Here is a 57,172-nt window from a genome sequence, read left to right on the forward strand (position 1 = left end):
CGATTGGGTAGTTGCGCTAGAAGCGCCGCATTGCGGCACCAAACCTGAATCAGCACAAGGTTTACTTGGTGAGAGCCTTCAATCCTTTGCATTTATCCCGCTTTACAAAAACGCTGATAAAACACATGCATTTGGCGTGCTGATACTGGGTTCGGAAGATCAAAAACGCTTTAAAGCCGATATGGGTTTAATGTATTTAAAACGCATTGGCGATTTAGTGAGCGCTGCGTTCTCGGCTTATATTTAAGGTGCTAAGAAGTTAGACGATGAGTCATCTAAATGATTATCTTCAGCATCTAACTTTCGAGCGCGGCCTGAGCGCGCTCACCTTAAAAAACTACACCAGAGACATCCAATTACTGGAGTCTTTGGCTGACAATACCGCTTTAGATGCCGTTACTAATACACAAATCAGACGCTATATCGCCACGCTACATGGAAGAGGTCTAAGTGGTAAAACCATTGCACGGGCGCTTTCGGCCTGGCGTGGCTTCTACAACTACCTCACTCATCATAAAGGTTATGTGCAAAATCCTGTCATGGGGTTGCGTGCACCGAAATCAGCCAAGACTTTGCCACAAGCGCTTTCTACCGACCAAGCCGTTAAGTTTGTAGACATTAAAGGTGATGGCCCACTTGAACGTCGCGACCACGCCATTTTAGAGTTACTTTATTCATCAGGTTTACGTTTGGCTGAGCTGGTAAATTTAGATATAGGCATGCTGGATTTTTCTGAAGGCACGGTAACGGTTACAGGTAAAGGCAACAAAACTCGCATCGTGCCAATGGGCAGCCATGCCATGAACGCCATTCAGACTTGGCTGCAAAGCCGTGCGCTGATTAAAATTGCAGACATCAACCCCAATGCGCTGTTTATCACGCAGCAAGGCAAACGCATTACACCGAGAGCTGTGCAATATCGCGTCAAAGAATGGTCTATTAAACAAGGCTTGAATATCAGTATGCACCCGCATTTGCTACGCCATAGCTTTGCAAGCCATGTGCTGCAATCTAGCCAAGATTTACGTGCGGTGCAAGAAATGTTAGGCCATGCGAATATCAGCACTACGCAAATCTATACGCACCTTGATTTTCAGCATTTAGCCTCCATATACGATGCAGCTCACCCTAGAGCGAAAAAGAAATCCTAGCCTTACATCATTGAGTAAGGTAACTTTCTTATCCTCAACGTACAGAATCGACGAAGATTGAATCTACAGTACCGCGCTTAAGAATAGCCATATTTATCTCGCAACGCTAAGAGAGAAATATGGCAAAATAGTAATTCAAAAGATTTTTATAATACAAAGGAGCTTTTCTCATGGAACATACTTTACCTGCCCTACCATACGCAAAAACAGCTTTAGCACCTCACATTTCAGAAGAAACTTTAGAGTTTCATTACGGCAAACATCATCAAACATACGTAACAAACTTGAATAACCTGATTAAAGGTACAGAGTTTGAAAATGCAAGCTTAGAAGAAATCATCAAAAAATCTTCTGGTGGCGTTTACAATAACTCAGCACAAATCTGGAACCACACATTCTTTTGGAGCAGCATGAAGCCAAACGGCGGCGGCGCTCCTACAGGTGCTTTAGCTGATGCTATTAATGCAAAATGGGGCTCTTTTGATGACTTCAAAAAAGCATTCCAAGCTTCAGCGGTTGGTAACTTCGGTTCAGGCTGGACATGGTTAGTTAAAAAAGCAGACGGTTCAGTAGACATCGTTAATATGGGTGCAGCTGGCACACCACTGACAACTGGCGACAAAGCATTGTTGACCATTGACGTTTGGGAGCATGCTTATTACATCGACTATCGCAACGCTCGCGCTAAATTCGTTGAAGTGTTCTTAGCTTCATTAGCAAACTGGGATTTTGCAGCAGCTAACTTTGCTAGCTAAAATTAAGTAAGCGTTAGTCAAAACTGTATAAGTAATAATACAAAAGGCCGCAATTGCGGCCTTTTGTATTTTCATTCTCTAAACCAAACTAGCCCAATAGCACTAAGCCCCACACCACTAACACTATCGTCAGCGCAAAAAACACCGCTGCACTACCAATATCCTTAGCACGCTTTGCTAGCGCATGATGCTCTGTCGAAGTGTGATCAACCGCAGCTTCAACCGCTGAATTCAATAGCTCAACAATCATCACTAATAACACGCTAGCAATCATTAGTGCTTTTTCAATTGAGGTCTTGCCCAAATAAAATGCCAATGGAATTAACACTATGGCTAAAAACACCTCTTGCCGAAATGCATCTTCATGCTTAAACGCCGCTTTAAAGCCTTCTATTGAGTAACCAAATGCGTTAATCAAACGACGTAAGCCTGTTTTGCCTTTAAATGGACTTTCCATACTAGATTTCATGTTTTTCTAGACTTTCTTCATTAAATAATCGCGCAATATTAGCATGCTTACTCGCAGCACTTAAAGCCTTGCGTTATCATAGTGCTTTTATTCAGTACATAAGGCATTAAAAATGGCACGCACAGTCAATTGTATTAAATTAGGCAAAGAAGCAGATGGCATGGACTTTCCTCCATACCCGGGTGAACTTGGCAAACGCATTTATTTAAGCGTCAGCAAAGAAGCTTGGGCAGCATGGCTAAAACAACAAACCATGTTGGTAAATGAAAATCGCCTAAGCTTGGCAGATCCATCTGCACGTAAATATTTAACCGAGCAAACTGAAAAATACTTTTTTGGTGATGGCGCGGATACGGCGGTTGGGTATGTGCCTGAGAAAAAATAAACTTTATTGATGTCTATGTTACGTTAGGGTTTTGCGTATGGAAATACTGGTCATAGTCATTGCCGTAGTAATTATTTTCTTTGTTTATCAAACAAAGAAAACCGTGAGCATAAACAAAACAAGCTTTTCTCCGTTTCCTATTTGGCTAAAAAAATACATCTATACCCCATACTCTATTGACAAAGCTACTATCGCAAAATCTGTAATGCTTCAAGCATTAGTCATATCAAAAGAGTTGGGAGCCATTAAATCAGAACACCATCAAGAGTTGAGCCTTCTATTTAATTCATTTCAAGCCGAAGAGTCCATTAAATTTGTGAATGGTTATATTGAAGAGTTTCTCCCCCGCCTTGAGGGAGTAGTCAATCAACACATAATCGAAACATCTTCTGCAAGATATGTTTTCATGCTCATGATTATTGCAGCCATAAGCCTTAATCCTCGTGGGTCTATAAGCGATTTTTTTGAGAAGCCACAATCCAACCGCCGAATTTAATTACACAAAATGTTTCACTATTTTTTGTTTGGCAGCTGGCGTAGGGTAATTCTTGAACCCACGCGTAACTCACTTGGCAACACTGTACTGCGTGGGGTTAAACCCCCTCCCTACAAAACCAAAGTCGCATAAAACAATACCTCTGGAAGCCTTATGAATATTGGCTTGCAGAGGCATTTCTTTAATGCAAAAGCTTATTTTTTACTAATCTACTTTTTATAAGTTTTAACACCATCCGCTGTCGCTAACAACAACACATTAGCTGGGCGCGCTGCAAACAAGCCGTTTGTAACTACGCCAACGATTTGGTTGATTTTCGCTTCCATCGCAACTGGGTCTGTAATATTCAAACCATGCACGTCGATAATCACATTGCCGTTATCAGTTGTGAAGTTACGTAATGCTGGTTGACCACCCAATTTAACTAACTCACGTGCAACATAGCTGCGCGCCATTGGTAACACTTCTACTGGTAGTGGAAATTTGCCTAATGTTGGCACGTATTTAGTTTCATCGCAGATACAAATGAATTGTCTAGCGACTGCTGCGACGATTTTTTCACGTGTCAACGCACCGCCGCCGCCTTTAAGCATGTGTAGGTGCTCGGTAATTTCATCAGCGCCATCTACGTAAATATCCATGCCGTCAATATTATTCAAATCAAACACTTCAATGCCGTGAGCGCGTAAGCGTTGGGCAGTTGCTTCACTACTTGCCACTGCGCCTTCAATTTTGTGTTTTACTTTTGCTAATTCTTCAATAAAGAAGTTTGCAGTTGAGCCTGTGCCCACGCCGATGATGCCTTCTTTAACGTATTCAACCGCTGCTTTTGCGACTTGTTGTTTTAATTCGTCTTGTGTGTATGCCATTTTGCCTAATTCCTCTACAAATTCTTTATAATGTAACCAACTCAACATAATACACTGCGCCAGTAAATTTAAAAAATATTGGGCACTTTTAAGATTCCAATTTAAGAATATTGCATGACAAAAACAACTATCAATTACCGCGAAAAAATAGAACACTCACACGTTTACGATGTGGCTAAAAAAACACCTTTAGAATTTCAAGCGAGCTTATCGGCCCGTATTGATAACCGCGTATTGCTTAAACGCGAAGATATGCAGCCTGTATTTTCATTCAAAATTCGCGGCGCCTACAACAAAATGGCAAGCCTACCTGCCGATGTGCTCAAACGCGGCGTGATTGCTGCCAGCGCGGGCAACCATGCTCAAGGCGTGGCGATGAGCGCGAAAAAGCTAGGTTGCCGTGCGGTCATCGTGATGCCGACCACAACACCTGCGATTAAAATTAATGCAGTACGTAGCTACGGTGCTGAGATTGTGCTGTTTGGGGACAGTTATTCAGACTCATACGTAAAAGCACTTGAGCTAGAAAAAACTGAGCATCTTACCTTTGTTCACCCATATGACGACCCAGATGTCATCGCAGGGCAAGGTACGATTGCGCTAGAAATATTGGCACAAAACCCGCAACCGATAGAAGCTATATTCTGCTGTGTAGGTGGCGGTGGCTTGCTGGCGGGTGTCGCAGCTTATGTGAAAGCCTTGCGCCCAGAAATAAAAGTGATAGGCGTAGAAGCGAAAGATGCTGAGGCCATGACAGAATCACTTAAAAAAGGTGAACGCGTCATGCTAGAACAAGTCGGTCTATTTGCCGATGGTGCAGCGGTTAAACAGGTTGGTGAGCATACGTTTGCACTCGCACAACAATATGTAGATGAAATGATAGTCGTCGATAACGACGCGATTTGTGCTGCGATTAAAGACGTATTTGAAGATACCCGCAGCATTTTAGAGCCTGCTGGCGCGTTAGCTGTGGCTGGGTTAAAAGCTTATGCAAAGCGTGAGAACTTGCACGGCAAAACCCTAATTGGCATTGCATCCGGCGCCAATATGAATTTTGACAGGCTACGTTTTGTCGCTGAACGTGCAGAAATCGGTGAAAAGCGCGAAGCCGTGTTAGCTGTAACGATTCCAGAAAAACCAGGCGCGTTTAAGGCGTTCTGTAACTTGCTGGGTAATCGCAATATCACCGAGTTTAATTACCGTTATGCCGATGCTAAAGTCGCGCATATTTTTGTAGGCGTGGCGATTGCCGACCCTGCGGAATCAGCAAAACTTGTAGCAGATTTGCAAGCGCAAGGCTTACCTGCACTAGATCTAACGGATAATGAAGTCGCTAAACTGCACTTGCGCCACTTGGTTGGCGGGCATGCACCGCAAGCTGAGCATGAAGTGGTATTTAGATTCGAGTTTCCTGAAAAACCAGGCGCGCTCATGAAGTTTTTAGAAACAATGGGACACGATTGGAACATCAGCCTATTCCATTACCGTAACCACGGCGCTGACTTTGGTCGCGTACTAGTCGGTATGCAAGTGCCGCCTTCTGATAGCGCTGAGTTCAATACATTTTTAGATAATTTAGGCTATCCGCACTGGGACGAAACACAAAACCCAGCGTACAAACTATTCTTGGGCTAAATAATTTTAATCAAATATTTAAACAAATTGGTTGTATATAGCCACATTGGTGGCTATATACAACCAGATTAAATTTCATGTAAAACTTAAGCCATTGTTTTTAAAAATTTAAATTTCTAGCGTGCTTCTTGCTTGATATTCGCAGTCTGACTTCTCAAATCCGGTAGCAAGCATAGTAAATTGAACCTAAGTTCATTTAGCCTGCCCAAATGACAACATTAATAAAGCAGCATCAAATAGTTTTCTAAGGAGAAATAAAGAATGAAATTAACGCATGTAGTAATCGCGGCAGCAGTCAGTATGAGTATTGGAATGAACGCCAACGCTGCGGATCGCGGCAAAGCCTATGTTTCGAACCAAGATGGCGGCGTTTCGGTGATTGATTTGAACACACTGACCTCAACCACAACCATTGACGTAAAAGGTGAAGGTCCACGAGGTTTAGCCGTGAGTGATGACGGTAAACTGTTGGTGGTTGCTACACGCGAGAATGGCAGTGTTTCGGTGATTGATACCGCAACAAACGAAGTGTTAAGCCAAATCAAAGTTGGCCAAAATCCAGAGTTTGTACGCATTAAAGGCAACTTTGCATTCGTATCATACGAGCCAAGCGCTAAAGGTGGCCCTCCTCCTGCACCGGGTTCTACTGAAGCAGCTGCGGCTGCAAAAGAAGACAATGATGATGACAAAGAACCTGCACGTATCGGCATTATTGATTTGAAACTAGGCAAAAAAATCCGTGAAATTACAGGCGGCCCTGAAACCGAAGGTGTTGAATTTAGTAAAGATGGTAAACAACTAGTGATTACCAACGAAGCTGACAATACAGTGACGGTGCACAGCATGAAAAGTGGCAAGCTGCTTAAAACCATTAAAACACATGAATATGGAGATAGACCACGTGGCGTTAAAGTATCACCTGACGGTAAAACCTATTTAGTGACACTTGAGTATGGTAATAAATTTATGGTGATGGACAAAAACTTTAAAGTGCTACGCACCGTTGATACTGGCGCTACACCTTATGGCATCTCATATGATCGCAAAGGAGAGCGCATTTTTGTGGCGGCAAACAAAGCCAAAACATTAGAAGTTTATGATGCTAAAACTTATGCAAAAATTAAAGACATTTCTACTGGCAACCGTTGCTGGCATTTCACATTCACCCCTGATGACAAAGAAGTTTTGTTAGCATGCGGTAAATCAGATGCGGTATTTGTGATTGATGCTGAGAAATTAGAAGTGAAACAACAAATTGAAGATAAGAAAATGCCTTGGGGCGTAGTGACTTACCCTAAAAGCATGGGTAGTTTAGATACTGCTATTAAATAATTTTATAGTTGTTATTAGCTTAAAAGCCCCGAACTCCGGGGTTTTTTTATTTGAGCAAACTATTGATGAAGTCCCACTCTTTAGGATCAACCGGCGTAATAGAAAGGCGATTGCCCCGCTGTAAAATCCGCATATTGGTTAGCTCTGGGTACTCTCGCAATTCTTTTAAGCTGAGTAAGCGCGTTTTACGCACAAGTTTCACATCCACATTAAGCCAGCGTGGATTTTCAGGTGTCGCTTTCTCATCGTAATATTTATGGCCTTTAATAAACTGTAAACGGTCTGGATATGCCAACTTGCTTACCTCGGCAATGCCAGCAATGCCTGGCACATCGCAATTTGAGTGATAGAAAAACACTCCATCACCCACCTTCATTTGATCTCGCATGAAGTTACGTGCTTGGTAGTTACGAATACCGTACCAATCTACAGATTGATTTGGAAAACCTGCCAAATCATCAATTGAAACATCAGAAGGCTCAGATTTCATCAGCCAATAACGCATATTTTTTACCTTAATTAAATTCTAAATTTAGCGATATGATAATCTATAACTAAATTCAATTATCAATTTTAACTAGCGTCTTAAACACAGAGGCCTAAATAGAGATCAACGATGGCAAAACCACAAGATAAAAACGTACTTGGCACCGCACTTCAAGTGTGTAGCTTAGACCCATTAACAGGCTTTACCAGAACAGGTTGTTGTGAGACTGGTATAGATGATAGCGGTAGCCATACGGTATGCGCACAAATGACCGATGAGTTTTTAGCGTATTCAATCTCTCAAGGCAATGATTTAAGCACACCCCGCCCTGAATATGGCTTTGAAGGATTAAAAGCAGGTGACCGTTGGTGCGTATGTGCCGCACGCTGGCTAGAAGCCTCAGAGGCTGGTTTTGCGCCGCCAGTCATATTAGAGGCATGCCATGCTAGATGCTTAGAAATTGTAAGCTTGGCAGATTTGAAGTATCACGAACTGAGATAGCTATACAAACTTAAGTTACGGCATGTCCAAGTAGACAAAGTATAAGTTCTAATGCGGAGTGAAATAGGAGGAGTTCTCCACGGATTAGCCTAAGCCAGCATCCTGAACCAAAAAGGCTCAAGTGGTAACGGCCTAGAGCGCATTAGGTACACCCACCAAGAGGCTCTTAAAAGAACACTCAACTTAAGGCGCGCACACAACACTCGAATGACCAAAACCGATGCTATAAACTAGTTCAAGGAATTATTAGCTTAAACCGCACCGCAGAGAACAAACTTTAAAACTGGGATTTTATTTTTGTTTCGGTTAAATAATCAACTGATTAAATACTAAAACGATTGAGATAATTTTACTATTGTTAAGTAGTAATTTTATGACAATTGGAATATTTATTTTGCAGCGCAGACTTTATCAATTTGATCTTGCATATTCGTGATTCTGCGTTTGAAATCACCTACATCCACAGTACCACTTTTACTATTGAGCAACTCATGCGCCAAATTGAGCGCCGCCATCATGGCAATACGTTCTACACCGATAATTTTACCGCTGTCACGTATATCACGCATTTTTTTATCTAAAAAATTAACCGCATTAATCAAACCTGGGCGTTCTTCATCGGTACACGAGATCGTGAAGTCGCGCCCCATAATATTAACATCTACGCCTTTTATATCGCTCATTTTACTTACTCAAACCCGCGTTAAGGCAGGCGCTCCATCAAAGCTTCGATGCGTTCGCTGGCTTGCGCCATGTTGGCTTTCAACAATGCGGCATCATTTTGTGTTGCATTTAAATCAAGGCGCAACTGCGCGTTTTCACTGCGTAAATCACTACACAATGAAATTAAGCCTGATAATTTTTCTTCTAACGCTTTTAAGTCCGCATCCATACGACCACTATAATTGAAAAAATTGATTGTAGTCAATAGTTAACGAGTAATTTTCAAAGTATTACAACATGTGTAAATAATTGTTAATGATTTTTTTCATGCGAGCGAAGCAATTAGCGATATAATTCGCACTTGTTGTTAGGTGCCAAGTTTGTTTTCTACAAGCAAGGTGAAACTGGGAAATAGGTGCATTATCGCTTAAGGCGTTAATAATTCCTTCGCTGCCCCCGCAACGGTAAGTAAGTTTTTGATTCATTCAAATGATTTTGCAATATGCCACTGAGTTACCCCTTAGAAAAAGGTCAGACTTGGGAAGGCGCAAATCAGCTGGTTAAAAGAGCTAAGTATTAGCTTTTAACACCAGCGCTTATAAGCCCGGAGACCGGCCTAAAAACAACGCCTTATGTTAAGGCACGCTAGGCAATACCGCGGGGTGACGGTAAACAAAGGCTGCGCTATTTGTGTCGTTATCTTCGTCCGCGCTCTCTTTTTTATGACCCTCCTCCGTATTCCCTAGTTTTAAAAAATCCACATGCGGGGCCGCATGTCATTTAGGGAAAAATAATGAAAAAATCTACCATTGCCAGCCTTGTTGCGCTGGCATTCTCACCCTCTGCTTTTGCAGCAGAAACTGCTATTCAAACTGATGATGTAGTGGTGACTGCTAGCCGCGTTGCTCAACCACGTGAAAGTGTAATTGCAGATGTAACCGTAATTGACAGAGAAAAAATCGAACAGTCAGGTCAATCAACTATAGTTGACCTTTTACAGCAACAATCTGGAATTGAGGTTAGTTCTAATGGTGGGCTAGGTAAAAGCGCATCAATTAGAATTCGTGGTGCAAACGATAACCATACGATTATTTTAGTTGATGGTTTACGTGTAAATTCAGCCACACTTGGCACCACCTCAATTCAGCACATACCTTTAAATCAAGTCGAAAAAATTGAAATTCTTAGAGGACCATCATCCTCCCTATATGGATCAGAGGGCATAGGCGGCACGATTCAAATATTTACTAGACAATCATCGGGCGAGCCGAGATTCAACATTTCTGTAGGTACTGGTAGTTACAATACGCAAGACTTATCTGCTGGCGTTAGTGGCCGAGTGAGTGACACCAGTTTTAGCCTGCAAGCTGGCTATATCAGGTCAGATGGATTTTCCGCGACCAATAAAAAAGATAAGAACAATTACTTTAGTGATGATGATGGCTATAAAAATAAAAATATTTCTGCAAAAATTGCACAACATTTTGGGGAAAAGCACGAAGTTGGAATTACCCTTTTCCACACAGATGCGGATGATCAGTACGACTCATCTTTTTATGACAGTGGAACCAACACGCTTAAGTTTCAAGATTTTAATTATCGTGAGAACCAAAAACTTACGGCAGCATCTATCTACAGTAAAAACCAATTCACTTCAAATTGGTTAAGTACTCTAAAAGTTGGAGTTGGCATTGATAGTTTGAAGTTTTACGATCCTAATGCCACAAATACTGCATCAGTGGAATCTAGCATTAAAACCAAGCAAAATGAGTATATGTGGCAAAACGACATTACTCTACCAGTAGGTAAATTAAGCCTATCAGCAGAGAAATTAGAGCAGGAGGTTAGCGGCACTACTGACTACTCCAAAAAGAAACGTGATATCAACTCATTGCTAGCGGGCTGGGTTGCCAATTTCGATAAGCACGATGTCCAAGCTAATCTTCGTACTGACAATAATTCACAGTTTGGGCATCACAACACTTGGTACGCTGGTTATGGTTATCAGTTGGCTGATAATTGGAAAGCGACCATTGGTCACGGAACCGCATTTAATGCACCCACGTTCAATCAATTATACTATCCTTTGGATTCATCCGGCTCGGTTGGAAACCCTAACCTAAAGGCAGAAGAGTCTCGTAATACTGAGGCTAGCATACGCTTCAATAATTCTGACCGTGACGTCAAATTAACAGCCTACCACAACAAGGTAACTAATTTAATCGACTGGCAATTTAACAACACTACCTTCCTATTTTCACCTGTCAATATTGCAAATGCTACATTAAAAGGGCTAAGTTTAAGCGATAGTGAGCATCTTGGAAATCTTACAATTTCAGCGAACCTTGATGTACAAAGCGCTCGCGATGAAGCAACTGATGAATTCCTCTCTCGCCGTGCACAACGTCATGGCCAAGTTGGTGCTTATTACAAAATCAATAAACTTTCGATAGGTGCTAACGTTTTTGCAGAATCTCAAAGAGATGACAGTGGATTTAACAATAATAAAACAGCTGGTTACGGCATCCTAAACCTAACAGCTGCTTATGTACTCAATAGTAATTGGAGTGTTAAAGCAAACGTTAACAATATTCTTAACAAAGACTATGAGTTAGCTTATGGCTATAACACTGCTGGTACTAATGCGTTTGTTGGAGTAACTTACGCGCCTAGCAAATAACGATTAACCCTTATCAGGCAAAATCATCTGATAAGGGTTACAATATAGGCAAGTTTAAATTGGAGTTATTTATGTCTACATTCAACAATAAAAGTTTTTGGCAAGGCGCTGTTTTAATTGGCTTAATCTTGCTTACCCGCATGAATCACTTCGGTGACAATGTGTACTTGCCTGATGCAACCTTAGCAGTCTTATTTTTAGGTGGCTTGCTGATTACTCGTGGCAGCTGGTTAGCACTTGCTATCGTAGTTGCTTTTGGTATGGATTTTTATGCCATGGGTTGGAAAGGTGTTTCAGAGTATTGCATGTCACTCGGTTACTGGGGTTTGATTCCTACTTATGCCGCTGTTTGGGGCGCTGGTCGTTGGTTAGCTAAACGTGAACAGCCTTTTGCGGCATTACCTTATGCCACTGTCGGTTGGGCTGCTGCAAGCGTAGCTTTTGTTCTATCAAATGCGTTTTGGTATAGCTTTTCAGATAAAGTAGACACGTTGACTGTGGTTGAATTTACACAACGCATAGCAAAATACTACACACCTTATGTAGGTTTTGCGTTGATGTATTTAGGCGCAGCTTGGCTAGTAATGAAAGCTTTACCGAAGTTGAATTTAGGCAAAAACACCACTTCTGCATAAAGTATTGCGATACCAATCAAACCGCGTTAGAACCTAATTCTAGCGCGGTTTTTTTATGAAAATTAGTCATGCCCACATCTGAAAATAAGCTTAATTTAGCAAACGAACGTCATTTAGCACGCATGCAGCGTAAAAAAGCTGTGGTGGACGCTAGCATTAACGCCGCACAAACTTCTCGTGGCTTACTATTGATTAATACCGGTAATGGCAAAGGTAAATCTACCGCTGCCTTTGGTTTACTTGCGCGCTCATTGGGGCACGGCATGAAAGCTGTCGTGGTTCAATTTATTAAGGGACGATCCGACACTGGCGAAGAGGCTTTTTTCCGTAGCGCTGAAAATCTAACTTGGCATGTAATGGGCGATGGCTTCACTTGGGAAACGCAAGACGCAGAGCGTGATAAGCAATCGGCTCGCGCAGCTTGGCAGATGGTGTGTGATTACTTGCAAGATGAAACGATAGATTTAATTATTTTAGACGAGTTTACTTACGCGCTTAAATACCAATGGTTAACGATTGAAGAAGTGATAACTGCTTTAGAGTCGCGCCCCATCATGCAACATGTGGTAATCACGGGGCGTGCTGCGTCTGATGCACTTATTGCCATTGCAGATACAGTAAGTGAAATCAATTTAGTAAAACATGCGTTTAGGGATGGCGTTCAAGCCATGCCTGGCATTGAGTGGTAATTAGCACCTGATTAAATATTGATGAATCAAATAAATTGCCCTGCTATATTAATTTCCGCACCCGCTTCTGGACAGGGGAAAACCTTATCTACTGCCGCCTTAGCGCGTGCTTGGAAGAATTGCGGTCTAAATGTGCGCGCTTTCAAATGCGGGCCTGACTTTCTTGACCCAATGGTGCTGGAAACTGCGACTGGTCAGCCCGTTTATAATTTAGATCTCGGCATGTGTGGCGAGCATGATGGCTTGGTACGTTTGTATCAAGCGGCACAAACAGCCGATGTAATTATTGTTGAAGGCGTCATGGGTTTGTACGATGGCACGCCATCATCCGCGGATATCGCCTTGCGCTACAGTCTGCCTGTGATGCTCACCATTGATGCCAGCGGTATGGCACAAACCTTTGGCGCTTTAGCTTCTGGTTTATTGGGCTATCAACCAGCATTAATTCCAGCGGGCGTACTCGCCAATAAAGTTGGCAGCACTGGGCACGCTGATATGCTAAAAGACAGTTTACCTGCTCACTTAAACTGGTTAGGTGCATTGCCGCAAGATGAAGCTTATGCGTTGCCTGAAAGGCATTTGGGCTTATTTAGAGCGCAAGAAATTACAGATTTAGATGCAAGAATAGAGGCAGCAGCGCTTGCTTTAGCTGCTAGCAGCGCGTTACCGCTACCGCCAATGGTGACATTTATCGCGCCTGAAACTGCATCTATATCACCTAAATTATTCGCGGGTAAAACCATTGCCATTGCGCGCGATGCGGCTTTTTGTTTTATTTACCCTGCCAATATCGATTGTTTGCAGGAAATGGGCGCAACCGTTACGTTCTTTTCGCCATTGCATGACAAAACTTTGCCAGAAGCCGATGCTTATTGGTTACCAGGTGGTTATCCAGAACTACATTTAAAAGAAATAAACGAAAATACAGCTATGCGTAATGCCCTATTGGCAGCGTTTAATGCTGACAAACCAATACTGGCTGAATGCGGCGGCATGATGGCATTGTCAGAATCCATTAACGGTGTACCTGCTTATGGTTTATTGGCTGGAAAAAGCCATATTGAGCCGCGCTTGCAAGGTTTAGGCACGCAACATGCTGAGCTGAAAGAAAATATTGGTAGCATTGGTGCGCACACATTCCATTATGGAAAATTCGACACCGCTCTCTTACCTAAATGTCAGGCAAATAGCCGATACGGTGCGGGTGAAAATATTTATCAGCATGGCAGCATCACGGCGACTTTTTTACATTTTTACTTTTCGTCTAATCCAGCACTTGCGGCGCGACTATTTTCTTATGCAAAACCATAAGTTTTCAGATATTGAGATTGCTGCGGTGTATCGCGCCATTGCCGAGCGACGTGATATGCGGCACTTTTTACCCAACCCTGTTGCGCCTGAAATACTCACTAAAATTTTGCATGCCGCACACCATGCCCCCAGCGTTGGCCTGATGCAGCCTTGGCGATTTATTAGAATTACTGATACGAACACACGCAAAGCTATTCATCAACTGGTAGATAAAGAGCGCGTTAAAACCGCACAAGCGATTGGTGAGTATGAAAATACCGCAACTGGGGTTGATTCTAAAAGCGCAGAGTTTCTACGTTTAAAAGTAGAGGGCATTTTAGAGTGTGGCGAATTACTGGTGGTGTCCCTATGCGATAAACGTGATGGACACGTATTTGGTCGCAGAACTTTGCCGGAAATGGATATTGCCTCTGTGAGTTGCGCCATACAAAACATGTGGTTAGCCGCCCGTGCTGAAGGCTTAGGCATGGGTTGGGTATCTATTTTTGACCCCGCTGAATTAGGCGCGTTACTCAATATGCCTGCGGATGCTAAACCAATCGCCGTGCTGTGTTTAGGGCATGTGAATAGCTTCTACAAAGAACCCATGCTGGTAGAAACAGGCTGGGCAACCGCTAAACCGCTTGCGGATATGGTGATGGAAAACACTTGGGACGCCTCAAAGTAACTGCAGCAAAACAATCTTCTTAAATAAATGCTTAAAGCCAAATAGAAACAATAATGAGATACCCAAAACGCATCGTTTGCTTAACGACTGAACCTACCGAGGTACTTTATTTGCTCGGCGAGCAAGACCGTATTGTCGGTATTTCTGGCTACACCACACATCCAGCCATTGCCAGAAAAGAAAAGCCGAAAGTTTCGGCATTCACCAGCGCCAAAATTGATAAAATTTTAGCGCTGCAACCCGATTTAGTCATTGGCTTTTCCAACTTGCAGGCAGATATTGCTGCCTCACTTATTCGCGCGGGCGTTGAAGTACATATCTTCAACCAACGTAGCGTTGCGCAAGTGTTGAATATGATTGCCGTAACTGGTGCCTTGGTCGGCGCGACAGAAAAAGCGGCGCAACTGATTGCCACGCTTGAAAAAATATTAGATGAAGCGCAGAAAACTGCCAGTAAATTCACGATTAAACCCAAAGTATATTTTGAAGAATGGGATGACCCCATGATGTGTAGCATCCGTTGGGCGATGGAGTTGATTGAACTCGCTGGCGGCGCCGATTGCTTTCCTGAACTATCCCACTTTCACAGTGCCAAAGATCGTATAGTCACGCCGCAACAAGTGGTAGAACGCCAACCTGATATTATTATCGGTTCATGGTGCGGCAAAAAATTCCAACCTGAGCAAGTGATGACACGCAAAGGCTGGGAAGATTTGCCTGCAGTCAAACATGGTTTCGTGCGTGAAATAAAATCTGCTGATATTTTGCAACCTGGTCCATCATTAATTACGCATGGCTTAAAACAGATTCAGGCGATTATTCAAGAATGGCAGATATTTCAAGCACGGTCAGTTTAAAGAATTAGGAGTAGAACAATGTCAGTATATTTAATTTTAGGTGGCGCACGCTCAGGCAAAAGCGCTTATGCAGAAAAGCTAGCGCAAACCAGCGGCCTTGCTGTGACGTATATCGCCACCGCACAAATCTACGACGACGAATTTAAATCGCGCGTGCAGCATCACAAAAACCGCCGCCCAACAGAGTGGGCATTGGTAGAAGAGCCGCACTACCTCGCACAAACGCTACGCAATTTAGACGCGCCAAATCAATGCCTGATTGTAGATTGTTTAACGTTATGGCTAGCACAATGGATATGCCCAGATTGTAACCCACCGCAAGATTCAAGCTGGCAAGCCGAACGTGAAGCCTTGCTATCTACCCTGCACACATTGCAAGGTACGGTTATTCTAGTCAGCAATGAAGTCGGCATGGGCATAGTGCCGCTAGGTGAAATTAACCGACAATTTCAAGATGAACAAGGCCGACTAAATCAAGCAGTGGCGGGTGTAGCGAATGAAGTGACATTTGTGGCGGCTGGGTTACCTTTAAAGCTGAAATAAGTCAGTTTTCAGATCCAAAGCTCAACTTAAATAAGTATTTCTTACATATATTTATTTAGCTTATCCCAATCTAAATACTGCTCTAAACAATCCGCCAATCTTTCTAACCCTGCCTCGCGTACTTGTTCATAATCAAATTGCGAATCTACCTGTTTTAAACCCGCCCAAGCGAGCCATGCCGCGCAGGATTCTGCATGGTCAAACAAGCCATGCAGATAGGTGCCTGCTATTTGATTATCGTATGAAATTGCGCCTTCTGGCTGCCCATCCAGTATTAATGCAGGGTGATTAAGAGCTACGCCTATACTCACGCCCATGTGGATTTCATAGCCGGTGACATTAGCATCAGCGAAGCTTAGCTTTCCGCTGATTTGCGCTAGGCGCTTTTCGGGTGTGAGCGTGGTTTCCATCTTTAACCAGCCTAAACCCGCGCTACTGCCCGCGGTACCTTCTATGGCATTTGGGTCATGCATGTGTGAGCCTAACATTTGAAAGCCTCCACAAATGCCGAGTACTTTGCCGCCGTAGCGTAAGTGCTTAGTGAGCGCTTGCTCCCAGCCGTTGCTTCGCAGATGCTCAAGGTCGCCGCGCACATTTTTACTACCGGGCAGTATGATTAAATCAGCGGCGGGAATTGGTTGATTGATTTTAACAAATTGGAAATCCACTTGAGGATGTAATCGCAATGCATCAAAGTCTGTATGGTTGGAAATGTGAGGCAAAATTGGCACAATAATGCGCAACTTATTTTCTACACTTTTACCTTGTGACGATGCTGTATTTGGTACAGCATCTTCGGCTTCAATATGTAAATCATGTAGATATGGCAGCACGCCGATGACGGGCTTACCAGTTTCAGTCTCTAGCCAATCCAGCCCCGACTGCAACAAAGCAATATCGCCCCGAAATCGGTTGATTACGAAACCTACTATGCGCGCACGTTCGCTGGCAGAAAGCAGCGCTAGCGTGCCAACAATATGCGCAAACACGCCGCCTCTATCAATATCAGCAATTAAAATTACGGGGCAATCAACCGCTTCAGCAAAGCCCATATTGGCGATATCACCTTCACGCAGGTTAATTTCTGCAGGGCTGCCTGCGCCTTCTACGACAATTGCTTCATATTGCTTACTCAAACGTGCGTATGAGTCCAGCACCGCGCGCATGGCAGTGGGTTTGTAGGCGTGGTAACCCGTAGCTTCTAAATTGCATACCACTTTGCCTTGAATAATCACTTGGCAGCCTGTATCAGAGTTTGGCTTAAGTAACACTGGATTCATATCGGTATGTGGCATTAATCCACACGCCTGCGCTTGCACGGCTTGCGCGCGACCAATTTCACCGCCATCCACCGTCACGGCAGAATTTAGCGCCATATTCTGCGGCTTAAATGGCGCGACTTTTACGCCCTTGCGATACAATACGCGACACAGCCCTGCCACCAGCGTACTTTTGCCAGCATCCGAGGTAGTGCCTTGAATCATTAATGTTTTCATTCTCTGATTATCTCATAATGCCCGCGATTGCCATGCCAATGGTTGCTATTGTAGCCGTGGCGCTAGATTTCGCTTTGGGCGAACCACGCTGCTTCCACCCTTTGGTAGGCTTTGGTTTCTTAGCGAACAAGCTAGCGCACTTTAATCCAAAAGCCAAGCAAAGCTCGCCAACTCAACGCTTTATTGGTTTGATCGCATTATTAGTATTAATTTTGCCATTCATCATATTGGCGTACTGGCTTTGCAATCAATTCATCACCTTTTTTGTTGCCAACACCTTGTTGCTTTACTTTGCCATTGGTCATAAAAGCTTGCATGAACATGCCCGTGCAGTAAGCGCCGCGCTTAACAATAATGACGAAGACTTAGCAAAAACTGCGGCGTCTTATATGGTGAGCCGCGATTCCTCTGCCATTGAACCGATTCCTGCCACTGTAGAGTCTGTGTTAGAAAATGGTAATGATGGCGTGTTTGGTGCGCTATTTTGGTTTTTTATTGCAGGTGGTACAGGTGCGCTTTTGTTTCGCTTAGCTAACACTATGGACGCCATGTGGGGCTATAAGACACCACGATTTTTCTATTTTGGCTGGGCTGCCGCACGGTTCGATGATGCGCTAAATTATATTCCTGCACGACTAACCGCCTTAACTTACGCGCTACTAGGTAATACCAAGTTAGCGTTAAGGTGCTGGAAAAGCCAAGCGCCCACTTGGGATAGTCCTAACGCGGGGCCAGTCATGTCATCCGGTGCTGGTGCGCTCAATGTAAAACTTGGCGGTGCAGCGCGTTATTTTGGCGAATGGCATGAACGCCCAGTATTGGGGGCAGACAACCCGCCTGTACTGAATGACATAGAACGTGCATTGGCGCTAGTTAGGCACGGCGTTTATATATGGCTAGGTATATTTTCAATCATCACTTTAATGATAGCGAGTATTGCGCATGCTTGAACATGGTGGAAATTTAGCAGCGGCTGCCAAACAATATGACATTCCGCTTGAGAACTGGCTGGACTTATCGACAGGTATTAATCCTGACGGCTATCCAATTGTTGATATTCCCGCCGCCGCTTGGCAAAAGCTCCCTCTAGACGATGACGGCTTGATTGAAGCGGCCTGTGCGTATTATGGCAGCCAGTTTGCATTACCCACCGCAGGTTCGCAAGCCGCTTTGCAAGTATTACCGCAATTACGTGCGGCATCTAAAGTGGCTATGCCAAAATTCATGTATCAAGAGCATGCGAATGCATGGCAAGCGAATGGGCATGAAGTCATCAAGTTTGAGTTCTTTCCTGATGAAAAAATTATTGAGCAAGCTGACGTACTTTTACTATGTAACCCCAATAACCCAACTGCCACAAAGTTCTCAGTATCTGAATTACTGAGTTGGCATGCTGCGCTTGCTGCGCGCGGCGGCTGGTTGATTGTAGATGAAGCATTTATGGATGCTACGCCTGAACGCAGCATTGCCAAGTATACGCATTTAGAAGGTCTGTTTGTGCTGCGCTCACTAGGCAAGTTCTTTGGCTTAGCGGGGGCGAGAGTTGGCTTTTTATTAGCTGAAGAACACATGCTCATGCAAATGCAAGAAGCCATTGGTCCGTGGTCAATCACGGGGCCTAGCCGCCTGATTGCTAAACAAGCTTTGTTAGATATAACATGGCAAGAAAAGGCACGTGTTCAGTTAGCTGAAAATAGCCGGAAACTCGCAATATTGCTGACAAAACACAATTTAACGCCAATGTCAGGTACAGCATTATTTCAATTTGTACCCACAAAAGAAGCGCAAGCTTTACAGCAACACCTCGCCCAGCAAGGTATTTGGATTCGGCTTTTTTCTGATGCACCAGGGTTATCTGCACGAACTGCAGTAAGGTTTGGTTTACCGCCAGAAGATGGTTGGGAAAGATTGGAATCTACGCTCAAACTTTGGCAGAGTTGATTGATTGCTAAAGTCGAATAATGTCTAAAGATTCATTAGAAGCACTTTAGGCACTTCGCCTTTAAACTCCAACTGTGTCACGCTCGCATGATCTATGGTGAGTCGAAACAATCGTTTCAGTGGCATTTGCAGCACTTCCGCAATTAGCGCACGAATGAAGCCACCATGCGTCACCACCAGAATACTTTTACCTTGTGAGTGACTGCTTACATCCTCCACAAAGCTTTTGGCACGAGCATGTAGCTCTGAGAATGTTTCGCCATTTGGCGGTGCCAAATTAGCATAATCATCTGCCCATACATCAAATTTCTCGCGTGGAATTTCATCCCAAGGGCTCATTTCCCAATCGCCAAAATGCAATTCTTTTAGACGCGCATCGAGTTTAATATTTTCACTGGTATGCCCAAAAACCTCATCCGCACACAAGGCCTGTGCAAGTTGGTGGCAGCGCTTTAATGGGCTGGCATAAATCGCATCAAACTCAAAAGCAGCCAGTTTCTTTTGCAATGCCATACGTTCATTTTCAAAATTAGCCGACACAGCAACATCGCTTTGCCCATAGCAAACGCTAGGAGCGATATCTAAAGAGGTGTGGCGAACTAATGTCAGTTTCATTTGAATGATATTTTAGTAATTACGGCGCAGAAAATAAAGTGGTGCTGGCTAACACGCCAACATAAAACGCAACTTCTGTCAGTTGCTGCATTGCGCCTAAGCAGTCTCCCGTATAGCCGCCTATGCGAGACTTAATTTTTGCACTAAACCACAACCAAACGATTGCCACAGGCACTAGCGCAGCAAGAAATTTTATGTCTAAAAATGCCATCGGCACTAAACCGAAAAAGGTTGCGATGATTAATTCTGTGATAGTAGGCTGCGTTGCAAGTGGCTTAGATTTTCCTTCGGCCTTCACATAACTTTGCGTATACATCACCAGCACCGCACACAGTCGGCTAAGTGCATGGCCAGCAATTAATGTCGCTGGGATTAATGCTGTCCACTGATAAGTAAGCGCTTGATATTTGGTCAGCAACACTAAAAATAAACCTATTGCGCCATAACTACCAATGCGTGAATCCACCATAATAGCGAGTACTTGCTCTTTGCCCCAGCCTCCACCCAAGCCATCTACTGCATCGGCCAAGCCATCTTCATGAAATGCGCCTGTGAGTAAAATTGTAGCGGCCATACTTAATAAAAGCGCGATTTCCAAAGGCAATAAAATATCACTTAGCCAAAAAACCAAAGCGCCTATAGCGCCCACTAAAATACCAATTAAAGGAAAATATCTGGTGGCTTTATTCAAGTCTGCATTATCAAAACTGCTGAAATGCACGGGTACGCGTGTGAAAAACATCACTGCTGTTAAAAAATAGTGCCATTGATTTTGTAATGCAAATATCATATTTTTTGTGACACGCTAGCTGATTCAAACGAAGCCATTTCATTTAAAAAGTTAACCGAAGCCAGCACCAAAGGATAAGCCAGCGCAGCGCCCGTCCCTTCACCCAAGCGTAAATCGATATTGAGTAACGGCTTCACCTGTAGATAATCCAACATTTTTTTATGGCCAGACTCGTCTGAGCAATGTGTAAACACGCAGTAATGCAAAATTTCAGGCTGCAATTTAGCCGCAACCAGCAATGCCGCCGTGGTGATAAATCCATCAATCAATAAAGTACATTGCTTAGCAGCAGCTTGCAACATAGCACCAACCATCATGGCGATTTCAAACCCGCCGAAAGTCGCCAATACCTGCATGGCATCACTGCTACTCAAATGATGATACGCAATCGCTTGCGCCAGAATATTCGTTTTGTGTGCCAACCCTGCATCGTCCAAGCCCGTACCGCGGCCTACACATTGCTCAATTGGCAAATCACATAAGACGCTCATCAAACAACTTGCAGATGAAGTATTACCTATACCCATTTCACCAAAGCCAAACACATTACAACCCTCAGCTACTTGTGCATCAACAATACCTGCACCACGAGCAAGTGCTTGCTCACACTGCGCTAGCGTCATGGCTGGCTCACTCAAAAAGCTGCGTGTACCCATCGCCACCTTTGCATGAATCAAACCGGCATGAGTTAAATCTAAACTGTGTGAAAATTCGTAATTCACACCGCTATCAACCACACTCAAATGCATATTGTTTTGCTTGGTAAACACATTAATCGCCGCGCCACCTTGCAAAAAATTCAATACCATCTGTGCCGTGACCGCTTGCGGATAAGGACTAACGCCAGCTTCTACAATCCCATGATCGCCTGCGAAAACCAGCATATTGGCGTGACTCAGCCGAGGCGTAAGTGTTTGTTGAATCAATCCGATTTGTAATGCTACAGCTTCCAGCATGCCCAAAGCGCCTAAAGGCTTCGTTTTATGATTGATTTTATGTTCAAGCTGACTTTTGAGCGCCTGATTAGGCTGTGTGATATTGAATTTCATCTTAGGGACATCAAATTTCTAGGCAAATATTTTCTGAGCTAAGATTTTACATGACTACCTAGGCTTAAACATAAATCAAAATCAAGCTTTTAAAGATAAGTTGAAAAATGTTTGAATTATTTTTTCCAACTCTTTGGAAGTTTGCTATAATGCGCGACTTGCAAACATTTACATGTAAGCAAATGCGTTAAGAAGTACGGCCGGGTAGCTCAGTTGGTAGAGCAGCGGATTGAAAATCCGCGTGTCACAGGTTCGATTCCCGTCCCGGCCACCAAGTAAAATCAAGCTCACAGCCACGTGGGCTTTTTTTTCGCCTAGTGCACCGTAGCTAAATCGTAACTAGCAAAAACTGCGTTTAATCGTGATGCTGCATGCGCAAGATTGTCTGGCGCTACATGAGCATGTCTTTCAACCATCGCAGCAGTTTTCCAACCACCTAAGCGCTGAAGTTCATGCGTTGGTATACCTGCTTGTCGTTGCCAAGTTGCCCAAGTGTGTCTCAAATCATGCCATTTAAAATCTTCAATGTTGGCACGCAATAATGCAGCTTTCCATGCTTTGGTATTAGCGGCCTCAAAAGGTTTACCTCTGTAAGTAAAAACTCGTTCAGAGTGCTTCCCTATCTGCTGCTGCAAGACTTCAATGGCCAAATCATTCAAAGGTATCGCTATTGGACTGCGATTTTTAGATTGACTACCTCTAACCCAAGCATGTTTTAACGCCAAATTTACCTGCGCCCATTCAAGCCTAACAACATTGCTTAATCTTAACCCTGTAGCTAAAGCAAAAAGAACTGTTGAGCGCTGATGTTCTGGAAGTTCACCCAGCAATATCTTTGCCTGCTCCATGGTTAATGCACGTTCACGACTACTATTTTCTTTAAAGAGCCTAATTTTTGGCGCTCGCTCAATCCACTCCCACTCATCTCTCGAACGAATTAGAATGGCGCGAACAAGTGCCAAGTAACGATTCACGGTAGCTTTTGATGCTTCTTTAAGTTTAGCTGCACGAATTCTATCTATGACATATAGATCTATTTCATCAATCATTAATTCAGCAAGATAAGTGTTAAGCCACTTTAATTTTGACTTATCTTCTTCGTGTGTAGCCTTATCAGATGTCTCATTCAACCACCGAATAACCGCCTCTTTCCATGAGTGACGTGGTTTTATTCCCAGTCGCTCTTGCTCCCAAAACATCGTTTTTAACTTGTCATGGAATTCTTGGGCTTCGATTTTGTCGATAGCCCCAGTGCTTCTTTGTATTGTTTTTCCAGCGATGGTGATTTTAACCCACCAAACACTAGAGTCTTTGCGTTTGTAGAGTGACATATTTGCTTCCCTTCATGTTCACCTTCCAACGCTCGCGACTTGTATTGTGCGCGAATCAGGTCAATAAGGTCAACTTCTAAAAACACCCAACACTTACCTATTTTTGCACCTTGTATTTCTCCAGATGCGGCTTTAACAGACAATGTCACGGGGTGAATTTTAAGAAAGGCGGCTGCTTCCTTAAGATTTAACGTTTTCGCTTTTAGGTCTTGGGTCATTAAATTTCTAACTCAGGTGCATTTTTAGCATCTGCTTTAATTTCTAGTGCTGATGATTTTTCAAATTGGCGGCTCAGTGTTTCGGGTAGCAACTCACGGTTATCGGTATAAATTGCAACTTTATTTCGAGCTCGACTTATTGCAACGTAATAAGATTTTTCATTATTGGTTACACTTGTCGCTTCTGCTTCAACCATTATGCGGTTACAAGTTTGCCCTTGTGCACTATGCACTGTTTGGCAATAACCATAATCAAGATGAAGTGGTTTTTGAGTATCTAACGTCAAACTTGAGCCATCCGATTTTTCAACAGTGATTTGATGTTTATCTGAATCGATCACCGTGGCGCGGTCGCCATTGATGATGTTTTTACGGTAGTCATTTTCAGTAAATCTAATTAAGTCGCCTTTTGATAGCTCACATTCACGTTGGGTATATGTTGCCATGTTTGGTTGAGATGTCGGTCGCCATTCCACTTTCTCTCCGTCTTTACGCTCCAAGGTTACGATTCCTGCCCGTCCTTCAATCACTTGCGCCATTTCGCCACGTGCTAGTCCAAGGCTTTTATAATCTTTTTCTGCACGGACAATATCGCCAGCTTGATAACTTGTTGTTCGAAGAGCCTGTGCTTGTGTCATATCTTTACGAGTTAGCAAATTGAATGTTTCACCTTTGCCTGCTAAGTCCAGTGATTCGCGTACCTTCTCATTGATTGCTTGGCGGTTATTATTTGTTCCTGAAACAATTAGCGTTTCGCTTCGCTCCCGAAGGGTCATCGCGGCATAATCTGCTGCCATTTGCTCATGCCGATGTTTGTGATATTCAATTTCAACTATCTGTGCATTTAGTTTTTGCAGTGACGAGTACACCGCGCCATCGGCGGCTAATTCTACCGCTTGCCTAAGTGTTGGATCTTGCTGGCGCTGGATTTCGTCAAGCTTGGCAGTTTCCATGCCTGCTTGCTGTAGTTGAGCAAATGGTTTACCTGCTTCAATTGCAGAAAGCTGACCGACATCGCCAACAAGCAATACCCGTGATTGTTTGCTGTCTGCTTCTTTTAGCAAAGCGTGCATGTCTCGCACAGAGACCATGCTGGCTTCATCAAGCACTATTAGCGTGTTTTTATCTAAACCTTGGTATTTATTAGCTGCAAATGCGGCAAGTGTTTGGCTTTTTATTCCGCTTCCTGATAGTTCGTGGGCCGCGCTAGCTGAGGGAGCTAAGCCTATGACTTTTACATGTTGGCTTTCAGTCAACGCCCGAGCTACACGCAAGGCCGTTGTCTTTCCTGAACCCGCCAGTCCTTGAATGCCTGTGACGCGATTCTGGCTGGTTAAGGTTTGCTTAACTGAGAGTTGTTGACCATCGTTCAAATTAGTTGCGGCTAGGGCTTTATCTACATCAGACTCTTTCATTAGTGAGCGAACTTGATTTCTAGCAAACTTTTCCAAATTCAGAATATCGCGCTCCATTTCTTGAGCTACTTGTGTTGTGTAGCGGTCATGCTCCCGCATTAGCGCCCCGTTTTCGACGGCTTGGTTAATGGCGATTCGTATAGCACTTAAATCAGTTTTACCAGTGCCGCGTTCTAATGCAAAGCGAATCAAATCAGTTTCACGCATGACTGCTTCGCGTTCTGATATATGCGAAGCCGAATAAGCTACGGCATTTTTAGCTTCATCAATGCATGACAACATATTTGATGATTCCACTTCATTTTGATGGTTGAAGTCAATTCCAGCTTTCAATGCTCTATCTTCCCATTCTGATTTTAGAATGACTCGGTCAATCTTTGTCTTTTTTTCACGTGTTTGTAAAGCAATGGTTTGTAATTTTTGTGCGCTGACATTGCTTCTACTCAAGCCCTGCGCTTTTAATGCCTCTTCAATCATGCGGGAGCGACTACTGAACATCTCAATCTGTGCAGGTGCTATATGGGACAGCTCAAAGCGTCCATCATTGTGAGTAATACGAACAACATATCCTAAAGCCTGAACCTCTTTTGCCAGCTCAGATCGATAATAAGCTCCGATTAACATTTTTTGGCGATAGAATGGCTCATTATCAACTGCTCGCCATTCACCATCGTGACGCTGGGTGATATTAAGCACCACACAATGGGTGTGTAGCTGGGGGTCTGCAGCGCGGCTTAAATCATGACGAAATTGAGCAACTAAAATATTTGCAGTAATTACTTTTTTAGTAAGCCCGCCGTGTGTAACACGGCAGGTTGCAATAGATTCTGCGTAAGTCAGTGCACGTGAAACCGCATTTTCATGAGCGGTAAACAATCGCTTATCATTACCCAGCATTGCTTGCATGGATACCGACTTTGGTGCACTGAATGTGAGGTCGGTGCCGCCTCTTCTGCCATTTGCTGCGCGATGAATTTTATCGCCGTTTGGCAGCTTACCATCAAGCAATACACGAAAATCTTCAGGCCTTACATCGCCACTTAAATTTAATTGCTCAGCAGTACGGCCACTCCAAATACTAGGACTCCGGTCTTGGCTATAGTAATCATCTGCCTGCTCATAATAAGAACTTGCACCAGCAGAATTAGAAACATTTGATATTGAGAGCATAGTTATTCCACAAATGCTGGAAAAATTTCAGGTAAATTTTGTGGAGATAGCTTTATCTTTCTTGTTGGTTCATCGCCCGCCAAAGCCAAAAATGCTGTCAAGTCTGGCAGTTCATTAAGCTCGCTAGGCAATACCAAGCGCTCACGTACACGCTGAACAGTGAAACTTGAACTGTTGCCTTGACTACTTTGTCCAAAAGTTTCAATAGTACGGTCAATCTCATGTTCGCCCAAAGCACGGGAAATAGCTTCACTGGTATCTGGATCAGCTTTTGCAATAGAAAAAGCAAGTAAGTTACGAAAACAACTACGTAAGATACTAGAGGCTTCATGTCCATAAGTTCGATCAAGCTGCATCGTACTTTGTAAGCCTGCAATGCAACAAAGGCTGTGTTTGCGGCCTTTAGTAAGAGCTGCTTCTAAAGAACTGGTTTTCCCTAGAGTGCCTAGTTCATCTAAGACTAACCAGATACGAGACTTATTTTCATCAGGCTCTATTGGCATTGATAAGATTGCATTACACAGTACATCAACCCAACATGCTATCAAAGGTGCAAGCGATGCGGTCATATCCTCACGCCATGTGAGAAAAATCCGCTGCCGTTTAGATTCTAAAAAGCTACGCAAACTGAAATTACCAGCATGCAGGTAAGCAAATGGTTTTAGGTAGGAGGTCAAAATAAATCTAGTAGATGCCAACGCCTTTGCTGCATCCTTGTCAAATAACCCTACTGAAGTGCTCCCCGCAACCAACTCTCTTAACTCTTCGGTCGGTGCCAATGTCAAAGAATGTATTAAATCAGCAATTGTGCCTTTACCATTTGATAAAAGCGCTCTCATCACATCTGCAATTAGTACTTGTGCATAAAAATGCCAAGAAGCATCTGTACCATAACCATTAGGCACGATAGAACGTGCTATTTTGTCAAAGTCGTATTCGCGTCTAATTTCGTTGAAAGGACTCCAACCTGGACTTCGACGGTCGAACACGTTTAAAATGATGTCGTGCTCTGTTGCAAAGCGACTGGCATAACAACCGTCAGGATCGGCAATAATCATACGGTCACCACGTACAGAAATGGATTGCAGCATTTCTATAATGGCTGTTGTTTTTCCTACGCCAGTCGAGCCAACCAATAACGTATGTACTGGCTCCTGGCCTGTTGCTAATTTAACCCCGCCGATTGTGACAGCTTGCTTTTGTTGAATTGGTTTAGCATTAAAAGTAGAAAACATTTTTTTAAACATATTGCTCCCCTAGCTAATCCTCAAGACTTGCGCCGCGATGATGCCTGTCCTGAGTTTTAGGGCATTTCGTAAAATATGTGAATAAAAATGCATTAGTAGAAAAAGAGGAGATCATGCACATCAAGAAGAATGGTTTAATAATTAAAGATTTGTCATTTATGAGCAAGTTAAGAGACTGGCCAATTCCTATCTTGAAATAGAACAGCATCCATGTTGCCCAAGTTAATGTTGTCAGGAACATGGATGCCAGAATGTAGTCGTTTAATAATCTGGAAAACTTATCTTGATATTGATTGTTTTGGTTTTTCATATTCTTTTCCTTAATTTTGATTTTTAATTTTTGATGCGACTTTAGTTAAGATTTGAGCATTGCGCTCCATTGCCAATTCGCGGACTATCAACAAGATCTCACGCAAGGTAACATCTACTTGCCCACTACCAAACTGAGTGTTAGCGTAGGCCAGCAAGGCAGCCAGCTCCTGTAGCTGAGACTTAATCTCGTCTAATTCATTTGATGTGTGTGTGATGCTGTTTTCTGCAATTAAAATATTATGTGCGAATGTAGATATTGGCTTACCAGCTTCAGCAGATCTATTCTTTAAATTTAAATAAGTGTCACCAGGCATTCTGATTTTTAGATAACGTGAATTCATACCTGCGCCTTCTGCAACTCTTGCTCTCTTAACTTTTCCAGATCCTCCTCAGAAATTAAGTCACTTTGTATAATTGACAAATTCATCTGTGATGAATTTTTTAAAATTGAAAAGATACTGCCGCTTCCTCTCAAGTAATGTTCATCTACCTGCACAGAATCATTAATAATTTTTAAAAGTTGCTCTGCATCTGCAATGTCTTTTAATTTGTATTTATAGTGTCCGAATGCTGCAATAATCATTTTTAAATCTCCATTAATTAAAAAAATGCTGCCTCAAGGTGTCAGCAACCTATTTCGCAAACAGGAGAGCTTCCGTAAAACGAAATGTCAAACGTTGCATCTCTCCATATTCATGACTTCTAGCCTGTTAAAGTGATTGTGGTCAGTGTGTGGCTTTGTGCTATTTAGTTTTGTGGTCACAGCTGAATGGCTTTGCTACTTAGTTAGTGGCAAAGAATCCTCGCAAAGGAAAATTGCGTCAGGTGTGTGGTCTATTGGTCTTGTTTGTGACGAAATGTTTGAACTAACCATAAATCCGTATTGCATATGGAACACTCTATTTATTCTCACTACATTGGTGTTATTAGATCCAATCATTTATTGCTCCACTGATAAAAAACGCCAGCTTAATGAACTAGCTAAACATTTATAACCACACAGGAAAACAATACTTTTCGCACCAAATTTGTTTGGTTTCATGGCGACTGATTGATGCGTACAATTTGCTTACTTAAATAAAAAGGTTAAAAGATATGGAAAAACTGAAATATCAAAAAGATGGCTTATCTAGAAAATCGACTACCCAACTCTTGACCTCACTTAAAAATAAATCGGGGAAAACCTGGGTTGAAATTGAAGCTCTGCTCAATATGGGTACGAATAATTCAACGCAAGCTGATGGCGGGAATTTAAATGGGGGTAGTGAACCAGGGAAAATTATTGAAATGTATCGGTCAGGTAAGCGCCATTTGCTTACAGATAAAGCCTCTTTTGCTATTGGGCTTGGAGTTGAAGAAAAATGGCTCACTCTGCAGGAATATCATATGTATGCCGAAGAAATATTTGAAAGAAGATTCAGTAAAAAATACATGCAACTTGAACGCAAGATATTAAAAAATATGGAGAACCATGGTGAGAAAATGTTAAAAACAATGTGGCAACATCCTGATATTGGGTGGAAAGAAATGTGGGATGCCATTGATATGGTTTTAAGCCCCATGCTCAAGAGACTTCTTGTTGAGCAGTATGAGCAACAAAAACATGTTAGGGAAGAAAGCTTCTTTAGTGTGTTGTTAGGGAACTCAGTAATTAATGGCTACTCACAAAACAATGTTAAACCAGAAGTTAAGTTCGCAGAATTTCTTAAATCAATCTAAATATAGAGGCATATTATGGAAATACGAAATGTAAGTGCTGAAGATAGAAACTTAATTTTTGGAAGAGCTGAAAATGTGCCTTTTGCAGTTCTTGAAACGCAATTTAAGAGTTCATTTAAAGACCCCAAAACTGCTAGAGAGAAATGGGATAAGCTGACAAAAGAATATAATTTTTATACTAGACAAGCTAAAGATTGGGCATCAAGTGTAAATGAAGTCATTAATATTTGGAATAAATTGCCTTTGTTAGCATCAGAAAAAGATATTGAAAATGCATTCAGCATATAGCAGGAGTGGTTAGTAAGCACAGCATAGTAAAAGCTTGTAGGCTTCAAATGCCATATTTATGGTTAAATAACGAACTATGAGCTTTAATGAAAATTCACGCGTAAAAATACCTAGTATTCTGCATTTAGTGCGTTTAGGTTATGAATACCTGTCATTAAAGAATGCTCAGTGGGATGTAAACACCAATATTTTCCCTGACATATTTCACCAAGCCATTGCCAAAATTAACCCTAATTTGGCAGCAGATGACATTCACCGCTTGCTTGCCGATGTGCAGCTCACGTTAGACAATGAAGATTTAGGTAAAGCTTTTTTTGAAAAGCTCATTTCGCGCTCGGGCATTAAGCTAATTGATTTTGCAAACTTCAACAACAATAGCTTTCATGTAGTCACAGAGCTTACCTACTCAAATGGAGATGAGGAGTTTAGACCTGACATCACATTGTTGATTAACGGCTTGCCACTCATTTTTATTGAAGTTAAAAAGCCCAATAACCAAGATGGAGTGCTCGCCGAACGCGAGCGTATTAACAAGCGTTTTCAAAATCCGAAGTTCAAACGCTTTGCCAACATCACGCAATTGATGCTGTTTTCAAACAACATGGAATATGAGGACGGCGCATTGCAACCAATTGCTGGAGCATTTTATGCCAGTCCGTCTTACCATGAGGTGAAATTTAACTACTTCCGTGAGGAAGAAGTTCTCAACTTAACAGCCTTATTACGCAAGATAAGTGATGATCAAGAAGTTGCCATACTTAAAGACAATAACTTAGAAGTTATTAAAAATAATCCAGAATTTATCACCAACAAATCACCTGAAACCCCCACTAATCGGCTATGTAGCTCCATATTAAATCGTGAGCGTTTAGCTTTTATGCTGAAGTATGCATTAGCTTACGTTGAAGGTGTTAAGGGCGTACAAAAGCATGTGATGCGTTACCCACAGATATTTGCCACAAAAGCCATTGAGAATAAGCTCAATGCTGGTGTTAAAAAAGGCATTATTTGGCATACACAAGGTAGTGGAAAAACGGCATTGGCCTATTACAGTGTGCGCTTTTTAACCGACTACTTTCAAAACGAGCAAGTCATCCCCAAGTTTTACTTTATTGTTGATAGAATTGACTTACTCACCCAAGCGCAGGGTGAATTTACTAGCCGAGGATTAGTGGTACACACCATAAGTTCGCGTGAAGCTTTCGCAGCGGATATTAAAGCAACACAAGTCATACATAACCATAGCGGCAAACCTGAAATTACTGTGGTGAACATTCAAAAATTCCAAGATGACCCTAACGTAATTGCCAGCCTAGATTACGATGTAAACATTCAACGGGTGTATTTCTTAGATGAAGTACACCGCAGTTATAACCCCAAAGGCAGCTTCTTAGCTAACCTTGAACAAACTGACCGCAACGCTATAAAAATTGGTTTAACGGGTACGCCGCTACTAGGCGAAGACTACAATTCGCGTGCCTTATTTGGTGATTATATTCACAAGTATTATTACAACTCCTCTATAGCTGATGGTTACACTCTGCGCTTAATTCGCGAAGAAATTGCCACCAATTACAAAATAGCTTTGCAGCAGGCTCTACGTGATATAGAGGTGCAACAAGGTGATATAGATCGCAAGGAAATTTACGCTCACCACAAGTTTGTTGCACCTATGTTGGATTACATAATTAGCGACTTTGAACGAAGTCGTGGTGCACTCAATGATGCAAGCATCGGCGGCATGGTGATATGTGATAGCTCCGATCAAGCTGAGAATATGTTTGTGTTATTTAATGCACGCATGGCAGAAAATACTGGCGCCTCAAAGCCAAACCAAGTCAAAACCGCAGCGCTTATTTTGCACGACATAGGAACAAAAGAAGAACGCAAAGCATGGGTAGAGGATTTCAAGTCAGGCAAAGTCGATTTGCTGTTTGTTTACAATATGCTGTTGACGGGGTTTGATGCTGACCGTTTGAAAAAGTTGTACTTAGGACGTGTTATACGCAAGCATAATTTATTGCAGGCACTCACTCGTGTAAACCGCACTTATAAAGGCTTTCGCTATGGCTATGTAGTAGATTTTGCTGATATTAGCCAAGAGTTTGAAGCCACAAACCGCGCATATTTTGAAGAGTTGCAATCTGAACTTGGCAATGAATTAGAGCATTATTCCAATTTATTTAAATCTCAAGATGAAATCAAAGCAGATATTGAACATATCAAAGATGTGCTGTTTCGCTTCGATATTGAAAATGCTGAAACATTCTCACAACAGATTAACCAAATTCAAGATAAAGGTATTATTCTTGCGCTTAAAAAAGCACTCTCAGATGCCAAAAGCCTATATAACCTTATACGCTTGCAGGGCGAATATGCTTTACTTGAACATTTAGACTTTCAAAAGCTTAACCAGCTATACCGAGAAACCAGCAACCATTTAGACCATCTTAATTTAATTCAGAATATTGCCGAAGGTCAAAATACTACCAATTTGCTTAATGTCGCACTTGAAGACATTATCTTTAAGTTTATAAAAATTGGCGAAGCTGAACTAATACTAGCCGATAAACTTAAAGACACACTACGCCAAACACGCGAAGCATTAGCGAGTAATTTTGATCAGCAAGATCCTAAATTTATCTCACTAAAAGAAGAGCTAGAGCGGCTGTTTAAGAAAAAGAACCTAAGTGAAGTAACGCAAGATGAAATGCAGGCAAATATTGGCACGCTAAATAAAATTCACGAGCGCGTTAAAGTATTAAACCGTGAAAACAACCAACTACGCCAAAAATATCATGGCGATGTTAAATACACCCGCATTCACAAACGTCTGCTAGAGCGTGGCAACATTTCAGATTCTGAACGTAAAATCCATGCCGCCCTCACAGGGGTAAAGCAAGACGCCGATTCGCAAGTGCTACAAAATAACCAGCTAATGGATAACGAAAGTTATTTTGAACGCTCTATGATGCCGCATGTGATTGTGCGCTTTAGAGATGAGCAAGCAATACCACTGAATGTAGAAGTATCGCACTACATTAACCATATAGTTGTGGGCGAATATTTAAACGAATTTAATGGAGTACGTGCGTGGTAGAGCAAGAGTTTCAACAAATAACCAAAACCTTAATTGATAGCTTAAAAACCATTTGTGCCAATTATGGCTTAGGTAACGATGGCAACGAATTTAAAATCATCACGCAAGTGTTTTTGTATAAATTCTTAAACGACAAATTTGCCTTTGAAGCCAAAAAAATCAATGCTAATTTAGCTAAAGCTGAGAAATGGGAAGATGCTTTTTCTGGCATGGGCGAAGAAACTCAAACTATGCTTCAAATGCAGATGCCAGCAGACACCGCACGCCTAAAACCTGAACACCTCATCAATACTTTATTTAATCAGCAAAATACTGCCGACTTTGCTAAAACATTTGACGACACCCTTTTTGACATTGCGATTACGAATAACGACGTATTTGCAGTTAAAACCGATGGTGGCGCAAAAGTGGTACTGTTTGACCGCATCAGCCAATACATTGCTGACGATGGTAAACGTGATGCATTTTGCCGAGCCATTATCAACAAGCTTGTAGAATTCAGCTTTGAACGTATTTTTACGCAAAAATTTGATTTCTACGCCACCATTTTTGAGTATCTGATTAAAGACTACAACAGCAACAGTGGTGGCAAATATGCTGAGTATTACACACCACACGCTGTCGCTCGGATTATGGCAGCGATACTTGTACCGCAAGAGCAGCAAGGGAAAATTAAGAATGTGAGCTGCTACGACCCAAGTGCTGGCTCTGGTACTTTGTTAATGAACGTTGCTCACGCCATTGGTGAAAACCGATGCAGTATTTACACTCAAGACATCTCGCAAAAATCGGCTAATTTACTGCGTCTAAATCTAATACTAAATAACTTGGTGCATTCTATCCCGAACGTAATTCAGGGCGATACCATATTGCACCCGTACCACAAAGACGATGGCAATAAGCTAAAGCGTTTTGACTACATTGTTTCAAACCCACCTTTTAAGCTTGATTTTAGTGACATACACGCACAACTGGACAGCAAAGAAAATCACTCTCGTTTTTTTGCAGGTTTACCAAATGTACCTAAGCAAGCCAAAGATAAAATGGCAATTTACCAGCTATTTTTACAGCACATTATTACTAGTCTTAAAGCTGATGGTAAGGCCGCTGTCGTAGTGCCGACTGGATTTATCACGGCGCAGAGTGGTATTGATAAAAAAGTCCGCCAAAAACTTGTTGATAATAAAATGCTTGCAGGTGTGGTTTCTATGCCTAGCAACATCTTTGCCACCACCGGAACGAATGTGTCTATTCTGTTTATAGATGGCAGTAACAATGGCGATGTGGTTTTGATAGATGCTTCTAAACTTGGACAAAAAATCAAAGATGGGAAAAATCAAAAAACCGTACTGAGTGAAGCGGAAGAACAACGCATTATTGACGTGTTTAATGGGAAACAAGTGCAAATAGATTTTTCAGTGGCAATCAGCTACGATGACATTGCCGCTAAAAATTATAGCTTAAGTGCTGGTCAATATTTTGATGTAAAAATTGATTATGTGGACATCACACCAGCAGAGTTTACAGCAAAGATGCAAGGTTTTAACAAGCGGTTAGCTGGGCTATTTGGTAAATCAAATACATTAGAACTGGAGATTAAAAAGCAATTGAGAGAGTTACGGTATGAATAAAACCATACCAGCCTCCAAATATTGCTCATCTATTTTCGATGGTACTCACGCAACTCCTTTGCCTAGTAATACTGGCTTTCCATTAATTACGTCCAAAAATATTTCTGGTGGATATATTGATTTAAGCGATACATATCTTATATCCACTGAGGATTATCACTCAATAAACACAAGAAGTAAGGTTTCTCAGTGGGACGTGCTATTTAGCATGATTGGTACTGTTGGTGAGGTATACCTTGAGAAAAATTTAAACATTGAATATGCAATCAAGAATATTGGTGTTTTTTCTTGTGCCAATGAGAGCAAAGCCAAGTGGCTTTTTTATTATCTAAAAAGCCCAGTAGCTAAAACACATATCAACAGATATTTGAATGGCGCAGTACAAAAATTCTTATCGCTAGGAGCTCTCAGAGAATTCCCCATTCTGGAATACAATGAACAATCTGCAAAAAGCGTCGAATTATTAAGCTCAATAGATGCCAAAATCGAACTCAATCGTCGTATAAATGCTGAGTTAGAAGAAATGGCAAAGACTTTGTATGACTATTGGTTTGTCCAGTTTGAGTTTCCCAACGCTAAAGATGAACCATACAAAACTAGCGGCGGAAAAATGGAATGCTGCCCTACCCTAATGCGTGAAATCCCAACAAATTGGAAAGTTGATAAAATTGGGAATTTATTTCAAACATCACTAGGAGGCACTCCATCAACAAGCAATAAAGATTATTGGGAGAACGGAACCATTAAATGGTTAAATTCAGGTGAAATTGCAAATTTCCCTATTATTGATTCTGAATTAAAAATTACTGAGTCAGCTATCGGCAATTCTGCCACTCAGTTATTACCAAAAGGTAGCGTTGTACTTTCAATAACTCGTCATTTGAGACCTTCTGTTTTAGCTATTGATGCTTGTGCAAACCAGTCAGTTGTCGGCATTAGAGAAAAAGGTGAGTTTAGGTATTACTACCTTTATCCGTACCTAAAAAATGAAATTCCTAGATTGAATGCGATGCGATCTGGAGCGCAGCAACCGCACATTAATAAGGATATTGTTGATGAATCATATATAGTCATTCCAAATGAGAGCACAAATATTTTAAAAAAATACAATGAGAAAGTTGCACCTTTATATGAACTTATAATGAAAAATTCATTTGAGAGCAAAACTCTTACCGAACTTCGTGACTGGCTACTCCCAATGCTCATGAACGGACAAGTAAAAATTTCTTAAATAAAAATGCCTAATAGCATTAATTGTTTTACTCAAAATTAAATGCAATCCAATATAAATACAACAAAATCAAAAACAATTTATGTTCCTCGTATAAATGACGAGTTAAATGACTTTTTTAGCATGGCCTTAATTTGGAAGCAGGCAACGGTAAACAACGATAATATAATTTTCGACTTTACTGATTGCGCATTTTTAAGACCTAATGCCGTTGTTTTTTTAGGTGGGATAACAAGACTAATTCAAGCAAGCGGTCGAACCGTCCATTTATCACTAAGCACTATGCAGCAACATGTCAAAATGAACTTACTTCAAAATGGCTTTGCTTCTATGATGGGGGCTGAAACTGAACCATGGCAAGGCAACTCTATACCGTATAGGGAATACGTTGAACCTAATGAAGATATTGTTCTCAAATACTTAACTGATGACTGGTTAGGTCGAGGTTGGATCAATGTTAGCAAAAATCTAAAAAACGAAATTGCTGGCAGAATGTGGGAAATTTTTGCTAATGCATTTGAACATAGCTTGTCTGAAATCGGCTTAGTCTGTTGTGGGCAATATTTCAAAAATAATAAAGAGTTAGTACTTGCAGTTGCTGATTTTGGTGTTGGAATACCTTCAAATGTTAGAGCATTTAATGCTCAAGAAGATATAGAGCCAAAAGACGCGATGAAGTGGGCTTTTACAAAAGGCAATACAACAAGTAAAACTGCTTGGCCTCGGGGTGTTGGGTTAGATTTACTAAAGGAATTCGTTAGGTTGTCTAAAGGTTCTCTTGCTATTTACAGCCATGGCGGATATGCTTACATTGACGAAGATAGTGAATTGTACGATAATCACTCCGCTTTTTTTGGGTGTACTGTAGTTCAAGTTACGCTGCGCTGTGACGATAATTATTATTGTCTATCAACAGAATTAGATTCAGCGCAATATTTTTAGGAGTAAAACTATGCAACGCATTAATATAAAGGGCCTTATCGGTCAGAATGCGGTTACGTTAGATGATGGTGAGATTATTTATAATCTTATCCATGAATCATTAATGCATGGCGATGTAGTTGAGTTAGATTTTGATGGTGTTGAGATTTTCGCCTCGCCGTTCTTCAATGCTGGGGTAGGTCGATTACTTGTTGACTTAAAACCAGACACCCTTAATCAGCAGCTAAAATTTGATCATCTTTCAGATTTTGGTTCTCGTGTACTTCGCCGCGTTATAGATAATGCAAAAGAATATTATGCTTCCTCAACAGCTCAGCGTAATAAGGTTGATCAAGTCCTGACAAGTGACTTTCTGGCTGCCTAATGCCTTTAGTTGTTCGTGCTTCAGTAGTAGATATAAGAACTGACACGCCAAAAATTAATGATAGTTTTATAGTCGATACCAATGTTTGGCTATGGCTGCTATATCCCCCACTAACTCAAAACTCAAGCGGAAATCAAAAGCAGCAAGCAATTGATTATCCCAATTACTTCAAGCAAGCACTAGCTGCAAACTCTACATTTTATTCATCAGGTTTAGTATTCGCTGAATTAGCTCACAATATTGAACGGACTGAAAAAAATATTTACGACAGCAACTTAGCAAGTCCTTTAGATTTAAAGGATTATCGTCACGACTATCCAAAACAAAGAGCTAAAGTCACTACATTAATCAATGATGCTTGGTCTGATATACTTGGCTTCAGTGAGTTACTTAAAATCAACTTAGATGACTCTTTCATGCAAGAGGCTACTGCACTTTTCCCTACCGTGGGCTTAGATGGATATGATGCATTTACTGCTCAAGCCGCAATTAAAACAGGTATTAATGTTATAACTGATGACGGTGACTTTGCGAGCGTGCCTGGACTAACTGTTTTTACTGCTAATCCAAGAGTAATAAACTTGGCTGCGCAATCAGGAAAGTTAGTTGTTAGGCCAAAAGATGACGAGCCTTCTACAGCGTAGCCAAAACGTAGCTGTTTGACATTAAAATTGACTAATTAAGGCTATTTACCACTAACCTACAAAATTGCGAGCGTTGCAAGTTGTTGATTTATATAAAATTAAAAAATGACTTCCTTTTTGAAAATCCGCGTGTCACAGGTTCGATTCCCGTCCCGGCCACCAAGCAAAATCAAGCTCACAGCGATGTGGGCTTTTTTTACGTCATCGACTTGGGGGCACTGTTGGGGGACATTTAGTATAATCGCCTCTCATAATACTCAACCCAAGTAAAAATGCTTATCTATCCATCACGTCAAAAAGCTCCTGCTATTGAGCTTCCTTAAAATTGTTGATTTGATAATTTTGAGACATTCTGTTAGTTTCAATAGAGGGCTTTAGCTTCCAATTTAGGACTTTTGTTAAAAGAATTGCGTCCGCACTTGCGATTTACTACTATATGGGCAGAGCAAAGCGTAACTATAAGATTTAAAAAAATGAGCTCAAGCCAAAGAGTATTGTACTAGGAGGATAGAATGGAAGCATTATTAAACAATGGCTGGGTAGTAGGTACCGGAGGCGGAATTCTCAGTGGCCTTATTGTTACGTGGTTAACGAGAGTCCTTTTCTCTAAGAAAGACCAAAAAGATCTAGCGATAAATATTTCATCTGCAAACAGAGAGATTCTTTACGCAATTCGTCCAGAGATATCTGAGAACGCACTCCCTTCTATTGATGTAATGGAAGCATTGAAAAATGCTACAGCTAGAAAGTACAAAGTTGAGCCAGAAAGGCTCTATAGCGTATCTCAAGTTGTTGAGGAGTTGATAAAAGAAATAATGGATTCAAGCTTTATCTCATCAGCAGCGAAAAGAGAATATTGTGAATCTCTGAAGGTACTTGCGCCAGACCCCGTTTCACTGGTTGAACCTGTAGCTATAGATAATGAGGCTTTTGTTGCTCGTATTGAGTACAAAGAAAAGATGACTACCTTGCTTTCTATGACGCTGGGTACAATTGCGGCATTGGCAACTATGCTTTCGTTTGTAAAAAGTAGTTTTAACTCTTCCCCATTATTGGAAAAAGTCGGTGATACATTATTTCCTATGATGTTAGTTATGGTTTCTGTAATTATGGTTATGACCGCAATGCAAGTTGCTTTAAAACTGCGGCATAGGAAACTGAGAATTGAAAATGGGATCAAGCCTGATGAAAGCTCTAACAAGCTTTTCAATTAGGAGGTTCGTGAATTCACGCCTATTTTGTATCCGGTACTTTAACTAACCTTAGTAGGGAAATTAATTGCTGCTTGTATGCTTATAAGCATACAATTATAGATACTAGAGTTGTGATTATTAGTAAAAAAAGCTCACTATTAGTGAGCTTTTTTACGTCTGTTACTCTTTGAGCTTGCCTTACAGCCTTGTTTAACTCCCACTTAAAGGGCTAAGAAGTGGTTAGAGAGTTTAAGGAAGCGCAGCGCCCACCACGCGATTGCGTCCTGTTTGCTTGGCAAGATATAACGCAGCGTCGGCTCGAGGTAGAACGGCATCAACCCCCTCACCAGTCATACGTTCAGCCACGCCTGCACTAAAGGTGATCAATACCCGCTCACTGTTATGCATAAAAAAGTTTTTAGTGAGGTCTCGTTGCACGCCAGCAATCACGTTAACTGCATCGTCTTGCTTAGAGCCTGGGAGTAATATCACAAACTCTTCCCCGCCGTAGCGCGCCAGCACGTCCGTGCTACGCAATATGCTTTTTACCACTTTAGCTAAGTGCGCTAGTGCCACATCACCTGTGGAGTGGCCCATGGTATCGTTAATCTTTTTGAAGTGATCAATGTCGATCATTGCTAATGATAATGCTGTGTTGTGCCTATCCGCACGTTCGAATTCTCGCTCTATCGCTTCATCCATGCCGCGTCTATTGAGCGCACCTGTTAAAAAGTCCTCGTGCGCAACCTCGCTAATATAATCTAGCTTAGTTGTTAGCTCATTGATTTTCTTTTCAGCTTCGTCTACTTTCTTTTGTGTTTCCAAAAAGGCAGATTGCGACTGTTGCGCATCGGCATTCATAGTGTGAATATCGCCAGCCAAATTTTTTAGTATGTCGTTAAGTTGCGTAATGTCTTCGGTTTCGGAGATTTGCTTCTGATATTCGGCAATTTTAATTTGATAAGTACCCGTGCTCTCAGTGATGTCTGCCAAACCGCTTACAAAGGTACTCATCATGCCTTTAAGCGTTTCTTTAGCCGCGATAAGCCCTGGCTTGAGGCTAGACTGCTTGAATATCAGCTCTTTTAGGCTACTTTCCGCACTATAAACACTGTCTAAATTAAGCGGTTTAGAAATAATTTCTTGGACTATAGCAATCTGCCCATGTAGCCATTTGTCTTCAACGGTCAACTCGCTCATGCTAGAAACCAATAGGCGCAACATTTGCACTAGCGCATCTTGTATACGATGTTGTGAGTCTGTTTGCATTTCTGCTCTCAGCAAAGTCGATTTTAAAGACTCGCTAACATCATTGACTTCTTCAATCGTGTTAGCTTTTTGAGCACTTGCTATTAGTGCTTCTATTCGGCTTGTTGCCGCTGGAATTGCAGCAAACTGCGGAAGCACCACGAGTGAAACCGTTCTGATCAATAAGTCACGCCACGCTATCGCTATTTTAAGTTGAGCATCATCTGTAGTGTGCGCCGTGTGTTTGTCTAACGCGCTTTCATGGGCTGCAGGCTGCTCTGTTTCAGCACTCGCTGGCTCAGCGGCATTATCTTCATTCACAATCATGACCGCTTGACCATCGCCCCACGAAGTCACTAGCGTCTGAATTTTTTGCCCAAGCTGATTAGGATCACTGGCAAAATTAATTAGGACGCGACTCAGCCCTTCTTTTTTACGGCTAAGCGTGATGCCGTTATGATTTAAATCTAGCTGCTTTAACAAATAACGTAAAAGCGTAGACCAATTCACGCTGTCGGTCTCACCAGCACCTACAGGTAGCAAGCTACGGATATGTTTTTCTAAATTGGCAGAGTCGTGCTTTTTGACTAAGGTGGAAATCTTTTGTGCGGCGACTGAATATTTAGGCTTATCTTTGCCCAAATCAGTTAACACCTTGTCCAGTGCCTTACTGAGAATCGTACCATTATCTTCCGCCTCTAAACCTGCAATCTCGTTATACACAAGACGATAGTTATCTGGCGTCGGAGGACTCTGGCTTTTTGAAAGCTGCATTAGTGTTTGGCGAGCCAACTCTAAAGGCGTCATTTATGGTTCCATTCGGTTAAAGTCAATATACTTCTCAGACATACTCGTAAATACTAACTCAACACAGCAATTTTATATATTTAAACAGCTATAAAAACCCCATGCTGTTCATAGAATTGCATTTCGGCTAATTGGTTGGCAACCATTTAATATCTAAGCTGCTGCAAACCTTTGCTACACATAGTTAGTGCGGTCGCCCGTCAAAATTGTTATCATTTGTTTTGGTTAATTTAGGTGTAGGTTAATGAGCACATTTAGTGAAATTCAAGCAAACGACTTATTCAACACCATGGCGACAGAACCCATGTTACTAGTTGACGTGCGTAATGATGATGAAGTTGCACGCGGCGTGATTGAAGGCGCAATACATATTCCTCTAGCGTTGTTGCCGCTAAAATATGAGTCACTGCCCAAGTCAGAGAATATCGTATTCTATTGCCACAGTGGCATTCGTTCGGCGCATGCGGCGGCTTTTGCCTCTAGCAAAGGTAGTAAAAATGTGTATAACCTAGCGGGTGGTGTTTTAGCGTGGGCTAAAGCGGGCTATCCTTTTGTAGCAAAAGATGAAGGGAAAAAGAAATAATGGAATTCAATAAAGAAGTGGATGCCACAGGCTTAAACTGTCCATTACCAATTTTGCGCTGTAAAAAAGGTCTGAGTGAAGTTGAGCCAGCACAAGTGTTAAAAGTCATTTCAACCGACCCAGGTTCAGTGAAAGACTTTAACGCATTCTGCGTGCAAACTGGCCACGAGCTTTTACAGCTTGATCAAGATGACACCACGTTCACTTTTTATATCAAAAAACGTAGTGACTAATTTGTAATTAAAAAGGCGCTTTTCAGCGCCTTTTTAATTTCTTAGTTTACTTGCTCATTCAAAGCTGGCATTTAACCTAACTTAGCCAACTGACTTTGCAGTTTTTCTAAATTAGCGCCAAATTCAGCTACCCGCGCTTTTTCTTGCTCAACTACAGCTGCTGGTGCACGTGCTACAAAGCTCTCGTTATTTAACTTGCCGTTGGCTTTGGCAATTTCGCCTTCCAGCCTTGCAATCTCTTTACCTAATCGTTCTTTTTCAACTGCAACGTCAATTTCAACTTTTAACATGAGCTTAAAGTCGTCTACCAACATCACAGGCGCATCAGCTTCTGGCAAGTCAGCCACAATCGCCACGTCTTCTAGTTTGGCTAATGCTTTTAAATACGGTGCATACAAAGCTAGTTTTTCAGGGTCGCCTGTGGCGATTAATGGCACACGTGCTGCTGGTGAAATGTTCATTTCACCGCGCAGACTGCGGCATGCATCTACCATTTGCTTAAGCTGTGCCACCCAAGCTTCTGAAACATCATCTAGCTTGTCTAGCTGAGCCTTTGGATAAGTTTCCAGCATGATACTCGCACCATGTTTCTCGGTCATTGGCGCAATGGTTTGCCAAATCTCTTCGGTGATAAATGGCATGATAGGATGCGCTAAACGTAAAATTGTCTCAAGCACGCGTAATAAAGTACGGCGTGTTGCACGCTTTTCAGCATCAGTGCCATTTTGAATTTGCACTTTCGCAAGCTCTAAATACCAGTCGCAGTATTCATCCCACACAAATTCATAAATCGCTTTTGCAGCCAAATCAAAGCGGTAATCTTCGAATGCTTTTTCAACTTCGGCTTCCGTGCGTTGCAAAATGCTCACAACCCAACGGTCGGCTTGACTAAACTTACGTCCGCCTTCACCACAGCTTACCGCATCAAAGCCGTTATCTTGGCCTTCTGTATTCATCAACACAAAACGCGTGGCATTCCAAAGCTTGTTACAGAAATTGCGATATCCGTCACAACGCTGCAAATCAAACTTAATATCTCGGCCAGGGCTAGCAAGTGCAGCAAAGGTGAAACGCAAGGCATCGGTACCATAAGCAGCAATGCCTTCTGGAAATTCTTTACGCGTACGTTTCTCGATTTTTTCTGCGTCTCTAGGGTTCATCAGACCCGTGGTGCGCTTTTTAATTAAGTCATCTAAGCCAATGCCGTCAATCAAATCAATCGGGTCTAAAACATTGCCCTTAGACTTGGACATTTTTTGACCTTCAGCATCACGAATCAAGCCATGCACATACACATGTTTGAACGGGATTTTGCCAGTGATGTGTTTCGTCATCATCACCATACGCGCCACCCAGAAGAAGATAATGTCAAAACCCGTCACCAACACGCTTGAAGGCAAGTATTGTTGCAAAGCTTGATTTTGCGCATCAATGGCTTCGTCGCCTGTCCAATCGAGCGTAGAGAATGGCCAAAGTGCGGATGAATACCAAGTATCGAGTACGTCATTATCGCGAACTAAATTACCTGTGTAGCCATCTTTAGCGGCTAATGCTTTGGCTGCAGCTTCATTCGTCGCCACATAAACTTTACCATCTTCTGAATACCAAGCAGGGATTTGATGCCCCCACCATAATTGGCGTGAAATACACCAGTCTTGAATGTTATTGAGCCATTGGTTATAAGTATTCACCCAGTTTTCAGGGTAAAACTTGATCTCGCCACTCGCCACGACATCTAACGCTTTTTGTGTGATGGATTTACCATCGGCAGCAGGTTTGCTCATAGCGACAAACCATTGGTCTGTGAGCATCGGCTCAATAATTACGCCTGTACGGTCGCCTCTTGGTACTTTAAGTTTATGTTTATCGGTTTTAACTAAGTAACCTTGTTCTTCAAGATCGATCACGATTTGTTTGCGGGCATCAAACCGCTCTAGACCTCGATACGCCTTAGGTATTAGGAGGTGTGCAGCAAGGTTATTCCCTGAAGAGTCTTGGCTACCACGAATATATGTTGCATTTGGCATATCTTTAAATGCATCAATTAAATCAGGGTTATCACCACCTGAAATAATATACCCATCTAAACTGATTACTCCAAAGGTACCACCCCCAGGTTGGTTAGCTAGCTCATCCTTATGTCTTTGCCATACCGCATAGTCATTAAAGTCATGCGCAGGTGTCACCTTTACCACGCCAGTGCCAAACTCTTTATCGACATAATCATCTGCAATAATCGGAATTTCACGGTTGCAAAGCGGTAGTTTTACGTTTTTGCCAATCAAGTGCGCGTAACGCTCATCTTCAGGATGCACCATTACCGCCACGTCGCCCAGCATAGTTTCTGGACGTGTTGTTGCAACAGTTAGGTTGCCTGATCCGTCGGCAAGCGGATAGTTGATGTGCCACATAAACCCATCTTCTTCTTCCTGCACCACTTCTAAATCAGAAACTGCTGTGCCTAACTTCACATCCCAATTTACCAGGCGTTTGCCACGATAAATCAGACCTTCGTTATACAAACGAACGAAAGTTTCAGTCACGGTTTTATTCAAACCTTCATCCATGGTGAAGCGCTCGCGCGACCAATCTGGTGAAGTTCCAAGCCGGCGCATTTGTTTAGTAATCGTGCCGCCAGAGTACTCTTTCCACTCCCACACTTTTTCGAGGAATTTCTCACGGCCTAAATCATGGCGCGATATGCCTTGTGCATCCAATTGACGCTCTACCACTATCTGCGTGGCGATACCCGCGTGGTCAGTGCCTGGCTGCCATAGCGTGTTATCCCCGCGCATACGGTGATAACGTGTTAACGCATCCATCAAAGTTTGGTTAAAGCCATGGCCCATGTGCAAGGTGCCAGTGACGTTTGGTGGAGGCAGTAAGATACAGAAGTTATCTTTAACTTCTGGGTTAGATTCTGTTGGTTTGTTAAAACCAGCGGCGTAATAGCCTTTGCTCTCCCAAAATTCATACCATTTGCTTTCTATGGTTTTGGGGTCAAAGGATTTTGCTAATTCTTGGTTGGGGGTTGGATTATTCATAGCCGACATTTTAACATAGGCAAGTGCTAATTGACTGCCCCGCCATACCAACGCATATTGAGTTATAGCGGGTAGGAATAATTGCAGTAAAAGTTACTAAAAAGTCATGCAAGCTTAATAAAAGCTAACAGCAATATCGTAAATATCAGCAAATGTACAATTGCCCACATTCGGTAACTTGCTGTTAATTCATGTGGGGCTTTGGCTGAAATTAAAAACAAATGTTGATCGGTAGGTTTAACTAAAGTAAAACTACCCGTATGCGCTTTCATGGCGTATTTAGCATGCGCTTGTTTGATAGCATCTTGGCGAGCGAGTTCCCACTCTTGCATGTCAATTTCGCCATTTCGGTTATGGTCATAACGGTTTAACATCTGCTGCGGGCGTGTTTTTAAGTCTGTCAGAATGTCGCGCACTTCTTTGTTAATGACTTCACTATCGACTTGATCATGCCTCGTATCTAGCTGGCCTAATACATACAAGCGCTTACCTGCAGGTAAAAACTCTTCTACATAACGATGGTCATTTTTAACAAATGTCCGTTTCTCAAAAAAAATGATTTCCGCCCCATTAGGGTTAACCATACAAGTGCCAGATTCATCTTTTAGTTGGAATAAAGTATCGCTTTCCGAATACTCCAAAAGCCGACTATCAACCACTTTTTTCGAATAAGGATTTTCAACGCGATTGGCATACACCGATGCTCGATACCATACACAAGGGATGCCGTGATAAGGCGTTTTGAAAGGCTTTAGCGTTGTTGCAGTGCCTTGCAGCTCAATATAGCCTTGCGCTGCTGCTGCAATTGAGGATATTGGCGCCTCTGTAATTTTAAGTAATCGCCAATAATTAAAGATTGCAGCAAACAGGCTAAAAGTGAGCGCAGTTGATAACAATACAAACCATGTTTGCCTATCCGTTTGGCTTAAATGCAATTTATAAGCAGCAAATAAAGCACCGCCTACTACTGCCAACGTAACAAAATTGACGCTGGCGCCATTTAATTTTCTAAACATAAAAAAGCTAACTAGCTTTTAAAGCGCGCGCTTACATCCACATCCTCTAATTCTGCATGTGAAAATTTTAACATTTCTGCACGTTCAAAATTAAACAATCCCGCCACAATGACATCTGGAAACTGCTTAATTCTGACGTTATTATTATTGACCGAATCATTATAAAACTCACGTCTATCTGCTATTTGATTTTCTAAACCAGTAATGCGCTGCTGCAAATTAATAAAGGTTTGGTCGGCTTTTAAATCTGGATAATTCTCTGCTACTGCGAATAATCCACCTAAACTACTACTTAGGGCTGATTCAGCCTTGCTTAACCCTGCCACATCATGCATTTGGCGTGCTGCATCAATACCCATGCGCGCTTGAATAACTTTCTCTAGCGTTTGTGCCTCGTGAGTCATATAGGCTTTGCATGTATCAATCAGCTTCGGCAGCTCGTCATTACGCTGTTTAAGCAGCACATCAATATTTGCCCAAGCTTTTTCTACATTGCTTTTAATGCTGACTAAGCTGTTATAAGTCATCACAAAATACACCGCCACTACCGCTACGATTACCCAAAATATCATCAAGCTCCCCTTAATTTTATGAATATGATTTTATTGTTATCAATGCTTATCACTTGCAGTACCGCTTAACACCAAAGGCCCTACTTTTTCCCAATAACGAGAAAAGCGTCTTAAGCGCTTTTCACTGATTTCAACATTGACAAACTTAGCTACTGGCTGCCAGTCTGGCACAAATGGTGATAATAGCTCTTTCACTTTGAAATTTGGCGTATTTTGCGTAATGAGCTGCCCTATACCTTTTTGCATCAAAATTTCATAAGTATCGCCCACCCAAACCTCCACGCTCTCCATTTCACTCAAACAATCAGCCACAAACTGCAAGCGATTAAGCGACCAAGTGCCGTGTAAGTGTGGGTCGAACACAAAGATCTTAGGAAAAGGTTTTTGCAGCAAAGCATGTGCCGATGACAACATTTCATCGTGAATAAATATCGCTTTGGTTGGAAAGTGAGAAACCTTGTTTCTAGGCAATGGCGGCAATACATACTGCTTTGCAATTGGCACTAGCGTTTGATTAAACAACTTATCGTTCAAAGCTTCATAGCTGGCATCAAATGGACAATGCACGTGACAGTTGGCGCAGTATTTCCCCCCAGTGTAACGACTGAGGTTTTCTTTATTAAAGAAGTAAGGCTTAGAGCTAAACGTTGACGCAACCCATTGCCATGAAAGGTGATTGCTCGCAATATCGCCATCTATCAAATGGGCTTCAAACCAATCAGCAGCAGCCCGCCAATCCACTTTTCTATGATGCACAATATAGCTCGAAAGCCACATACGAGCATGATTATGCACATAGCCTGTGGCGAACAAATCTTCGTTGATAAAGCCATCCATACATGGCAAACCCGTTTTACCTTGGCGAATATCATCGCTCAATGGCGCATGGCCTATCGCCACTTTGGGCGGCTCCATGTCACTATAAATGGCATTACCTTCGCTAAACCATACCTGCCGCCAATAATCGCGCCAAGCAAGTTCATACACGAGTTTATCTGCGCTTGCATCGAATCGCCTTTTAATGAATTCATATGCTTCATTCAATGTTACGCAGCCATGCCGTAAATATGGTGATAAATGCGTCACTGAACCGTTTAAAAAATTACGGTTTCTATCATAAGCAACCGCATCAATACTATTGAGTTTTTTAAGCGCGCCAAAACGACCACCTGCCCAATCGGCTTGCAAATCAGCACCTTTAGCATCCGAAAATATTCGCTTAATATAATGTAAGCGCTCGTTTCGGTCTTGAGGAATGATCAATTTTTGTGCGGGTTTCATTGAATAATTTCCATCTAATTTATGTTAATGTACTATTTATGTAAACTCACCAAGGAAAATCAGCATGGACCCAATGTGGATGTGGGCTGCGATAGGAATCATACTACTTGCAGTTGAAATGGCAACAGGCACTTTTTATGTGCTGTGGTTTGGCGTAGCCGCCTTGTGTGTCGCGGTTATCATGTGGCTATTTCCTAACACGTCTGAGGCTATACAATATAGCGCTTTTGCGGTCTTATCTTTAAGCTCACTAGCTATCTGGCGTATCAATTACAAAAAAACTTCTACCAGCACTCGTGTTGGTCAGTCACAAGGTGAAGAAATTGGACGAGTTGGTACTGTCATAGAAACAGCCAGCCTAAAACAAAATGGTAAGATTCGCTTCGCTCAAGGCTTAATGGGCAGCCGCGAGTGGACTGCGATTGCCGATGAAACAATTGAATCTGGCAGTGATGCAAGCGTAGTAGCCGTTGTTGGAAATGCATTAAAAATCTCAAAAAAGTAATTTCACTTCATCTGAATAAGATTAATCTTCAAACCCCGTGTTAGGAAAACACTATGACCACGTTTAGTTTTGTACTGATATTTTTAGTTATTGTCGCCATTATTAAGGGCGTACGCATTGTTCCTCAAGGTGAAGAATGGGTCGTAGAGCGCCTTGGTAAATTTGCTGGCGTGCTCAGCCCTGGCTTGCATGTGATTAACCCTATATTCACTAAAGTAAGTTATAAAGTCACTACCAAAGACATTATTTTAGATGTGCCTGAGCAAGAAGTGATTACACGCGACAACGCTGTGATTCTTGCCAATGCTATCGCATTTATTCGTGTTTCTGACGTAGAGCGCGCTGTGTACGGCATTGAAAACTTTAGAGAAGCGATGCGCAACATGGTGCAAACCAGCTTGCGTTCCATCATCGGCGGCATGGATCTAAACCAAGCACTAACTTCACGTGACCGCATTAAAGCTGAGTTAAAAGAAGCGATTGCCGACGAGGCGCAAGATTGGGGCTTGACTGTTAAATCAGTTGAAATTCAAGACATTAAACCTTCACCTAACATGCAAGATGCCATGGAAAGACAAGCCGCCGCAGAACGTGAACGTGTTGCCGTGGTAACTGAAGCTGAAGGTGCGAAACAATCGCTCATCTTAAATGCCGAAGCGCGTTTGGAAGCCGCTAGAAAAGACGCTGAAGCGCAAATGGTGGCTGCAAAAGCCTCGGCGGAATCAATCAAGTTTATTACTGAAGCCGTAAAAGAAAATAACGCATCAGCCATGTTTTTACTGGGTGACCGTTACATTACCGCTTTGCAAAAAATGTCGGCTTCTGAAAACAGCAAGATTATTGTAATGCCAGGTGATTTAGTAGGTGCGGTTAAAAGTTTAGTAGGCGGTAAATAGTCTCTTTAATTCCCTCCCACTTTAAGGGGGAGGGCTAGGGTGGGGGTAGAACGATTACGTCAGCATTGATATCTTCACCCCCCTTCATGGGGAAGGGTCTCAAACATTACAACAGTTACTTCATACTAGAGTTAACCGTTATTAAATATGCAAAGACTGCCACAACATACCAAAGAGTTTTCTCGTCAACTTCGTGTAGAGATGACTGATGCTGAAAGCTATTTATGGCAGCGCCTCAGAATGAAGCAGTTGGGTGCGAAGTTTAGACGTCAACATCCAGCGGGAAAGTATATTTTAGATTTTGCGTGCATTGATGCCGCATTAGCAATTGAGATTGATGGCGGTCAACACGCTGAAATACAAACTGAAGATAATTTACGCAGCGAATGGCTTAAGGATAATGGGTGGGAAGTATTGCGATTTTGGAATAATGAGGTGTTGCAGAATATAGAAGGCGTTTTGGAAGTGATTTTGCAATCGATACTTAATGCTAAAGTTCGAGAGATTCTACCCCCACCCTAGCCCTCCCCCTTAAAGTGGGAGGGAATCTAAATGCCACACACAATACAAGCTGGGTCTTTACTCAGCTTGATTGTTCGCCACTCCATAGCAAGCGCATCCAGCAACAACAAACGGCCTTGCAAACTCTCACCAATACCCATCAATAGTTTCAAAGCCTCAGCAGCTTGAATCGTGCCTATCATGCCCACTAGCGGCGCAAAAACTCCATTAGTAGCGCAACGTAAATCTGTATCTTCGCCATTATCGGGGAATAAACAGTGGTAGCACGGACTGGTCTCTGAGCGCATATCGTAAACTGTGACTTGCCCCTCAAAACCTAGCGCAGCGCCTGAAACCAGCGGCTTCTTCAGCTTTACGCAAAGCCTGTTTAGCGTATATCGTGTAGCAAAATTATCACTGCAATCAATCACCACATCCACTTGCGCCACCAAGGCTGCAAAATTATCTTCAGTTGATTTTTGCTGTATGGTTTTAACCACTACCTCAGGATTAATCTCATAAATACTTTGCTGCGCAGAAACGGCCTTATTGATACCCACGCTAGGCGTGGTATGAATAATCTGACGCTGCAAATTAGTCAAATCCACCACATCAAAATCACAAATAGTGAGCGTGCCAACACCACTAGCAGCCAAATACAAAGCCACTGGCGAGCCCAAGCCACCCGCACCTACTACCAACGCATGACTATGCACGAGCTTATCTTGCCCTTCATAACTTATTTGCGGTAAAAGTATGTGGCGGCTATAACGTAAAAGTTGGTTATCGTTCATAAGTATTAATGTAACTGGCCGGCTTCAATCATAGCGTTGTAAAGCACGTATGGAGAAATCCAAATCATCATATGATCGAACTCATTTCCTGCAACTGCACTAGGCTCATGGCTTACAAATACAGACTCTGAAGATGTCGGTACTTTGGAATTCGCGCCCTCGTCTGCTCCACCTGACGCTTGAGCGCCTGTAGGACCGAGAGAGTAAATTACAGCAACTGCATTATTAATTAAGTAGTTGCTCTCAACGCCACCAGAACAGGCAACTGCAGTTATTCCTGTTGCGCTTTTACATACTCGTAACTCTGGCGTTAAATTAGCAATGCCCACAATATTCATTCCGTCCGTCAATGAGTTAATTGTAAAGTCAGGTGTTATTGGGTTCGTAGGAACGGTAATAGCGCTGTTTTGTGCAACTGCATACATAATTGGATTATTCCAAGCATCAACTGCGAACCCGTTTGCGTCTGTAGGCTGAATACCTAATGTTGCTGCGGGCAAATATCCAAGTTGCATGGTACAAGCGGTAGTTCCGCCAATTGGATCTTCAAGGCCATTAGCCGTTGCTGGGCAGGGCAAACGCCCTTTAGACTGAGCAAAACCTAACAGTGCTTTTTTAGCTATTTCTAAAATATTTTCAGTTTGTGATTGATGCAGCATTTGCCGCTGAGCTTGTATTGGGGCAAGTATTGCACCTAAAACAAAGCCTAGGATAATCAACACTACGGCCATTTCTAATAATGAAAAGCCGTTCATATATCTATTTAGCTTATAGCTCATGGAGATACCACATATGTTTGGTCATTATAATTACTTTTTCTTTGCTTAGTATTTGATTCAAATGTTGTATCTAAGTTTGTGTTTTCCGTACTATCCAAATACTCTTTAACATCACAGCCTAATTGAGTCTGCGCAGAACCTTTTATAGAAAAAGGTGTACTAACAATTGGGCTGCCAACTGTCGCTAACATCGCTTGGACTCCCGTCCGGCTCCCTACATTAATATCTGGTGTATTACATAACTGCCCAACAACACAATTACTTGCAACACTATAAAAAAGATAATTTTGCCAGGCATTACTAGTAAACCAAGCAGGCAAAGTCGAACCGGTAACAGCAGAGTTAAACACTGCTGGGGTGGTCGTTACATCATAAGCAAAATTTCCGGTTGCTGCACTAGCCGAGCTACAAGTTACAGTATTGCTACCACATCCTGTGCAAACCCCAGACTCCTTATTTACTTTAACGTGTGAAGGAGCTGCAGAAAACTTAAACACCCCATTAAACACATAATTTCCAGGTAAAGTACCTGCAGTTGCACACCCAGTTGTCGTACATGTAAACCTTCGACCTGCAGTGCCGTTACAGCGACTCGATCCAGTAGTTATATTACAGTTACAAGTCTTATTGGAATTAGTGAGCGTGCACTGTGTACCTGTGACACTAGTGAAAGTACCCGTCGTTCTAGTAAAGTCCACACTATCAATTGAAAAAGAATCACAAGTAGAGAAACTTGAACTAGCACTTGTATACGAAACAGCACATGACTTTAAGGTTGTTTGCGTTGGTTGCTGTGTAGGTAAGAATCCTGCAAGTTGATTATTTCCTTGATAATGTTCAGTTGCAACTAAGGCTGATGCAAAGGGATAATATCCATCATTAAGAATTAGAGGTGTAGATAAATCTGTCGCTTTCTTATAATTCAATAGTTGCGCCTTTGCTTCGGCAGCGGCACGTGAAGACAAAGCCGCAATTAGCTCATCAATCGTAATGTAAATAAGTTTATCGTTAAAGTAATATGGCTCTACAGTTTGATTTTTATAAGTAGGATCATCTTTAGAAACTAATCTCAGATCATCTCCAACAATAAACTCCTGCTTGAGCAGGGGTATTGCTGAGTCATAGTATGTGTAATTTTTATAAGTTTTTCCGCTTGCCATTACGATTTTATCTAAATATTGATTTGCATCGGCAATTCCACTTGATCGGTCTTGATCGCCCACAGGTGCCCCTGGCGCAATTATTACGGCGGCAACACGATCTGAAAGTACTTTTCCACTCCTATCCACTACAACAAACCATCCATTAGTCGGTGTATTAACTATGCTTGGATTAATGATTGGTGATGTGCCAGCAGGATCACCATTGTTTTTATAATCATGCAATAAATTTTGGGACACTTCGTACCAAAGCCTTTCACCACTGCCATCACGGAAATCACCCGCTAAGCCTGATGTAACTGTGTTTTTAGCATTTACACAATTAGGGTCACTCTTAAATAACGGTAGGCGCCCTATTGTAAAACTGGGAGCGAAGTTTACGTTCGACGCGTAGCAATCACTTGTGTCATCATAATTACCGTCGCCATTTCTATCAGGATAAGGCATTAAGCCAGGTGTATTTGGATGACTCACCGCCCAAGCAATCAGCGCAACTTTTGCATCATTTAATGCCTTATAAGTTTTTTCGTCTTGTCTAGCTCTTGCTGCATCTGCGTTATAAGTTTTTAGCACATAAACTGCCGCGCCTAGCCCTAAAATAAATGCAATAAAAATGAGTACAGCACCTTTTTGCTTAACCCACGTTTGATTTATGCAAAGCCGCCTTGATTTTGATGATGAATGGGATTGATATGCCATAGCAATTAAGTACTACTCAGCGTTGCTGTCTGAAATACTTTTGTTAGATGTATCGCTATCGTCTATCACACCGCTTTGCTCTAAATTCAATCTCTTCGCTTTTTCTACCACTTGCATTTCGTAAACTTTATTACTTTCAGGCTCGTACATTTGACCGGCTTTTAGGCGTATTTGTTTACCATTTGCGGGTATTTTTACATCTACGCCTTCAGTGCTTGCACCTTTATTTGAGAATCCTTTTTGATTAAGTTTGCCAATTTTCACATGGTCTACATTGCTATTCTCTTGCACGGCTTGGCCGTTAATCCATAGTGTATTTGCCGCGCCATCATTACGTTTAACATAGCCTTGTAGGGTAATGGGGTCTGGCAGCTCAATTGGTGTAGCTTCTGTTATCACGGCTGATTGCTGTGCATCGGCTGCGGGAGTGATCTTCAGTTTTTGATTTTGCCTTATCACATTGAGGTTATTGCGCTCATTGGGTTTGCTAAACAATCTACCTAGTTGTTGATTGTTTTCAGCCGAAGTTTCAGCATACGAGTGCAGCGACCAGAACACAGACAGGCTTATCAATAAGCTTGCGAGTATTTTGTACGATGGCTGGTGAATGCGCATTAAGGTGTCGTCGTTTGAATGGGTGCAGGTTCGCGTAGCGTGAGCCAATCTAACTCACATTTTGCATGCAAGTTAGCAACGAGTTGGTTGCTTAGCGCGCCGCCTGCATTTAATCGGGTAATTTCACAATCGCGCAGCATAAAGACCTCTTCATTCTTTTTACTTAACGCTTCTGTTAATTGCAGTATATCTTCCTCATGCAGCATATCAAGGTCTAGCGTCATAATAGATCGATTCAATACAAATCCGCCAAGGTTGCTTACAAAGCTTGGTTTGTAAGGCTCTTGCAAACCTATGCTGTATTTAATACTAAATAATTTATTCAGCTGATGCTGTTTGCGTAACTCATCCACCCACTCTAACCTGCGCTCTTCGCCAACCAAGCCTTTGTTAATCAGCGCTTGGTATTGCGGTAAATATTCGGTCATTATTTGCTTTTCTATGCCTGATGACTGATAGCGCTGTCGGGCTGAGGTGAGCAGATTTTGCTGTTGCTGCATGGCTTTTTCTTGTTCACTAGTAAACTTTTGCGCCAATGCAAATAATGCGACCACAGCAATCACCACCACCACTAGCAATGTAATGGTGACTTGCAGCCTTTGCCAATCTTGCTTTTCTAGTTTCATGGCGCCTTCACCCCAGCCGCAGCTATACCTACATTTGAAGTGGCTTCAGGCACTTTTAGTATCACTTTTAGCTTGAATAAAGCAGGTTGTGTTTGTGCGGCTTGCTCATCTGTCGTACTGCCTTGCAGGTTTACAAAAGAACTCACGTTCACCGGCTCTTGTAGTACTTCTACTGCGGCTACGTTTTGATCAAGATTAAGCTTTTCTACGAACTTGTTCACGCTGTTTAGTGCGCTGCGGTAATCTCCAGTAAACCCAGAGATTTCTGCCGTCACGTAGGCAAGCTCATATAGCTTTGTGGCATCTGCGGTAAATGCAGCGTTAGTAGGCATATTAGAGGTAGGCACGCTGATGAGTTTATCGTCATCTTTACTATTCATATCGTTAGTGAGTGCCCAATGCAATCGGTCTAACTGCACTTCTGGCACTTGTTCTAGCGCAGTACTAACAACTTGCATCATGCGCCTTGGTGATTTTGGATAAAGTGAGATAGTTTTATCTAACTCTACCGCAGCTTTTAAGTCCTCTGCGCCAATGGTAGTCACTGGGAAGTTTTTAGCAGCCTCTTCATAACGGCGTTGTTGCAATACGGTATCTTGCGTCGCTTCCTTTAGGGCAGATTGATAGTTTAAACCCTGCATCAACATTCCACCTGCGGCAAAAACTCCCAACACCCCCAGCACCAATGCGGCTAGCTTGATATTCTGTTTTAACTTACTAAAGTCATACTCTTTCGTCAGCGCTTCAGAGGCAAGGTTATCGACCACATGACCACTAGCCAACAAATGCATATGCAACAGCTCTGGCATTTGCTCAATCAGTTTTGCGGGTAAGTTAAGGGTTTTTGTGAATTGGCTTAAATTAATATCAGAGCATTCAATACCCTGCTCTTGGCTAATGCCTTGACTGATATGTTGCGTAGAGCCATCTAAGCTTGCTAGCACTAAATTCAGCGGTGTTTCACGGGTAATAAAGCGTTGGCTGATTAAATAGAGTCGCGTTTTTTCTGTCTCTACCAGATAAAAATAACCTAATTGATTTGCCGCGCTTGGTACATTGGGCACAAGCCGACTCATACGAAGTCGGCCATTATGCAGATAGGTTTGGCGTAATCCTGAAGATAACTTTTCGCATAACAAAATATGCGGTGCCATTAACTTTAACTGCCTGACTAATACTTGGCTAAGCATAGGCAACAAGTAAATACCCACTAATTGCACTCCAGCCTCTCGAATGAGATTGACCCATGCTTGCAAAAAGTCAGCATTATTTAGTGCAACGAATAGATATTTATCGTCTTTGCGTTTGTCAGTCTCACGATTCACAAAGTGCGCGGTACGATAATCTAAGCCGCGATAAAACTGGTTAAGCTTGCGATTCACCAGCTCTTTTTTTGCTGCACCTGTAGTATGCGGGACACTCTCTAAGCGGTAATCTTCCTCTACTGCGTCTGCCATTAAATATATTGGAATGCTGATATATTGCTTTAGAAACTCAGCAAATGCTTCATGCCCCGCTTCATCATTATTAAACGCTTGGCTACCTTGTAATTTACCCGCACGCCAAAGCCCAGCAAGCAAGCTGTTTGATGTGGCGCAGAGAACTAATTTATGAGGGCGGCTATTCATTATTTATATTTTTAGTTTGCTGAATGAATCGTAAACTGGACCCAGTACTGAATACATAATAAAGCCGAGAATTAAGCCGAGAAACACGGTGAGTGCTGGCTCTATCATTTTCAGCAGCTTATCCATGGAGTCATTCACATCGCGATCATAAAAATAGCTGATGTTGAGTAATGATTTATCTAATGCGCCAGTATTTTCACCTACTTTAATCATGCGCACCACTAGCTGCGGAAACAACCCTGCATTTCGAAAGCTTTCAGACATAGACTCACCTGAGCTGATTTGCGCATGCACACGACTGAGCGCATCTGCCACCACGCGGTTGCCTACGATTTTCTCACAAATTTTAATCGCATCTAAAATTGGAATACCTGTTTGATACATCAAAGCAAAATAGCGTGCGAATCGCGCCATGATGATTTTATTTAAAATTGGCCCTGTATACGGCAGCTGCAGCTTAATCATATCAAACCGATAACGCGCTATTGGATTGGTTTTAATAATACTCGCCAAGGTAATCACGACCAGCACTGGCAGCCCAATCATTAACCACCAGTAGTTAACAAAAGCATCTGATAGCGCAATTAAAAACTTAGTGTTCATGGGCAATTCTTGCCCCATATTCTTCAAAAATGATGCCATCTGCGGCACTAGGTAACTCATTAAAAAAGCGACTGCGCCAAACACCACAACCGCGACAAAAGCTGGGTAAGCTAATAGTTTTTTGGTTTGCGACATTAACTCATCTTGCCAGCGCAAGGTATTGAACAAATTATTAAATACCACTGGCAACTGTCCGGTTTGCTCACCGGCACTCACCAAGCTAACAAACACTTCGGTAAAAACATTTGGGTACTCAGCCAAGGCTTGTGAAAGCATCTTACCGCCTTCAACTTCTGCACTGATGGCGCCTAGTACCTTTTGAAAATAGGGATTATTACTACTTTCTCTTAAATCGGTTAAGCACTCTAGCAGCGGCACTCCTGCGCTACTTAATTGCTCTATTTGAAAACAAAACATGACTAAATCTTGATTACTGACCTTGCTGCTATTTAGCAAACTGGTCGATTTTGCCACTGCGCGATAGGTGATTAAATCCAAACCCATGCGTTCAAGACGAATTTCTAAATCTACTTCATTGAGCGCATCGATCTGCCCCATCGCAGGACGACCTAGTTGATCTATCGCTTTGTAATTAAATGACGGCATTAGACTTATGAGTTTAAGCGGTTGGTTAAATCAATCACGCGCATGACTTCAGCCAAGCTGGTGTAGCCTTCTATAATGCGGCGCACGCCATCTTCTGCCAAAGTGACAAAACCCTTATCCATCGCCATTTTTTGCAGCTCATCCAAATGCGCACG

General features: G+C 42.2%; 59 protein-coding genes, 1 tRNA gene, 1 pseudogene and 1 riboswitch (2 of these 62 running past the window's edge). Of the genes and pseudogenes, 32 read left to right on the plus strand and 29 right to left on the minus strand.

Annotated features, from left to right (window positions below; translation table 11 throughout):
- The 3 genes from PSU72_RS13685 to PSU72_RS13695 form a co-directional block, all read left to right on the plus strand.
- A protein-coding gene (locus tag PSU72_RS13685) for a DUF484 family protein (RefSeq protein WP_300433204.1) crosses the window boundary here: on the plus strand, window positions 1-247 show its final stretch. It extends 431 nt beyond the left edge of the window; 247 of the gene's 678 nt are visible here — the last part of the coding sequence; its start codon lies beyond the left edge, outside the window; it ends in the stop codon at window positions 245-247.
- Window positions 248-266: 19 nt separating this feature from the next.
- The gene (gene xerC / locus PSU72_RS13690) at window positions 267-1,151 is read left to right on the plus strand and encodes a tyrosine recombinase XerC (RefSeq protein WP_300433206.1); all 885 of its coding nucleotides are present in this window, start codon (window positions 267-269) and stop codon (window positions 1,149-1,151) included.
- A gap of 170 nt (window positions 1,152-1,321) precedes the next feature.
- Window positions 1,322-1,906 (plus strand): Fe-Mn family superoxide dismutase, encoded by a 585-nt coding sequence (locus tag PSU72_RS13695; RefSeq protein ID WP_300433207.1) that lies wholly within the window; start codon window positions 1,322-1,324, stop codon window positions 1,904-1,906.
- Window positions 1,907-1,994: 88 nt separating this feature from the next.
- Here PSU72_RS13695 and PSU72_RS13700 read toward each other — a convergent pair whose 3' ends face one another.
- Window positions 1,995-2,375 (minus strand): diacylglycerol kinase, encoded by a 381-nt coding sequence (locus PSU72_RS13700; protein ID WP_300433209.1) that lies wholly within the window; start codon window positions 2,373-2,375, stop codon window positions 1,995-1,997.
- A 112-nt stretch (window positions 2,376-2,487) separates the two neighbouring features.
- Here PSU72_RS13700 and PSU72_RS13705 point away from each other — a divergent pair, with 112 nt between their 5' ends.
- Window positions 2,488-2,760, plus strand: a complete 273-nt coding sequence (locus PSU72_RS13705; protein WP_300433210.1) for an oxidative damage protection protein — start codon at window positions 2,488-2,490, stop codon at window positions 2,758-2,760.
- A 37-nt stretch (window positions 2,761-2,797) separates the two neighbouring features.
- Window positions 2,798-3,256, plus strand: coding sequence for a hypothetical protein (locus PSU72_RS13710; protein ID WP_300433211.1), 459 nt, complete (start codon window positions 2,798-2,800; stop codon window positions 3,254-3,256).
- A 209-nt stretch (window positions 3,257-3,465) separates the two neighbouring features.
- Here the strand turns inward: PSU72_RS13710 and rpiA are convergent, their stop codons facing one another.
- Entirely contained in the window at window positions 3,466-4,125 is a 660-nt protein-coding gene (gene rpiA / locus PSU72_RS13715; RefSeq protein WP_013146887.1) for a ribose-5-phosphate isomerase RpiA, read from the minus strand.
- 114 nt (window positions 4,126-4,239) lie between these two features.
- Here rpiA and ilvA point away from each other — a divergent pair, with 114 nt between their 5' ends.
- The gene (gene ilvA, locus PSU72_RS13720; RefSeq protein WP_300433212.1) at window positions 4,240-5,760 is read left to right on the plus strand and encodes a threonine ammonia-lyase, biosynthetic; all 1,521 of its coding nucleotides are present in this window, start codon (window positions 4,240-4,242) and stop codon (window positions 5,758-5,760) included.
- A gap of 261 nt (window positions 5,761-6,021) precedes the next feature.
- Window positions 6,022-7,092 carry a cytochrome D1 domain-containing protein gene (locus PSU72_RS13725; protein WP_300433213.1) on the plus strand — a complete coding sequence of 357 codons (1,071 nt, stop codon included), beginning with the start codon at window positions 6,022-6,024 and terminating at the stop codon, window positions 7,090-7,092.
- A gap of 46 nt (window positions 7,093-7,138) precedes the next feature.
- Here the strand turns inward: PSU72_RS13725 and PSU72_RS13730 are convergent, their stop codons facing one another.
- Window positions 7,139-7,597 (minus strand): EVE domain-containing protein, encoded by a 459-nt coding sequence (locus PSU72_RS13730; protein WP_300433215.1) that lies wholly within the window; start codon window positions 7,595-7,597, stop codon window positions 7,139-7,141.
- 111 nt (window positions 7,598-7,708) lie between these two features.
- Between PSU72_RS13730 and PSU72_RS13735 the strand changes: the two genes are divergently transcribed.
- Window positions 7,709-8,080, plus strand: a complete 372-nt coding sequence (locus PSU72_RS13735; RefSeq protein ID WP_013146883.1) for a DUF2237 domain-containing protein — start codon at window positions 7,709-7,711, stop codon at window positions 8,078-8,080.
- A 389-nt stretch (window positions 8,081-8,469) separates the two neighbouring features.
- Here the strand turns inward: PSU72_RS13735 and PSU72_RS13740 are convergent, their stop codons facing one another.
- Window positions 8,470-8,763 carry a cell division protein ZapA gene (locus tag PSU72_RS13740; protein ID WP_013146882.1) on the minus strand — a complete coding sequence of 98 codons (294 nt, stop codon included), beginning with the start codon at window positions 8,761-8,763 and terminating at the stop codon, window positions 8,470-8,472.
- Between the two features lie 20 nt (window positions 8,764-8,783).
- The gene (locus PSU72_RS13745; RefSeq protein WP_300433217.1) at window positions 8,784-8,972 is read right to left on the minus strand and encodes a hypothetical protein; all 189 of its coding nucleotides are present in this window, start codon (window positions 8,970-8,972) and stop codon (window positions 8,784-8,786) included.
- Window positions 8,973-9,095: 123 nt separating this feature from the next.
- Window positions 9,096-9,378, plus strand: a riboswitch (cobalamin riboswitch).
- Window positions 9,379-9,536: 158 nt separating this feature from the next.
- On the opposite strand from PSU72_RS13745, the gene PSU72_RS13750 reads away from it, so the two are divergent.
- From PSU72_RS13750 to cobU, 7 genes are all read left to right on the plus strand, one after another.
- Complete coding sequence (locus PSU72_RS13750) at window positions 9,537-11,423, plus strand: TonB-dependent receptor (protein WP_300433218.1); 1,887 nt, start codon at window positions 9,537-9,539, stop codon at window positions 11,421-11,423.
- A 71-nt stretch (window positions 11,424-11,494) separates the two neighbouring features.
- Complete coding sequence (locus PSU72_RS13755; protein ID WP_300433219.1) at window positions 11,495-12,058, plus strand: hypothetical protein; 564 nt, start codon at window positions 11,495-11,497, stop codon at window positions 12,056-12,058.
- Between the two features lie 68 nt (window positions 12,059-12,126).
- Entirely contained in the window at window positions 12,127-12,747 is a 621-nt protein-coding gene (gene cobO / locus PSU72_RS13760) for a cob(I)yrinic acid a,c-diamide adenosyltransferase (RefSeq protein ID WP_300433221.1), read from the plus strand.
- A gap of 21 nt (window positions 12,748-12,768) precedes the next feature.
- Window positions 12,769-14,058, plus strand: coding sequence for a cobyrinate a,c-diamide synthase (locus tag PSU72_RS13765; protein WP_300433222.1), 1,290 nt, complete (start codon window positions 12,769-12,771; stop codon window positions 14,056-14,058).
- Window positions 14,045-14,725 carry a 5,6-dimethylbenzimidazole synthase gene (gene bluB / locus PSU72_RS13770; protein WP_300433223.1) on the plus strand — a complete coding sequence of 227 codons (681 nt, stop codon included), beginning with the start codon at window positions 14,045-14,047 and terminating at the stop codon, window positions 14,723-14,725. Before PSU72_RS13765 ends, bluB begins: the two co-directional genes overlap by 14 nt.
- 53 nt (window positions 14,726-14,778) lie before the next feature.
- Entirely contained in the window at window positions 14,779-15,582 is an 804-nt protein-coding gene (locus tag PSU72_RS13775; protein WP_300433224.1) for a cobalamin-binding protein, read from the plus strand.
- 18 nt (window positions 15,583-15,600) lie between these two features.
- A complete protein-coding gene (cobU, locus tag PSU72_RS13780) occupies window positions 15,601-16,125 on the plus strand; it encodes a bifunctional adenosylcobinamide kinase/adenosylcobinamide-phosphate guanylyltransferase (protein ID WP_300433226.1) in 525 nt (174 codons plus the stop codon).
- Window positions 16,126-16,166: 41 nt separating this feature from the next.
- Here cobU and PSU72_RS13785 read toward each other — a convergent pair whose 3' ends face one another.
- Window positions 16,167-17,621, minus strand: a complete 1,455-nt coding sequence (locus PSU72_RS13785) for a cobyric acid synthase (RefSeq protein ID WP_300433228.1) — start codon at window positions 17,619-17,621, stop codon at window positions 16,167-16,169.
- Between PSU72_RS13785 and cbiB the strand changes: the two genes are divergently transcribed.
- Both cbiB and cobD read left to right on the plus strand, forming a co-directional pair.
- Complete coding sequence (gene cbiB / locus PSU72_RS13790; protein WP_300433229.1) at window positions 17,612-18,571, plus strand: adenosylcobinamide-phosphate synthase CbiB; 960 nt, start codon at window positions 17,612-17,614, stop codon at window positions 18,569-18,571. The genes PSU72_RS13785 and cbiB overlap by 10 nt on opposite strands.
- Window positions 18,564-19,562 (plus strand): threonine-phosphate decarboxylase CobD, encoded by a 999-nt coding sequence (gene cobD, locus PSU72_RS13795; protein ID WP_300433310.1) that lies wholly within the window; start codon window positions 18,564-18,566, stop codon window positions 19,560-19,562. Before cbiB ends, cobD begins: the two co-directional genes overlap by 8 nt.
- Window positions 19,563-19,586: 24 nt before the next feature.
- Here cobD and cobC read toward each other — a convergent pair whose 3' ends face one another.
- From cobC to cobT, 3 genes are read right to left on the minus strand one after another with little or no spacing between them, the layout of a single operon-like run.
- Entirely contained in the window at window positions 19,587-20,177 is a 591-nt protein-coding gene (gene cobC / locus PSU72_RS13800; RefSeq protein ID WP_300433230.1) for an alpha-ribazole phosphatase, read from the minus strand.
- Between the two features lie 19 nt (window positions 20,178-20,196).
- Window positions 20,197-20,967 (minus strand): adenosylcobinamide-GDP ribazoletransferase, encoded by a 771-nt coding sequence (locus tag PSU72_RS13805; protein WP_300433231.1) that lies wholly within the window; start codon window positions 20,965-20,967, stop codon window positions 20,197-20,199.
- Window positions 20,964-22,016, minus strand: a complete 1,053-nt coding sequence (cobT, locus tag PSU72_RS13810; protein WP_300433232.1) for a nicotinate-nucleotide--dimethylbenzimidazole phosphoribosyltransferase — start codon at window positions 22,014-22,016, stop codon at window positions 20,964-20,966. The genes PSU72_RS13805 and cobT overlap by 4 nt, the downstream gene beginning before the upstream one ends.
- Before the next feature lie 198 nt (window positions 22,017-22,214).
- Here cobT and PSU72_RS13815 point away from each other — a divergent pair.
- Window positions 22,215-22,290, plus strand: a tRNA-Phe gene (locus PSU72_RS13815).
- A 40-nt stretch (window positions 22,291-22,330) separates the two neighbouring features.
- Here the strand turns inward: PSU72_RS13815 and PSU72_RS13820 are convergent.
- The 7 genes and pseudogenes from PSU72_RS13820 to PSU72_RS13850 form a co-directional block, all read right to left on the minus strand.
- Window positions 22,331-23,347: a site-specific integrase gene (locus PSU72_RS13820; RefSeq protein WP_300433233.1), complete on the minus strand. Its 1,017-nt coding sequence runs from the start codon at window positions 23,345-23,347 to the stop codon at window positions 22,331-22,333.
- Window positions 23,348-23,403: 56 nt separating this feature from the next.
- Window positions 23,404-23,565, minus strand: a pseudogene (locus PSU72_RS13825) (helix-turn-helix domain-containing protein); the annotation flags it as partial.
- Entirely contained in the window at window positions 23,565-26,150 is a 2,586-nt protein-coding gene (gene mobF, locus PSU72_RS13830; RefSeq protein WP_300433235.1) for a MobF family relaxase, read from the minus strand. The gene mobF and the pseudogene PSU72_RS13825, both read right to left, overlap by 1 nt.
- Before the next feature lie 2 nt (window positions 26,151-26,152).
- Window positions 26,153-27,397: a type IV secretion system DNA-binding domain-containing protein gene (locus tag PSU72_RS13835; RefSeq protein WP_300433236.1), complete on the minus strand. Its 1,245-nt coding sequence runs from the start codon at window positions 27,395-27,397 to the stop codon at window positions 26,153-26,155.
- A gap of 13 nt (window positions 27,398-27,410) precedes the next feature.
- The gene (locus tag PSU72_RS13840; RefSeq protein ID WP_300433237.1) at window positions 27,411-27,707 is read right to left on the minus strand and encodes a hypothetical protein; all 297 of its coding nucleotides are present in this window, start codon (window positions 27,705-27,707) and stop codon (window positions 27,411-27,413) included.
- 10 nt (window positions 27,708-27,717) lie between these two features.
- Window positions 27,718-28,050, minus strand: coding sequence for a hypothetical protein (locus PSU72_RS13845; RefSeq protein WP_300433238.1), 333 nt, complete (start codon window positions 28,048-28,050; stop codon window positions 27,718-27,720).
- Window positions 28,047-28,292 (minus strand): hypothetical protein, encoded by a 246-nt coding sequence (locus PSU72_RS13850; protein ID WP_300433239.1) that lies wholly within the window; start codon window positions 28,290-28,292, stop codon window positions 28,047-28,049. The genes PSU72_RS13845 and PSU72_RS13850 overlap by 4 nt, the downstream gene beginning before the upstream one ends.
- A gap of 512 nt (window positions 28,293-28,804) precedes the next feature.
- Between PSU72_RS13850 and PSU72_RS13855 the strand changes: the two genes are divergently transcribed.
- The 9 genes from PSU72_RS13855 (at window position 28,805) to PSU72_RS13895 (ending at window position 38,842) form a co-directional block, all read left to right on the plus strand.
- Window positions 28,805-29,428, plus strand: coding sequence for a hypothetical protein (locus tag PSU72_RS13855; protein WP_300433240.1), 624 nt, complete (start codon window positions 28,805-28,807; stop codon window positions 29,426-29,428).
- A 15-nt stretch (window positions 29,429-29,443) separates the two neighbouring features.
- Entirely contained in the window at window positions 29,444-29,716 is a 273-nt protein-coding gene (locus PSU72_RS13860) for a hypothetical protein (protein WP_300433241.1), read from the plus strand.
- Between the two features lie 76 nt (window positions 29,717-29,792).
- On the plus strand, window positions 29,793-32,816 hold the full coding sequence (locus PSU72_RS13865) for a type I restriction endonuclease (RefSeq protein ID WP_300433243.1): 3,024 nt from the start codon (window positions 29,793-29,795) through the stop codon (window positions 32,814-32,816).
- Complete coding sequence (locus tag PSU72_RS13870) at window positions 32,810-34,447, plus strand: class I SAM-dependent DNA methyltransferase (protein WP_300433244.1); 1,638 nt, start codon at window positions 32,810-32,812, stop codon at window positions 34,445-34,447. The genes PSU72_RS13865 and PSU72_RS13870 overlap by 7 nt, the downstream gene beginning before the upstream one ends.
- Window positions 34,440-35,678, plus strand: a complete 1,239-nt coding sequence (locus tag PSU72_RS13875) for a restriction endonuclease subunit S (protein ID WP_300433246.1) — start codon at window positions 34,440-34,442, stop codon at window positions 35,676-35,678. Before PSU72_RS13870 ends, PSU72_RS13875 begins: the two co-directional genes overlap by 8 nt.
- Window positions 35,679-35,720: 42 nt before the next feature.
- Window positions 35,721-36,620 carry an ATP-binding protein gene (locus tag PSU72_RS13880; RefSeq protein WP_300433248.1) on the plus strand — a complete coding sequence of 300 codons (900 nt, stop codon included), beginning with the start codon at window positions 35,721-35,723 and terminating at the stop codon, window positions 36,618-36,620.
- Window positions 36,621-36,630: 10 nt separating this feature from the next.
- Window positions 36,631-36,984, plus strand: coding sequence for an STAS-like domain-containing protein (locus PSU72_RS13885; protein ID WP_300433249.1), 354 nt, complete (start codon window positions 36,631-36,633; stop codon window positions 36,982-36,984).
- On the plus strand, window positions 36,984-37,628 hold the full coding sequence (locus tag PSU72_RS13890) for a PIN domain-containing protein (protein ID WP_300433250.1): 645 nt from the start codon (window positions 36,984-36,986) through the stop codon (window positions 37,626-37,628). Before PSU72_RS13885 ends, PSU72_RS13890 begins: the two co-directional genes overlap by 1 nt.
- A 512-nt stretch (window positions 37,629-38,140) precedes the next feature.
- Window positions 38,141-38,842: a hypothetical protein gene (locus tag PSU72_RS13895; RefSeq protein ID WP_300433251.1), complete on the plus strand. Its 702-nt coding sequence runs from the start codon at window positions 38,141-38,143 to the stop codon at window positions 38,840-38,842.
- A gap of 228 nt (window positions 38,843-39,070) precedes the next feature.
- Here PSU72_RS13895 and PSU72_RS13900 read toward each other — a convergent pair whose 3' ends face one another.
- Entirely contained in the window at window positions 39,071-40,876 is a 1,806-nt protein-coding gene (locus tag PSU72_RS13900) for a GGDEF domain-containing protein (protein WP_300433253.1), read from the minus strand.
- A 244-nt stretch (window positions 40,877-41,120) separates the two neighbouring features.
- Between PSU72_RS13900 and PSU72_RS13905 the strand changes: the two genes are divergently transcribed.
- Window positions 41,121-41,459, plus strand: coding sequence for a rhodanese-like domain-containing protein (locus tag PSU72_RS13905; RefSeq protein ID WP_300433255.1), 339 nt, complete (start codon window positions 41,121-41,123; stop codon window positions 41,457-41,459).
- A complete protein-coding gene (locus PSU72_RS13910; protein WP_300433257.1) occupies window positions 41,459-41,692 on the plus strand; it encodes a sulfurtransferase TusA family protein in 234 nt (77 codons plus the stop codon). Before PSU72_RS13905 ends, PSU72_RS13910 begins: the two co-directional genes overlap by 1 nt.
- 71 nt (window positions 41,693-41,763) lie before the next feature.
- On the opposite strand, the gene PSU72_RS13915 is transcribed toward PSU72_RS13910, so the two are convergent.
- The 4 genes from PSU72_RS13915 to PSU72_RS13930 all read right to left on the minus strand — a co-directional run bounded on the left by PSU72_RS13915 (window position 41,764) and on the right by PSU72_RS13930 (window position 47,605).
- Entirely contained in the window at window positions 41,764-44,736 is a 2,973-nt protein-coding gene (locus PSU72_RS13915) for a valine--tRNA ligase (RefSeq protein ID WP_300433259.1), read from the minus strand.
- Window positions 44,737-44,840: 104 nt separating this feature from the next.
- On the minus strand, window positions 44,841-45,752 hold the full coding sequence (locus PSU72_RS13920) for a hypothetical protein (RefSeq protein WP_300433261.1): 912 nt from the start codon (window positions 45,750-45,752) through the stop codon (window positions 44,841-44,843).
- Between the two features lie 11 nt (window positions 45,753-45,763).
- A complete protein-coding gene (locus PSU72_RS13925; protein ID WP_300433263.1) occupies window positions 45,764-46,324 on the minus strand; it encodes a LemA family protein in 561 nt (186 codons plus the stop codon).
- A 39-nt stretch (window positions 46,325-46,363) separates the two neighbouring features.
- A complete protein-coding gene (locus tag PSU72_RS13930) occupies window positions 46,364-47,605 on the minus strand; it encodes an FAD-binding domain-containing protein (RefSeq protein ID WP_300433265.1) in 1,242 nt (413 codons plus the stop codon).
- Window positions 47,606-47,669: 64 nt separating this feature from the next.
- Between PSU72_RS13930 and PSU72_RS13935 the strand changes: the two genes are divergently transcribed.
- The 3 genes from PSU72_RS13935 (at window position 47,670) to PSU72_RS13945 (ending at window position 49,528) form a co-directional block, all read left to right on the plus strand.
- Window positions 47,670-48,110 carry an NfeD family protein gene (locus PSU72_RS13935; RefSeq protein ID WP_300433267.1) on the plus strand — a complete coding sequence of 147 codons (441 nt, stop codon included), beginning with the start codon at window positions 47,670-47,672 and terminating at the stop codon, window positions 48,108-48,110.
- A gap of 53 nt (window positions 48,111-48,163) precedes the next feature.
- Window positions 48,164-49,006: an SPFH domain-containing protein gene (locus tag PSU72_RS13940; RefSeq protein ID WP_013146858.1), complete on the plus strand. Its 843-nt coding sequence runs from the start codon at window positions 48,164-48,166 to the stop codon at window positions 49,004-49,006.
- A gap of 147 nt (window positions 49,007-49,153) precedes the next feature.
- A complete protein-coding gene (locus PSU72_RS13945) occupies window positions 49,154-49,528 on the plus strand; it encodes an endonuclease domain-containing protein (RefSeq protein ID WP_300433270.1) in 375 nt (124 codons plus the stop codon).
- Between the two features lie 26 nt (window positions 49,529-49,554).
- Here the strand turns inward: PSU72_RS13945 and PSU72_RS13950 are convergent, their stop codons facing one another.
- The 8 genes in view from PSU72_RS13950 to PSU72_RS13985 are tightly spaced (at most 12 nt apart) and all read right to left on the minus strand, a layout consistent with a single transcriptional unit that may run on beyond the window.
- Entirely contained in the window at window positions 49,555-50,301 is a 747-nt protein-coding gene (locus PSU72_RS13950; protein WP_300433272.1) for a molybdopterin-synthase adenylyltransferase MoeB, read from the minus strand.
- A gap of 5 nt (window positions 50,302-50,306) precedes the next feature.
- Entirely contained in the window at window positions 50,307-51,080 is a 774-nt protein-coding gene (locus PSU72_RS13955) for a type II secretion system protein (protein WP_300433274.1), read from the minus strand.
- Window positions 51,077-52,939 (minus strand): hypothetical protein, encoded by a 1,863-nt coding sequence (locus PSU72_RS13960; RefSeq protein WP_300433276.1) that lies wholly within the window; start codon window positions 52,937-52,939, stop codon window positions 51,077-51,079. The genes PSU72_RS13955 and PSU72_RS13960 overlap by 4 nt, the downstream gene beginning before the upstream one ends.
- 12 nt (window positions 52,940-52,951) lie before the next feature.
- Window positions 52,952-53,554 carry a hypothetical protein gene (locus tag PSU72_RS13965; RefSeq protein WP_300433277.1) on the minus strand — a complete coding sequence of 201 codons (603 nt, stop codon included), beginning with the start codon at window positions 53,552-53,554 and terminating at the stop codon, window positions 52,952-52,954.
- The gene (locus tag PSU72_RS13970; protein ID WP_300433279.1) at window positions 53,554-54,180 is read right to left on the minus strand and encodes a hypothetical protein; all 627 of its coding nucleotides are present in this window, start codon (window positions 54,178-54,180) and stop codon (window positions 53,554-53,556) included. Before PSU72_RS13970 ends, PSU72_RS13965 begins: the two co-directional genes overlap by 1 nt.
- Window positions 54,177-55,808: a hypothetical protein gene (locus PSU72_RS13975; RefSeq protein WP_300433281.1), complete on the minus strand. Its 1,632-nt coding sequence runs from the start codon at window positions 55,806-55,808 to the stop codon at window positions 54,177-54,179. Before PSU72_RS13975 ends, PSU72_RS13970 begins: the two co-directional genes overlap by 4 nt.
- 3 nt (window positions 55,809-55,811) lie before the next feature.
- Window positions 55,812-57,017 carry a type II secretion system F family protein gene (locus PSU72_RS13980; protein WP_300433282.1) on the minus strand — a complete coding sequence of 402 codons (1,206 nt, stop codon included), beginning with the start codon at window positions 57,015-57,017 and terminating at the stop codon, window positions 55,812-55,814.
- 5 nt (window positions 57,018-57,022) lie between these two features.
- On the minus strand, window positions 57,023-57,172 hold the 3' portion of the coding sequence (locus PSU72_RS13985; protein WP_300433284.1) for a GspE/PulE family protein. Its footprint extends 1,557 nt past the window's final position; the window shows 150 of its 1,707 coding nt (coding positions 1,558-1,707); its start codon lies off the right edge, out of view; the stop codon is at window positions 57,023-57,025.

The sequence above is a fragment of the Methylotenera sp. genome (assembly GCF_029945535.1).
Taxonomy (GTDB): Bacteria; Pseudomonadota; Gammaproteobacteria; order Burkholderiales; family Methylophilaceae; genus Methylotenera.

Coding starts and splice junctions, on each gene's coding strand:
- xerC (WP_300433206.1), top strand. CDS start 267: ATGAGTCATCTAAATGATTATCTTCAGCATCTAACTTTCGAGCGCGGC.
- PSU72_RS13695 (WP_300433207.1), top strand. CDS start 1,322: ATGGAACATACTTTACCTGCCCTACCATACGCAAAAACAGCTTTAGCA.
- PSU72_RS13700 (WP_300433209.1), bottom strand. CDS start 2,375: ATGAAATCTAGTATGGAAAGTCCATTTAAAGGCAAAACAGGCTTACGT.
- PSU72_RS13705 (WP_300433210.1), top strand. CDS start 2,488: ATGGCACGCACAGTCAATTGTATTAAATTAGGCAAAGAAGCAGATGGC.
- PSU72_RS13710 (WP_300433211.1), top strand. CDS start 2,798: ATGGAAATACTGGTCATAGTCATTGCCGTAGTAATTATTTTCTTTGTT.
- rpiA (WP_013146887.1), bottom strand. CDS start 4,125: ATGGCATACACACAAGACGAATTAAAACAACAAGTCGCAAAAGCAGCG.
- ilvA (WP_300433212.1), top strand. CDS start 4,240: ATGACAAAAACAACTATCAATTACCGCGAAAAAATAGAACACTCACAC.
- PSU72_RS13725 (WP_300433213.1), top strand. CDS start 6,022: ATGAAATTAACGCATGTAGTAATCGCGGCAGCAGTCAGTATGAGTATT.
- PSU72_RS13730 (WP_300433215.1), bottom strand. CDS start 7,597: ATGCGTTATTGGCTGATGAAATCTGAGCCTTCTGATGTTTCAATTGAT.
- PSU72_RS13735 (WP_013146883.1), top strand. CDS start 7,709: ATGGCAAAACCACAAGATAAAAACGTACTTGGCACCGCACTTCAAGTG.
- PSU72_RS13740 (WP_013146882.1), bottom strand. CDS start 8,763: ATGAGCGATATAAAAGGCGTAGATGTTAATATTATGGGGCGCGACTTC.
- PSU72_RS13745 (WP_300433217.1), bottom strand. CDS start 8,972: ATGGATGCGGACTTAAAAGCGTTAGAAGAAAAATTATCAGGCTTAATT.
- PSU72_RS13750 (WP_300433218.1), top strand. CDS start 9,537: ATGAAAAAATCTACCATTGCCAGCCTTGTTGCGCTGGCATTCTCACCC.
- PSU72_RS13755 (WP_300433219.1), top strand. CDS start 11,495: ATGTCTACATTCAACAATAAAAGTTTTTGGCAAGGCGCTGTTTTAATT.
- cobO (WP_300433221.1), top strand. CDS start 12,127: ATGCCCACATCTGAAAATAAGCTTAATTTAGCAAACGAACGTCATTTA.
- PSU72_RS13765 (WP_300433222.1), top strand. CDS start 12,769: ATGAATCAAATAAATTGCCCTGCTATATTAATTTCCGCACCCGCTTCT.
- bluB (WP_300433223.1), top strand. CDS start 14,045: ATGCAAAACCATAAGTTTTCAGATATTGAGATTGCTGCGGTGTATCGC.
- PSU72_RS13775 (WP_300433224.1), top strand. CDS start 14,779: ATGAGATACCCAAAACGCATCGTTTGCTTAACGACTGAACCTACCGAG.
- cobU (WP_300433226.1), top strand. CDS start 15,601: ATGTCAGTATATTTAATTTTAGGTGGCGCACGCTCAGGCAAAAGCGCT.
- cbiB (WP_300433229.1), top strand. CDS start 17,612: ATGTTTTCATTCTCTGATTATCTCATAATGCCCGCGATTGCCATGCCA.
- PSU72_RS13785 (WP_300433228.1), bottom strand. CDS start 17,621: ATGAAAACATTAATGATTCAAGGCACTACCTCGGATGCTGGCAAAAGT.
- cobD (WP_300433310.1), top strand. CDS start 18,564: ATGCTTGAACATGGTGGAAATTTAGCAGCGGCTGCCAAACAATATGAC.
- cobC (WP_300433230.1), bottom strand. CDS start 20,177: ATGAAACTGACATTAGTTCGCCACACCTCTTTAGATATCGCTCCTAGC.
- PSU72_RS13805 (WP_300433231.1), bottom strand. CDS start 20,967: ATGATATTTGCATTACAAAATCAATGGCACTATTTTTTAACAGCAGTG.
- cobT (WP_300433232.1), bottom strand. CDS start 22,016: ATGAAATTCAATATCACACAGCCTAATCAGGCGCTCAAAAGTCAGCTT.
- PSU72_RS13820 (WP_300433233.1), bottom strand. CDS start 23,347: ATGTCACTCTACAAACGCAAAGACTCTAGTGTTTGGTGGGTTAAAATC.
- mobF (WP_300433235.1), bottom strand. CDS start 26,150: ATGCTCTCAATATCAAATGTTTCTAATTCTGCTGGTGCAAGTTCTTAT.
- PSU72_RS13835 (WP_300433236.1), bottom strand. CDS start 27,397: ATGTTTAAAAAAATGTTTTCTACTTTTAATGCTAAACCAATTCAACAA.
- PSU72_RS13840 (WP_300433237.1), bottom strand. CDS start 27,707: ATGAAAAACCAAAACAATCAATATCAAGATAAGTTTTCCAGATTATTA.
- PSU72_RS13845 (WP_300433238.1), bottom strand. CDS start 28,050: ATGAATTCACGTTATCTAAAAATCAGAATGCCTGGTGACACTTATTTA.
- PSU72_RS13850 (WP_300433239.1), bottom strand. CDS start 28,292: ATGATTATTGCAGCATTCGGACACTATAAATACAAATTAAAAGACATT.
- PSU72_RS13855 (WP_300433240.1), top strand. CDS start 28,805: ATGGAAAAACTGAAATATCAAAAAGATGGCTTATCTAGAAAATCGACT.
- PSU72_RS13860 (WP_300433241.1), top strand. CDS start 29,444: ATGGAAATACGAAATGTAAGTGCTGAAGATAGAAACTTAATTTTTGGA.
- PSU72_RS13865 (WP_300433243.1), top strand. CDS start 29,793: ATGAGCTTTAATGAAAATTCACGCGTAAAAATACCTAGTATTCTGCAT.
- PSU72_RS13875 (WP_300433246.1), top strand. CDS start 34,440: ATGAATAAAACCATACCAGCCTCCAAATATTGCTCATCTATTTTCGAT.
- PSU72_RS13880 (WP_300433248.1), top strand. CDS start 35,721: ATGCAATCCAATATAAATACAACAAAATCAAAAACAATTTATGTTCCT.
- PSU72_RS13885 (WP_300433249.1), top strand. CDS start 36,631: ATGCAACGCATTAATATAAAGGGCCTTATCGGTCAGAATGCGGTTACG.
- PSU72_RS13890 (WP_300433250.1), top strand. CDS start 36,984: ATGCCTTTAGTTGTTCGTGCTTCAGTAGTAGATATAAGAACTGACACG.
- PSU72_RS13895 (WP_300433251.1), top strand. CDS start 38,141: ATGGAAGCATTATTAAACAATGGCTGGGTAGTAGGTACCGGAGGCGGA.
- PSU72_RS13900 (WP_300433253.1), bottom strand. CDS start 40,876: ATGACGCCTTTAGAGTTGGCTCGCCAAACACTAATGCAGCTTTCAAAA.
- PSU72_RS13905 (WP_300433255.1), top strand. CDS start 41,121: ATGAGCACATTTAGTGAAATTCAAGCAAACGACTTATTCAACACCATG.
- PSU72_RS13910 (WP_300433257.1), top strand. CDS start 41,459: ATGGAATTCAATAAAGAAGTGGATGCCACAGGCTTAAACTGTCCATTA.
- PSU72_RS13915 (WP_300433259.1), bottom strand. CDS start 44,736: ATGAATAATCCAACCCCCAACCAAGAATTAGCAAAATCCTTTGACCCC.
- PSU72_RS13920 (WP_300433261.1), bottom strand. CDS start 45,752: ATGTTTAGAAAATTAAATGGCGCCAGCGTCAATTTTGTTACGTTGGCA.
- PSU72_RS13925 (WP_300433263.1), bottom strand. CDS start 46,324: ATGATATTTTGGGTAATCGTAGCGGTAGTGGCGGTGTATTTTGTGATG.
- PSU72_RS13930 (WP_300433265.1), bottom strand. CDS start 47,605: ATGAAACCCGCACAAAAATTGATCATTCCTCAAGACCGAAACGAGCGC.
- PSU72_RS13935 (WP_300433267.1), top strand. CDS start 47,670: ATGGACCCAATGTGGATGTGGGCTGCGATAGGAATCATACTACTTGCA.
- PSU72_RS13940 (WP_013146858.1), top strand. CDS start 48,164: ATGACCACGTTTAGTTTTGTACTGATATTTTTAGTTATTGTCGCCATT.
- PSU72_RS13945 (WP_300433270.1), top strand. CDS start 49,154: ATGCAAAGACTGCCACAACATACCAAAGAGTTTTCTCGTCAACTTCGT.
- PSU72_RS13950 (WP_300433272.1), bottom strand. CDS start 50,301: ATGAACGATAACCAACTTTTACGTTATAGCCGCCACATACTTTTACCG.
- PSU72_RS13955 (WP_300433274.1), bottom strand. CDS start 51,080: ATGAGCTATAAGCTAAATAGATATATGAACGGCTTTTCATTATTAGAA.
- PSU72_RS13960 (WP_300433276.1), bottom strand. CDS start 52,939: ATGGCATATCAATCCCATTCATCATCAAAATCAAGGCGGCTTTGCATA.
- PSU72_RS13965 (WP_300433277.1), bottom strand. CDS start 53,554: ATGCGCATTCACCAGCCATCGTACAAAATACTCGCAAGCTTATTGATA.
- PSU72_RS13970 (WP_300433279.1), bottom strand. CDS start 54,180: ATGAAACTAGAAAAGCAAGATTGGCAAAGGCTGCAAGTCACCATTACA.
- PSU72_RS13975 (WP_300433281.1), bottom strand. CDS start 55,808: ATGAATAGCCGCCCTCATAAATTAGTTCTCTGCGCCACATCAAACAGC.
- PSU72_RS13980 (WP_300433282.1), bottom strand. CDS start 57,017: ATGCCGTCATTTAATTACAAAGCGATAGATCAACTAGGTCGTCCTGCG.